This is a genomic window from Perlucidibaca sp., from assembly GCF_057084925.1.
The window spans coordinates 1-55186 of the sequence record NZ_JBXMRC010000024.1; the positions used below are offsets into that span (position 1 = coordinate 1).

A 55186-nucleotide genomic window follows, 5' to 3' on the forward strand; every position below is an offset into this window, starting at 1 on the left:
CTTGCAGCTCGTCCAGCGCGTCGTCGCAGGCGGCATTACTGATGCGCTTGTAGAGCATCAGGCGGTTATGCACATCGGGCAGATAGTCCTCGGGAATCAGCGCCGACAGGCGCAGATTGATGTCAGCGCCGAGCGTGAAGGGCTGGTCCATGTTCGGTGTCTTGCCGCTGCGGATGGCCTTCACCGCGCGATCGAGCATCTCCATGTAGAGCGTGAAGCCGACGCTCTGGATATTGCCACTCTGGTCTTCGCCGAGCAGCTCGCCGGCACCGCGAATCTCGAGATCCTGTGAAGCCAGTGCGAAACCGGCACCGAGGTCGTCGGCGGCGGCGATGGCGTCGAGGCGCTTCTGAGCGTCGCCACTAAGGGCTTTTGGCGGCGGCGTGAGCAAGTAGGCATAGGCCTGATGGTGCGAGCGCCCAACACGGCCACGCAGCTGGTGTAGCTGGGCTAGGCCGAGCTTGTCGGCTCTATCCATGATGATGGTGTTGGCGCTGGGCACGTCAATGCCGGTTTCGATGATAGTCGAGCACACCAGAATATTGTGCTGCTTGTGATAGAACTGCTGCATGACTTGTTCCAGCTCGCGCTCGCGCATCTGCCCGTGGGCGATGCCGACGCGCGCCTCTGGCACCAGTGTCATCAGTTCCTGCGCGCACTTCTCGATGCTATCCACCTCGTTGTGCAGGTAGTAGACCTGACCGCCACGCAGCAGCTCGCGCAGGATGGCTTCCTTGATCACCGCCGGGTGCGTTTCGCGCACGAAGGTCTTCACCGCGAGGCGGCGTGCCGGCGGTGTGGCGATGATGGACAGGTCGCGCATGCCGGCAAAGGCCATGTTCAGCGTGCGCGGAATTGGCGTGGCGGTCAGCGTCAGCATGTCGACTTCGGCACGACGCTGCTTCAGCGCCTCCTTGTGGCGGACGCCGAAGCGGTGTTCTTCATCGACGATGATGAGACCGAGCTGCTTGAATTGTAGCTCCTCACTGAGCAGCTTGTGCGTGCCAATAAGAATGTCGATGCGCCCATCGGCGGCGGCGTCCATGGCTGCTTTTTGTTCCTTGGCAGTTTTGAAGCGGGACAACACTTCAATGCGCACCGGCCAATCGGCAAAACGGTCACAGAAGTTCTCATAGTGCTGCTGGGCGAGCAGGGTGGTCGGCACTAACACGGCAACCTGCTTGCCATCCTGTACGGCGACAAAGGCGGCGCGCATGGCGACCTCGGTCTTGCCGAAACCCACATCGCCACAAACGAGTCTATCCATGGGGCGCGGCGAGCGCATGTCGGCGATGGTGGCGAGGATGGCATTGGCCTGGTCGGCGGTTTCCTCGAACGGGAAGCCGGCGCTGAACAGGGCGTAGTCGCCCTCATCAAATGGGAAGCCATAGCCTTTGCGGGCGGCGCGACGCGCATAAAGATTCAGCAGCTCTGCAGCGGTGTCATGCACTTGCTCAGCGGCCTTGCGGCGAGCCTTCTGCCATTGCTCCGTACCTAAACGATGCAGTGGCGCCATGGCGTCATCAGCACCCGCGAAGCGTGAAATCAGCTCCAAGCGTGCCACGGGCACATACAACTTAGCCTTGTCGGCGTATTCCAGTAGTAAAAACTCTTGGGTTTGTCCGTCCATATCCAGCGTGGTTAGGCCTTGGTAGCGGCCCACGCCGTGCTCAAGGTGCACCACCGGTGCGCCCGGCTGTAGCTCACTGAGGCTGCGGATGGCCAGTTCGTCTTGGCCGTCGGCCGATGTTGCCTTACGACGCCGACGCTGTTGTACACGCTGACCAAAGAGCTGCGACTCGGCGACTAAAGCAAAGCCATGGCTCCCCGAGTCACCCAGCAGGCCTTGTTCCAACGGCGCAATGGTGATGCACAGCGGCGCTGGGCTGGCGAGGAAGGCTTGCCAGCTATTTACGGGGGTCGGTTTTAACTCCCAGCGGTTAAGCAAATCACTGAGGCTTTCACGACGGCCAGCACTTTCTGCGCAAATCAGTACGCGGCGCTGGCCTTGCTGTTCCGCAACAAAATGGGCTAAAGCCTGTATTGGCCGTTCGGCCTTGGCTTCAATGGGCAGCGCAGGTGCCAGAGTAAAAGGCAGATTTAGGACACCAGCGCGAGGCGCTACGGGTTCCGCTTGCAAGGTAATGCGCGGAAATTGGTTGACCTCACTGAACCATTCGTTTTCGCGTAGGAACAGTCGTTCAGGCGCGAGTAATGGGCGCGTACTGTCGCCACGGTACTGCTCGAAGCGGTCATTCACTTCACCGCGAAAGGTGGCGAGCTGCGCCGGTGCCAGCGCTTCCATCAGCATCAGGCTGTTGGCGGGTAGGTAGTCAAAGAGCGTGCCAGTCTGCTCGAAGAACAGCGGCAGGTAGTACTCAATGCCGTTGCCCGCAATACCGCTGACCACATCTTGATAGATCGAGCAGCGTTTCGGGTCGCCGCTAAAGCTGTCTGCCCACTGATCGCGGAAGCGGCGGATGCCGGCCCTATCCAGCGGAAACTCGTGGGCGGGCATCAAGGTCAGTTCGGTGATGGCTTCTACGGTGCGCTGCGTTTCCACATCGAACAGGCGCAGGGTATCGATCTCGTCATCGAAGAGCTCGATGCGCACCGGGTGTTCAGCACCCATGGGGTACAGGTCCACAAGACTGCCGCGCACGGCAAATTCGCCATGCTCGTAGACCGTGTCTACAGTGCGATAGCCTGCTGCTTGTAATTGTGCCCGAGTATCTTCCAATGTCAGCTTTTGACCACGCTTCAGACTGACGGCCTGGCCGAGCAGCCAATTGCGTGGAGGCAGTCGGTGTGCACAGGTGCTGACCGGCACCACGAGGATGCCGCGAGTCGCGGAGGGCAACCGTGAAAGCACCTGCAACCGCGTAGAAATAATGTCTTGATGCGGCGAGAACTGGTCGTAGGGCAGGGTTTCCCAATCGGGAAAATGCCAAATCGGCAACGTAAGGTCATCGCCCAGAAAGAAGCGTAGCTCCTCTTCAAGACGGGCGCCGGTTTGCGTGCTGGCGGTAATCATCACGACCAAGCCATTGTGCTGCTGAACGGTCTGAGCCAGCGTGAGCGCGAGCGCAGCCCCCGTGAGCTGGCCCCATTGCCGACGATCATCGGCACGCTGAGGTAGGTCAAGGGCAGGCAGAGCAAGGGCGGTATTCAATGACGACATCGGGCAGTTCCGGCTAAGCAGCATCAGCGATGAAATGACAAAAGGCCGCAACGGCGACCGGCTCCGAGTGTAGCGCAAGCCCAGGCTGGGTGGCACTGCGACAGCGTACATGGCCACGTTGGCGCATATCGGTGCGACAATATGTCGCAGGTGGAGCTGACTTAAGCTGCATACAATCCGGCCCATACTTTCATCAGTCGGACCCCAATAATCATGACGCATGCACTCACTTTATCGCCTCTTGCCTTAGCCGTTTCAACCGTAGCGCTAACGATTTCGGGGGCGACGTGGGGCATGCACGAGACCGTCGTTGAGGTTTCTGTTCCGCTGGAGCAACAGTCGGCGTTTTCGGTGACGCCGGCGCAGGCATTAAGTGAGCTTCAGCGCACCGCAGGCGGGGTTACGGTGGTGGATGCTCAGCATTACCTCACCGGTCGCGCAGGGACGATGGAAGACACGCTAAAACTCGCCACGGGTGTGTTCATTCAGTCGCGATTCGGTGCTGATGAGGCCCGCGTGTCTATTCGTGGCTCAGGATTGCAACGAACCTTCCATGGGCGCGGTTTGATGTTGTTGCAAGATGGCGTTCCGCTAAATCTCGCCGATGGTGGCTTTGATATGCAGGCCATTGAGCCGCAGGCGACCCGCTACATTGAGGTTGAGCGTGGTGCGAATGCCTTACGTTATGGCAGTAGCACCTTAGGTGGGGCCATTAATTATGTATCGCAAACAGGCCGTACCGCACCGCCGCTGGTGTTACGCGCCGAGGCCGGCAGCTTTGGCTATCAGCGCTATCAGGCTTCGGTGGCAGGGCAGCAGGGTTCTGTAGACGGCTATGCCTCGTTTAGCCATATCGAGCAGGATGGCTTTCGCGATCACGCGCGTCAACGCAACCAACGCTTGGTTGGAAATTTGGGCTGGCAGCTCGCGCCCCACATTGAATCGCGGTTTTATGTCACGGCCGTCGATACGGATTCAGAGCTGCCAGGTAATTTGACTTATGCCCAGCTGAAAGCGAACCCGCGTATGGCTGATGCGCTCAGTGTTATTCGGGATGCCAAACGTGACTTTGCCCTATACCGTTTGGCTAATCGCACGGCGATAACTCATGACGATAATAGCCAAACCGAAGTCACTAGTTATGCCGCAAAGAAATACCTATTTCACCCATTGGGCTTCGCGCGCCTCGAGCAAGAAAATAGAGATCTTGGGCTGGGCTTGAGGCATAGCCGAAATACCCAGTGGCTAGGCATGACTCAGTCTCATGTGCTGGGAGGTAATTGGCGCCGAGGTTTAACGCTGGATGAGCAGTGCACATACGGTGGTGCTCCGGCCACAACTCATCCGTGCACAACGAAAACGAAATCTAACAAACTCACCGCGAATAACCTTGAGCTGTATGGCGAGTCGCGCTGGGCATTAACACCCGCCACGACAGTTTCTCTCGGTGGCCAATGGACCGATGCTCAGCGCAAAGTGGCCCCTGGTGATGTCCCGCAAGTGCCGTTCTATGATCAAGACTACCGTCGTTTCTCACCCAAATTGGGTGTACTACATCATCTCACTTCATCACTGGATGTGTATGCCAATGTCAGTGCTAGCTATGAGCCGCCCAGCTTTTCAGAAACCACGGCAGGTGCCACCTTCAATAAAGCGCAGCGTGCCAGAACTTATGAGTTAGGGGCCAGAGGGTTAACACAGCTCAATTTCGCCAAGTTGAGCTATGACCTCAGCGTGTACCGAGCGCAGCTTCGCAATGAACTATTAGCACTGACTCAACCCATGAGCGGCCCTGCTCAAACCGTGAATGCGGATCAAACAATACACCAAGGTGTTGAAGCTGGGCTGTTGGCTGAAGCGGAAAAATGGCGTGCTCAGGCCAGTTACCTCTACAACGATTTTAAGTTCCAACGTGATGCGCAATTTGGCAACAATCGCATCGCAGGCTTGCCGGACCAAGTACTTTCAGCCGAGTTTGCGTTACGACTGCCAAAGCAAATGTGGTTAGGTCCTACCTTGCGCGCCGCCTCGCGAGCTTGGGTTGACCATGCCAATACCCTAGCGGCTCCCGGCTACAGCGTGTTTGGCGTCAAATTGAATCAGACGCTTTCACCCGGACTTTCTTGGTTTGTTGAAGGGCGCAACCTCGGTGATAAGCGCTATGCCGCCACCACTGGCGTGATGCGTAACGCCGGCGGTAATGATCAGGCTCAATTCGCACCCGGCGAAGGTCGCGCCGTCTATTTTGGCGCAAGTAAGGCTTTTTAATCATGCGTGAGCAGTTAATGCGTTGGCATCGTAGGTTGGCAATTCTGGCCGTGGTTCCTTTATTGGCGTGGTCGCTGACCGGTTTGCTGCATCCATTGATGTCGCGTTGGCAGCCCTCGGCGGTGGCAATGAAGCCGCCGATGGATCTTGTGCTTTCACCGGTAGACAAGCCTTGGAGCGACTTGCCAGCTCCAGCTATCACCCTGCCTGATGGCTTGCAGTTACGCGAATTACGGGCGCTCACGTGGCAGCAACGTCCCTATTGGATGGTGCAAACAGCTTCGGGGGAAAGACATTACTACGAGGCTGAAAGTGGTCAAGCTGCCAATATTGAGCCGGCCATTATTCAAGCTCTAGCCCGCCACTATACGGGTGTAAAATCCCCAATCTTAAGCGTTCGTGAAATCACTGCGTTTGATGATGAATACGCATTTGTGAACCGATACCTACCGGTTTGGCGAGTGGCGTTTGATCAGCCAGATGGCTTAGTTGCCTTTATTGAGCCACGCAGCTTTCAGCTCACAGGCCTTACCGATACGTGGAAAACACGCTTTAGCTTTCTGTTTTCAAATTTACATAGTTGGAAGTGGTGGCCCCACGAACCTAGCCGTGATGTAGCCATGGTGAGCTTTTTGTCTACAGCCATATTGCTGATTTTGAGTGGGCTTTTGCGCGCTAGGGCAATGAAAGTAAGGCCGCTAACCACGAAAACCACGCGTTGGCATCGTCGCATCGGTTGGTGTGTTGCGGCAGCTGCTTTGGCATGGACTAGCAGTGGCATCTTTCACCTCTTAGCCATTAACAAGGGCAGTCCAGCATTCGCCACCTACCCACTAACGCATACGTTCAATAGCGATGAGCTAACTCATCGCGCGCCCTCAATTCATAACGAGTTTGCGCGCTTACAGATTGTGGCAACTTCGGCTGGACCACTCTGGCGTGAATGGGGTGTGCATTCAAACGCCCACGTGCAAATAGCTAATCATGAGCATCATTCAGGGGCAAAAAGTCCACCCCATCTACTCGAAACCTATGCTTCCGCACGAACCGGGGAGGTTGTGCAGCCTACTGAGTATGTGCGTGAACTGACCGCTTCAGCGAGCCAGCAAGCGAAGTGGCTTAGTACGGAAGCCATCACCCAATTCACATCAGAGTATGGTTTTGTGCAAAAGCGACTGCCGGTCTATCGGGTCATGTTCGAGGGTGAGCTTTCGGTCTACATAGATCCCGCAGATGCTGCAGTAGCCGCTGTGGTTAAAAATGTAGATCGAGCGGAAGGGTTTAGTTTTGCCTATCTGCACAAAGGCCATTGGTTTGACTTTCTTGGAAAGGATGCGCGGGATGCCATTCTCGCACTATTCGCCTTATCGATATTTGTGATGGCTAGTACGGGCATCATCTTGTTACGAAGGGCTCGTCATTCACTGTAACTGATCTACATCTCATTACAGATCTGCACCATACAGACCCGTCTTAGCTGTTTTAGTGTAACGCTAGAACCAGTGTAAGACGGGGCGACATGAAACCTGATTTAGTGAATGCAGTTTTAAACTCCTCGACTGAGCTCGCGATTATTGCGACATGCCCAGATGGCATTGTTCAGGTGTTCAATCGGGGAGCAGAGCTGATGCTGGGCTATAACGCCGATGAAATGATTAATAAAAATACACCGGCTATTTTTCATGATGTGAAAGAAGTAGAGGCATATTCATCGGTATTGTCTGCGAAATACCAGCAAGAAATTAACGGGTTTAACGTTTTTGTGTTTGAGCCAACGAGGCAAGGGCATGAGTGCCGTATGTGGACTTATCTTAGAAAAGACGGAACTCGTTTAACTGTTAACTTAACCATTACACCAATGAAAAACGAATCAGGCGAAATCATTGGATACATGGGAATTGCGCAAGATATAACTAAAATACGCTCACTTGAAAGTGAATTACTAATTAGTGATCAGCGGTTTAGTGATGCATTTCACTCCGCTACCCATGGTATGGGCTTGGTATCGATAGAGGGACGCTGGCTGGATGCAAACGCTGCACTCTGTAAAATTTTTGGCTATGAAAAAAATCAACTATTATTATTGGATTTTCAAAGAATTACGCATCCAGATGATTTGGAGCAGGACTTAGAGCAAGTTAGGCAGCTACTCGCGGGAGATATTCTAAGCTACCAATTGGAAAAGCGCTATTATCACTCTAATGGAAGCTTGATTTATGCGCTATTAAGTGTCTCTTTGGTTCGAGACCTGCAGGGAGTTCCATTATATTTTGTTTCACAAATACAAGATTTAACGACTAAGAAGGAAGTTGAGCTTCAATCTGAGGCTAGGCAACGGTATTTGCAGCTAGTGCTGGATGCTGTGGCTGACGGAATAATAACGTTAGATAAAAATCTGGTTATTGAAAAATATAACCCGGGTGCAGTAAAGATATTTCATTCGTTTGATGATGATATTTCAAATGTATCAATTTTGAACTTCATATCGGAAGGTGATAAGCAGCGCTTCTCAAGATTTTGTGTTGATTTTTTACTGGATATGAAGCAAAGCGCCTCACGTGTCGAAGTAGAGGGTGTAAGAAAAGATTTAAGTACATTTGAGCTCGAATGTCATATTTCTAATCTTCTTATAGACGAAGAGCCTAAAGCCGTACTCGTGATAAGAGATATTACCCAGCGTAAGCGTACCGATCAAATGAAATCAGAGTTTGTCTCTACGGTAAGTCACGAACTCAGAACACCTTTAACAGCCATTAAAGGATCGTTAGAACTGATTAGTCTAGGTGCCGTGGGTGATTTGAATAAAGACATTGAACCTGTTATGGACGTTGCAATCAGAAATACTTTAAGGCTTTCAAGTTTGATTAATGATCTTCTCGATATTGATAAGTTGGCATCAGGTAAGTTGGAGCTTAATCTAAAAGAACAAAGGCTAATGCCTATAATTGATGATGCTATTGCACTTAACTCAAGGTTTGCTGAAGATTATAAAGTTAATTTTGAGCTTGTAGAAGGTTATGACTGCTGGGTTAATGTAGATTCACAGCGTCTACAGCAAATACTAGCAAACTTCTTGTCTAATGCTGCAAAATTTTCTCCTCTGAATAGTCAAGTGGATATAACAGTTTATGCTGTTGGAGAAATGGTCAGAATTTCTATTAAAGATAATGGACCAGGTATTAGTGAAGATTTTAAATCAAAGCTTTTTACCAGATTCTCTCAAGGGGATGGCTCTGATAGAAGAAGAAGTAGCGGGACAGGCTTAGGTTTGGCGATTTCTAAGGAGTTGGCCGCTGCCATGAATGGCAAAGTAGGATGTATTAGTAAAATTAAGCATGGAAGTACTTTCTATATTGATTTGCCATGCAAATCTGCAGGCGAAGTTAGGCCTAATCTTTCACATTTACGGGAGGTCAGCTAATGAATACGTCCACACTAAAAAATGTACTTCTTGTTGAGGACGAATCTGATATTCGACTCTTAGTGACCATGACGCTTTCCCGCTTAGGCGGACTAGATGTACATGCTGAGCCGTCTGGCAAAGGTGCTATAAGTTATTTAGCTGAAGGTAATCATCCGGATTTAATTGTGCTAGATGTCATGATGCCTGAAATGGATGGAGTGCAAACATTTGAAGCCATTCGAGCAATGCCAGGCTATGAAGATACGCCAGTTTGTTTTCTAACAGCAAAAGTACATCCAGAGGAAATTAAGCGATGGCATGAATTAGGCATTAATGATGTGTTGTCTAAGCCGTTTAGCCCCGCGTTGTTACCGAGTCAGATTCAAGCCTGTTGGAGCAAGTGGCAACAAGCACATTAGTGCTTTTGCTGCTTTAAAGGTGGTTGGAGGCATGTATGAGATCTATACGCAATAGAGGATATATTACAGTCGTTTCGCGAGAGAAAGGCGCTGTATTGTTTCTGGCGGTGGGTTTCATGATGCTTGCTGTGCTTAGTCTGGCCCTGGTAGTCGATACAGGTCGACTCTATATATCAAAGCGCAACTTACAACGAGTGGCTGATATGGCAGCCATCGAAGTACTTGCGCGTAAAGGCAAATGTTCAGATCAGACAGCCACACAATATGCACAACAAAGCTTAACAAGGAACAATTTTGTTCTTTCAGCGACCAACACCCTTTCGGTTAGTTGTGGTCAAGTTGGTACTACTCTGGGTATTAGAGAGTTAATATCAAGCCCTATTGGTGCATTTGATACAGCAGTTCGAGTCGTTGTACGAGAGTCAGTTGCTGGAAGTCTTATCGCAGGTGGTATTTTTAAAGATAAAATTACCATGGAAGCGAGTGCGGTAGCGACGAATAGTGGGTCCGGTCTAGCTGCTTTAACACTCAAGAGTACTTTATTAAATGTTAATATTACCCAAAATAGTCGAGCGCAACTCCTAAGCAGTATTTTCGGCGGCATGTTAGGTGGAAATTTAAATATCTCAGTCGGCGCGTGGAATGGCCTTATTCATACGAATATAGATATTTTTAAATTCCTTGATAAGTTGGCAATTAATGCGGGCCTATCGGCCGGTAATTATGAAGATGTTCTAACTACCAATTTTACGACTGGCGAATTAATTCAAGCAGCTATTGATGTTATTGATGACCAAATTGGTACACCTCAGGTTACGATTAATGCTTTAGATGCTATCGTAGCATTAGATGAGTTGCTTGTTGCATCACAAGTTGCGCCTACTGATTTGAATGTAGGGCAGTTAATTAGGCTGCAAAATGGCGGTAGCTACACAGGCGCTGCAGCTGAGCTACAGTTATTTCACCTAGTTCAGGGAATTATTCAACTAGCCAACAAAAATAATGCTGTAACAGCGACTATTCCGATCACAGTAGGCGGTACGACGATAGATGTTAAATTGAAAGTCATCGAGCCACCTCAGTTGACCTCGATTGGTGATCCTGAGCTTGCGCGTGCTGAGTCTCATCTTTCAGTTAATGATAGTCCCAATAGAATTTATGTCAGATCCGCCCAAGTTAGGTTGTTGATGTCGGTGAATTTAAGCAGCACGCTTACGAGCATCGTTAATACACTGCTAAGTACATTGAATGGGACGCTGTCTTCGCTCACTACACTACTCAATAATTTGTTATCGCTTAATCTCAATGGCGTACTCGGATCTGTTATCTGCGTAAGCTGTCAGCAGACGTTTGCAGACCCACTTATCCTGCCCCCTACGTTTCGCTTTGATGTGAACTTAGATGTGGGTGCAGGTGAGGCGAGAGTCACGGATTACTCATGCGGTGTAACAAATAAGTCGCTCTCGGTGAACACAAAAACTGCCGCGACGAATTTACGCATCGGCAGTATGGGGAGTAGTGCCGCTAATGCACAAAGTTTAGTTTTTGCAAGCACATCAGCACCGACAGTAAACCCTATCGCACTCATTGATATTGGCAAAAAGCAATGCACAGTGACATGTTTGCTCGGCATTTGCAGTACCAGTAACTGCGTGCGAACGCCCTATGCTGGTGGCGGCTTAGGCCTGAAGGCGGATGTGCCAGTGGCACAAACTTCTGCTTTACTTGTTTATCAAACGCCGGCCTCGAGCAACTTACCAGAGCTGTATGAGGCTCCCGCATTTCAGTCCTTATCGTCTCAGAATATTATTGACAGTCTGACCAGTACCTTAGCCGGGCCTACGATCGAAATGTATCAGCCTTCGGGTGGTGGGAATGGATTAGGCAATCTCTTGGTGGGGGCAGGAACTACTATGGACGCCGTCATTGTTCTGTTAAAACAAGCTGTCAGCACCGTTCTCTCGCCTCTTTTGTCCCCGCTAACGACCATGCTGGTGAATAATTTAGGTATTGATTTAGCCACAACAGATGTTGGTGCAACGATGAGCTGCGGCAGTAGTGGTGGTGTAAAACTAGTACGTTAATTTTAGACGGCGTCTCGGAAACGTTTATGGCTTCTGATTTAGTAGATGATGCGGAATGGCAGCAGATGTTGGCCGAGTTTAATCGCCATTTCTGGTGTAAGCGCGCCCCTGCCTTTTTTACAGCATGGTCAGAGAGTCAACAGATTGAACCTGCGCAGTGGTTACCCGCGTTAAAGCTGAGTATTCATGGTTTAGCAGGCGTAGCAGCACTGGTGGATCAAGAGCGTGTGGGGGATATGGCACGTGAAATTGAACGCCTATGGGATACCGATGGTCCGAACACTGCGCTTACGCCTTTGATTCAAGACTTGTCAGATACGTTGATGCGATCGAAGTTGTTGCATGACGGCGCTTGATCACACAAATACAACATTGCGCAGCTAATTTTTTTCGTAAAGTCACGACTTAATTACATAAGAGGCCTTCATTGTGAAAAGGACCCCGTTCGCTCGTCATTACCGTGGCTTGCTACTGCTTATTTTTTTGCTTTTTTTAACCGCCTGTGGCGATGAAACCTCTTCACCCGCTTCGCCAGCGCCTAGCGCCAATTTAGGCCCTGAATATTCTGAGGTTGATCGTCTTGAGCCGGGCTTACAAGGGCAAATTCCAATTGCCAGTCAGCTCAATGGCGACTCGGCAAAGGGCTATCGTAAAGGCCTAAAGTTGGTCGGTCAGAATACGATTCTAGATCGTGGTGCCAATTTTTCTATGGCCTGGATTGATGACTGTGCGTATGTCACCACAACCTCGCCGGGTCAGATTTTCGGGCCTTTAGCCTCGCCATATGCCGATGCCAAGTTTAATCCGCTGAATGGCATGGCAGTCATTGATGCTGCCAACCCAGCTAATCCCAAGCTAATTAATATCCTTCAAAGCCCAGCGATGTTGGCTCCTCACGAATCGTTGCAAGCGAATCAACAACGTAAAATTATTGTGGCTACACGCGGTGGGGGAACAGCGTTTGATGTGTACGATGCGCGAGATTGTCGTAACCCTAAACTCACCGCTTCAATTAATTTAGGCCTCGGTTTGACGCTGCCTAAAATTCCCGTGCTATCCCAAATCCTTCAAGGCATTCCTGGCGGTTTAGATAGCTTGGATCTCGGTCTGCCTTTTGCGGGTCATGCCTTGTGTTTGAGTGATGATGGCCGTACGGCCTATGCCACTAGCTCCATGAGCACTAATGCCGCCATTAACTTAGACAATATCAATGACCCTAAGCTGATTCAGTTATTTGCCCCAGCAGGCCATGACTGCGGCTTAAGTCCGGACGGTAATCGCTTATATCTTGCGCAATTTGGTTTTATTGCCTTGGGCGTGGGTTTACCGAATGGCCCGGCAGTGGGGCAAAACGGCTTGGGCATTTATGACGTGTCGTCGCTGCACAACCGCAGCACGCCGCCGGCACCGTTCTTAATCGGTGCGGCACCGCCTCAAATCAGCTTTTTGCCTTGGACGAATGTGCTCATTGGTGAAGCGCCAACGGCGGGGTCACACACGGCCCGCTGGTTCCGTAACGGCGGTCGAACCTATCTCTATTCCAGTGATGAGTGGCCTACGGCGGGTGTATGCCCTTGGGCACACGGGCGGATTATTGACATCACCGATGAAGCAAATCCGGTCAAAGTCTCCGACATCAAATTGGAGGTGAATGATCCAGCGAAGTGCCTACAGACTGAGATCGATGTGGCCAACTATTCGGCTCATTATGTCGGTTTTGATGATGTGCAAAATGCCACCACGCTATTCACCACGCATTACACCGGCGGTCTTCGGGTTTGGGATATCCGCGATCCAGCGCAGCCCAAAGAGATTGCCTATTGGCACCCGGTTCCAAACCCGAAAACGCCGATCGTGCCCTTGGCCGAGTTTTTTGGTAGCTCCGCCGCGCGTTGGGATGCGGTGCCGACCTATGTGCGCTATCGCCCAGAAACGGGTCATATTTGGATTGCCAGTTATAGCGCGGGATTTCAAATTTTGGCTTTCACGCCATCCGCAGGCCCAACGGCACCTAAGCCAACACGTCGATAATGCCTAAGGCATGGCTTCATAAGGCCATTGGCTTGGTTGCTGTGAGCTTGCTCACAGCGCCGGCTTATGGTCATTCGTTTGGCAAGCTCTATACCTTGCCCGTCCCTTTTTGGCTGTATGGATGGGCGTCAGCTGCGGCGCTGCTGTTGTCGTTTCTGGCGCTGGCTGCGCTATCAAGTCAGCCCAAGCGAGACCATCCTGAAGTGCCCTCGCAGGCACACTACCATGCGTTTTCTAGGCCGGCTTTGTGTGTGCTATGGGGGCTTCGGCTCATCGCATTAAGCGCCTTGGTCCTCACGATAGTGAGCGGCTTTTTCGGCACGCAAGATGCGTATCGCAACATCAACATGACGCTCTTTTGGATCGTCTTTGTGTTGGGTTTGGCCTATGCCACCGTGATTGTCGGCGACATTTTTAGCCTGATAAATCCGTGGCAGACCCTGTCGGCTGGTATCAGAAAAGCGCGCTTTGCCTACCCCGAAAAATGGTCGTATTGGCCTGCGGTTGTGCTCTATATCAGCTTTATTTGGTTGGAGTTATTTGCAGAGCTAACCCCCTGGCAACTATCCGCTGCATTATTGGCCTATAGCCTGTTGAACGTGCTGGGCGTTTATAGCGTGGGTGCCTCGGCATGGTTCCGTTACGTTGAGTTTTTCAGTGTGATGCTTCGCTTGCTGGGCAAGCTGGCGCCCGTCAGTTATTGCAGAGCAGAGCAGGGCGCTCCAGCAGGTTGGCGTCTGCGTTGGCCCGGTGCGGGCTTAATGGAGTCTCGGCCTTCCAGCATGAGTGAAGTGGTATTTATTTTATTCATGCTCAGCTCCACGGCATTCGATGGTCTTCATAACACGCAGAGTTGGGCCTTACTGTATTGGCAAGATGTCTTTGCGTGGCTATCGCCCTGGCTAGGCCATAATTTGGTGACCGCATACAGCACCCTGAAGCCGCTGTATGCGGTGTATCAGAGTCTTGCGTTGGTGCTTTCCCCGTTTATTTATTGGCTAATTTTTGCCGGTTGTTTAGGGCTAATGTGCCTGCTCACACGACGTACTGAGTCGTTGGAAGGTGCGCTATATCGCTTTAGTTATTCGTTGCTGCCGATTGTGGTGGTCTATCACTTCACCCATTACTTCACGCTCGTCTTAGGGCAGGGGCCGCAGGTTGTCCCACTCCTCAGTGATCCCTTGGGCGTTGGTTGGAACGTGCTAGGGCTCGAAGCCACGCAAACATCGGGCGTGTTACTGGACATGAGCTGGGTGTGGCATCTGCAAGTGGGTCTTATTTTATTGGGCCATATCGCTAGCGTTTTTGTCGCCCATGAGGTGGCGAAGCGCTTATATGCAACATCCGAACAGGTGTGGATTAGCCAAGTACCGCTACTGGTGTTGATGATGGCATTCACGGTGTTTGGGCTTTGGATTTTGGCCCAACCCTTAGATACCGAAGTGCTTCGCTAGAAGCCTGAGCGCCTCTTCATCGCCCTTTGCCGAGCGGCTGACTTTTTTCTTTTTGTTCCCCGCTGTCCAATCGCGAGCATTGCCGCAAAGCCCACAATGAATGTGTTGGAAATAGGCCATATTCTTGATCACGGGGGAAGACCATGACGACGCGTCGTAATTTTATCAAAATGATTCCAGCAGCTTGTATCGGGCTGGCCGCTGCTCCCGCAGCGTTTGCTGCACCAGCAACGGTGTCTGAAACGGATCCGAACGCGGTAGCTCTGGGCTACAAAGCGAATGTAAAAGCGGTGAAGTCACCTAAGTTTGTTGCAGGGCAAGCCTGTAAAAACTGCAATTTCTATCAAGGGAAAGCCACGGATGCAAAAGCGGTTTGCCCACTGTTTGGCGGCAAGTTAGTTGCTGGTAACGGATGGTGCACGGCATGGGTTAAAAAAGCCTAACGCCCAATTGGAGCACATTAAAAAGCCCGAATCGTTTGCACGACTCGGGCTTTTTGTTTGGCGCTAAATACTAGACTTCAGTATTAGCGTGTACCGGCGCGACGCAAGCCGTTTGGCGAGAAGTCTGCATCAGTACGCTTGATGGGCGTGTACACAGTCTTTTCATCGTTACGCAGACCCATGGCGAGGTAGCGGCCGGACTGAAGATCATAGTGAACTTCAATGCTCGGTGCCTGCATCGGCAAGTCGGCATAGTTGATGTTGTGCTGTTCGGATGTGCGCCAGAGTTGGCCGCGGGCATCGTACTTGTCAGTGATCAAGATCATCCAGCTGTCTTCGTCGATGTAGAACTTACGCTTGGTGTACTGATGGCTGGTGCCTGGCTTCAGTGTCGCCTCGACTTCCCAAACACGGTGCAGCTCATAGCGTGCTGCGTCTGGGTTGATGTGGCCTGGCTTCAGTACGTCACTCATTTTCAGGCTGTTGCCGCTGATTTTGTAGGAGTTGTACGGTACGTACATTTCCTTCTTGCCTAGCAGTTTCCAGTTGTAGCGGTCAGTAGCACCGTTGAACATCAGGAAGTCATCGTTGGTACGCAGGCCATCGGCTGCAGTACCGGGGTTATCGTAGGCAACGTTAGGTGCCAAACGAACGCGACGTTGACCTGGGTTGTAGGTCCAGGCGCGGCGCGGCGTGCTGACTTGGTCAACAAACTCATGCACGAGCAAAATCTGACCAGCCAGGCGGGCAGGGGCAGTCACTTCTTGCAAGAAGTTGAAGATTTTCATCTCACCGCCACCAGCACGTTCGGCCTTAGATTTTTGCAAGTTGCCGTAGCCGAAATCGTACTCGTACTCGAAGCGAACGGGGGTGTAGGAACCATCACGTGTTACGGCAGCTTGGCTCCACTGTGTGGCGTAGGTGTCGCCACGGTAGCGCAGCAAGTGGTTCCAAATGGCTTCCAAGCCGTTTTCAGGAATGGCAAACGGCACACCACCATCCGTGTTTAGCACACCGTTGCCACCTGGTGCCAACTTCGCTTTGCTCGCGTTAGCAATAGTTTCGTTGTAATGCGCTTGTGGGAAGGAGGCTGAGCGACGTGTTGGATACACGTTCAGCTTCCACGAAGGATACTTTTTCAGCATGGCCAACTGACCCGCGCTGAGGCGGTTCTTGTACTGATCGGCATTCGCACCCGTAATGGTTAGCGTGGGTTTGTCAGCGGCATAGGGGTCGGGGTAATGACCACCGGCTTTGTAGCCAGCGCCTGGGCTTTTAATACCACCGGTCCACGCCGGAATGCTGCCATCCGCGTTGCCAGCTACCTCAGCACCCATAGGTGTGAGGGTTTTGCCAAGCTGAGAGGCATCGGCCATGGCCTGCCCAGACAGCGCGGCCGCAACCGCTAGGCCAATTAACGTTTTAGATAAGGCTTTCATAAGTAGGTCTCTCTTTTAGGCCAATGGTTAGAAGGCATAGCTGACGGTAGCGGCAATGAAGTCGCGGTCGCCGAGGGCTTGGTTGGTTGATCTGAAAGCAGCTGCGTTAGTTGTAGCGCCAATCGTTTCACCCGCAAAAAAGTTGGTGTACGACACGTCAGCAGACAGGTTGCTTTGATAGTCGGCAGTAATGCCGATAGTGACCGACTGAGTATTTTCAGTAAAAGTTGGGCTGGTACCACGCAAGTCATGTTGGAATGCAATACGAGGAGTTAAGTTAAATGCGCCAACAGCATTATTATATGTTGCACGTACTGCAGCCCTATAGCCGTATGAGTTTTTCGTCATAATTCCTTTATCACTTTTAACGGGATTAGAGCGCGCTGGATCAGGGTTTATGTTAGTCGCAATAGGCGTAGTGAAGTCAACACCTGTACCATTTAGATCGATACCATTCGGAATATCAAGATAGGTATAACCAACTTCGCCAACGCCGATAATTTGATCAGCACCAAAATAACGGCCCAATGTTTGGGTCGCAGTCATTTGGAATTGATGCATTTTTATGTCGCGATAACCTTTAATTTCAGTATTTCTAGGCAGAACGCCGATTCCAGTATTAAACGCAGAACCATTTAAGCCAAGCAAGCTATTCAATACATTGTTAGCAACTAAGTTCAAAGGTTGATTTGGTCGGTAAGAATACTCACCTTGAAGAGCAACCCCCAATGGACCAAGCGTATTGAAGCTTAATCCAAATAAACGAACATCCTCAGCATACTCTGCAAAGTAGGTTGAGGTTGCTGCTCTTGCACCTGGGACCGCTGCTGCACCGCCGGGGCCGCCAGCAATTACACCCTCTTGAGCAGGCGTTAATGTTGTCGTTCTGCCAGCAATAAGAGGAGCAGTGTTATGGTAGTTCATCGCATAAAAACCAAATTCAGTATTATTTAGCGATGGAACTAATAGTCTCGTTACCACTGCAAATTGACCGCTGTCTTTTGCAGACTTATCTCCAGCTCTAGGAATAACAGGATTGGTAGGGCCTGGCTGTTCTGGCGACGCACCAGCTCTGATTAAGACCTTTGAACCACCAGGCGATAGAAAATCATTAGTACTAAAGAATGAACCATTTGGCTCTGGACGCGACTCTCTGAACTGGAACTTATTAATTAATTCAACACTCATGTTATCGGTTACGTCAAAAGTAACCTGTAACATTTGAGTTGGCAGGAATGCCTCTTTGAGCTCCGCACCTGGTGTTCTTAGTTTGGCTACATCCACTGGGTTTAAAGCATTCAAACCATTTGGAATAAATGTACTTTCGCCCAAACTAATCACTTGCTTACCAAGACGAACGTTGACATTTTTATCGAGAATATTGAATTTGCCGCGAACAAAAGCATCGTAAATTTCGTAGTCATGACCTAAGCGATTACGAATTACGCGTTGGTCGGCTTGTAGTGGGTCAAAATCTTTATTTTGGATAGCATGATCATAGAACGAGCTGACGCGGAAAAATGCACCAAAGTTTTTGTAGTTCAGATCTAAGTCATTCGATACACGAAAGATCGAGGAAACGAGATCACCGCGCTCGTAGTTTGCATCGCCGTTGTCATAGTTAGCGCTATTACGGTCCCCACCTTTTTGACGGGCTAAAAGGCGCTTATCTTTGCCCGTAACACTCCACAAAGCCCCATAACTCACCGTGGTATCCAACGAACCTGTCACTTCACCATCTTTTAGCTCGAACTCCACGGCCATCGCCGTCATGGGGGTAAACAGTGCTGCGCCAACGGCGAGGCTCAGCAATGAGCGTCTCCAGTTCGGTCTGGATTGTGCCGTAGTAGATTTCTTCATGGATGCATCCTCGTTCAAGCCATTTTTATAATTGTCTTAGAGACACAGTTAGGCGAGGCAAGCAGCAAGGTGCTGATATGCCCTGCACAACAGGACTAAGTTAGACCACAAACGGGGCGTCTGTTAAATCAGACGATTGTTGAATCTGATGAGTGGTTGTGTAACGGGCATGAACGGTAGGATTTGTTGTAGTTGTGAAAACGCCGAGCAAGCTCGGCGTTTGGGTGTAGCAGAGAAAGGATTAACCGTGGCGATGCGTAGGTTCTTGTAAAAGCGCGCGAACTTCGGCTTCGTGCCAGTTGTGCGCTTTGCGCTGCAACAAGCGCGCCACACATTTTTGCAGGGCCATGCTGATTTTCGTTTGTACGCGAATTTGATCAATCTTAGGCCAGGTGGCTCGTTCACCTTGTTGACGGAACCAAATAACCGATTCTTTCGTGGGGTTTTGCAGCATGTGTTGGTAGTGCTTCATGCCGTAGCTAGGTGGTGCGATGGTGGCATCGCCGTGGTAGCTCTGCGAGATCATGGTGTAGACATGACTCAGCATCTGACGCAGGGCTTCGTTGCTCACGCTGTCATGCACGACTTGAAGCGAACCCATGCTGAGCAGTTTGGCCTGCGTTTTTAAAATGCGACGGGGCAGGGAACTGATCTTCTCATTTTGGCGTTTCTTACGCTCACTTTCCAGCAGCGGCACAATGTGCGGATTAACCTGACTGGCAATGAAGTAATTCACGTTATAGAGACGCATGAGGCGACGGCGCGGCATATCGCTGCGCATGGAGCCATCCACCCAACGCTCTAAGGGCATATAAGGGGCGTGATCGCCATCAGCTGTTTTCGTGGTCAGTGTGACCGGCGGGAACAGCAAAGGAACCGCGCAGGAGGCCAACACCGCGCTCCAGACCAGCAAATAGGGCGAAGTGAGCTCGTTCATCAGGCGCGACTTTTGATTGTTGCCCGTGGGCGAAATGCTCACGTTGATGTGGCGACCGGTTTTCTCAAACGCTTCTTGGAATGACATTTCGCCGACGTTTTGGCGGATAAAAGTCTCTAGCTGTTTCTGATTGGCAAAGCCTTTGCCGCGCAGACCATCCGAAATTTTGTTCCAGCTCCACGCGTGCTTGTAGAGCGCGTCGCCGTCGTAATAGGCGTCCATTTCATCGCGAGTGTGTGTGCCGATCATGGAGGCGACTAAGGAGCCAGCACTGGAACCGGAGATGACGCTAGGCAGCAGGCCTTGTTCGTCAAGCGCCTTGCACACGCCAATGTGAAACATGCCCAGCGTGGCGCCGCCGGAAAGCTGAAGGGCGGGCTGGCCGAAGCTACGCAGAATGTCTTCGAAGAGCGCGAGCTTTTCGTCGTTGGTGAGATGTTCGATGGTGGCATCGCAGAGGTAATCGAGACTGGCGCAGACCTGGTCAACATAGTCTTCAATGAGACGCTTGGTACCCACATGCGCGCGGCCATAGAGTTTGGCGTTACCCATGTTGCCGAGGTCGTGATGCAGGCCTTCGCGCAGGGAACGAATGAGTAACTTGTGGTTATGCGAGTGCTGCCACTGGCGAAGCGTGAGTAGGCGTTCGCGCAGGAGTTCGTGGTGATAATGGTCAGAGGAGGTTTCGATTTTCCATAAATCCAAACCGGAATGCGCATCGAGTTCTAGCGAAATTTCGCGCCATTCGTCATAAGTCTTGGCTTGCTGACGTGCGGATTGCAAGACTTCAAGTTTCATATTTCGTGCCATAACAACGACTTCCCGCTGACAATATTACGCAGCCCACTTGGACAAGTGCGCGACTGTAGCATGCCGTGACCGCTTGTCTAGCCGATGAGCAGTTTGTCGGGTTTGGAAAAGTGCGCTGTCGTCCCCATAATCAAGGCATTCGCGTGCGGTATGTTGGCGCGACCCTTTGAGGAGAATGTCTTGTCTGCGCTGTTTCCGGCCCATCCCCATTTTGAATCGATTCGTACGGTTGCCTTGCCAGCCCTTCAGGCCACGCTCTGTGAGTATCGCCACCGCGCCACCGGCGCACGCCATCTGCATCTGGCGACGGATAATCCCGAGAATGTCTTTCTGGTGGCATTCAAGACCATGCCCGAAGACTCCACCGGCGTTGCCCATATTCTCGAGCACACCGTGCTTTGTGGCTCTGAGCGCTTTCCGGTGCGCGATCCGTTCTTCCTGATGATTCGGCGCTCGCTCAATACCTTTATGAATGCCTTCACGGCCAGCGACTGGACGGCGTATCCGTTTGCCAGTCAGAACCGCCAAGACTTCGACAACCTCCTGCAGGTGTATTTGGACGCGGTATTTTTTCCGCATATTCACCCGCTGGATTTCGCCCAAGAAGGGATTCGTATTGAACCCACGCCGAACGGCGAGGCGTTGGTTTACAAGGGCGTGGTGTTCAATGAAATGAAAGGTGCGCTGAGCTCGGCGCACAGCATTCTGAACGAGTCTTTGAATAAGTACCTGTTTCCGACCACGACCTATCATCACAATTCCGGTGGGGATCCGGCGCATATTCCGGACCTCACACATGAGGCGCTAAAGGCGTTTCACCGTAAGCACTATCACCCGTCGAACGCGGTCTTTATGACCTTTGGCGATGCAATGCCGCAGGACCTGCAAACGCGCTTCGTGGATCTGGCGCTGTCGCGGTTTAATGATGTGGCCGAGCCCGTGACGGGCCGTGACGAAAAACGGTATGTCGCGCCATTGCGGGTGGAAGAAGCCTACGCGCCAGAATCGGAAGACGGCCCGCAGACGCATCATGTACTGGCCTGGCTACTTGGCCCGGCAGCCGATGCGCGTGCTCGCTTTGAGGCGCATCTGCTTAGTGGCGTGCTGCTGGAAAACTCGGCGTCACCGCTGCGGCAGGTTCTTGAAACCACCGAGCTTGGCGAGGCGCCATCGGCCCTGAGTGGGCTCGATGACAATAATCGTGAGATGGCTTTTGCGGCTGGCATAGAAGGTTCGCAGCCGGAGCATGCGGCGGCGGTCGAGCAGCTGATTTTGGATACGCTGACGCAGGTCGCCGAGCAAGGCGTGCCGCTCAGTGAAGTCGAGGCGGTGCTGCATCAATTCGAGCTGAGCCAGCGCGAGATCGGCGGCGACAGCTATCCCTACGGTTTGCAGCTGCTGCTCAACGGCCTCACGCCGTACTTGCACGATGCCGACCCGCTCTCCGTCTGGGACATCGAGGCCGAGCTGGCGCATCTGCGACTCGCCATTCAGAACCCAGATTTTGTGCCTAGCCTCGTGCGTCGCCTGCTGCTCGACAACCCGCATCGGGTGCGTCTGACCTTGCGCCCGGATGCCGAGCTGGCGGCCCGCCGTGATGCATTGGAAGCGAGCAATCTGGCAAAAATCCACAGCCGCTTGAGTGCTGATGAACTGGCGCAGCTGAAGGTGCAAGCTGAGGCCTTGGCCGCACGCCAGTTGCAAGAAAACGATGCCGCGATTCTGCCGAAAGTGACGCTGGCCGATGTGCCGGCGAAGGTGAAGTCGCTGGCGGGCGAGCAGGAAATTCTGTTTGCCGGCAAGCCGGCAGCGTTGCCGGTGACGCGCTATGCGCAGGGCACCAATGGGCTGCTGTATCAGCAGCTGATTGTTGATTTGCCCGATTTGAATGCACGCCAGACGCAGTTGCTGCCGCTGTACACCTCGTTGTTTTCTGAGCTGGGTGTGGGCGCACAGGATTATCGCGCCATGCAGCAGCGTCAGTCGGCGGTCAGCGGCGGTTTGCGCATGAGCCTGTCCGGCCGTACCACGCTGGATAACAAGCAATCGGCGCAGGCGCATCTGGTCATCAATGGCAAGGCGCTGGTGCATCATCAGGGCGCTTTTCAGCAGCTCCTGAAAAACACGTTCTTTGACCTGCGCTTCGATGAGTCGGCGCGTGTGCGCGATCTGGTCGCTCAGATGAAGACGCGCTGGGAAGGCAGCATCACCGGCCAAGGCCATGCGCTGGCGATGGCCACGGCCGCGCGCGGCTGCAGTGCGCTGGCGGCGTTCCAGCAGCGTCACAGCGGACTAGCCGGCATCCGTTTCTTTAAGCAGCTGCACGAGCAGCAGAGTCAGGCGGATGCCACCGAGGCGCTGCTGGCCGAGCTCGCCGGTATTCATGCGCTGGTGCTGCAAAGCCCGCGTCAGCTCCTGCTGATCAGCGAAGCCGAAGCACTGGCGGCGGTACAAGCAGAAGTCTCGTCGCTATGGGCGGATGCCCCGGTGGCGGCGAACAGCCAGAGCATGATCTGGATGCCGGCGGAAGGCCGCGTGCAGGAAGCCTGGCTGACGCAGACGCAGGTGCAGTTCTGCGCCAAGGTGTATCCGGCTGTGCCGGCCGGTCATGCCGATGCGCCAGCGTTAATGGCCTTGGGCAGCTTCCTGCGCAACGGTTTCCTGCATCGGGCCATCCGCGAGCAGGGTGGGGCTTATGGTGGTGGCGCGGCCTACGACGGCAATGCCTGCGCATTCCGTTTCTACTCCTATCGCGATCCGCGCCTGGCGGAAACGCTGGCTGATTTTGATGCCAGCTTAGATTGGTTGCACAGCCACAAGCACCAGCCGGATCAATTGGAGGAAGCGCTGCTCGGTATTTTTGCCGATATGGACAAACCGCTGTCGCCGTCGGGCGAGGCGCGCCAGGCCTTCCACAATCAGCTCTACGGCCGCACGGTGGTGCAGCGTCAGCAGCTCCGAGAACGTCTGCTCAGTTTGACCATTCCGGACCTACAACGTGTTGCTGAGATTTACTTATTGTCAGCACAGGCTTCGGTGGCGGTGGTTGCCCCCAGTGCGCAACGTGCCGTGACTGAAGGTCTTGGTTTGGAGACGCAAACACTATGAGCCAGAAGCAACCCTTACTTCATTTTGCGCATGCCAATGGCATTCCCAGTGATTGCTATGTGCCGTTTTTGGCCGAGCTGCGCGAGCAGGCGCGCGTCATTCGCGTACCCATGCTGGGGCACGACCCGCGCTATCCCATCGCGCCGAACTGGCATGGCTTGGCTGAACAGCTGGCCGATTCCATTCGCAGCCAGGCGGGCGGCGAGCCTGTGATTGGCGTTGGGCATTCGCTAGGTGGCATGACTACGCTGATCGCCGCCAGAAAATATCCTGAGCTATTTCGTGGGGTCATTCTGCTCGATCCCGCCTACATCAATCCCCTAGCGGGTTTTGGCGTGGCGCTATACAAGCTCCTTGGTCGTATTGATGACATTACCCCAGCGGGACGTAGCCTAGGCCGTCGTTCGCATTGGCCGGATCGTCAGGCGGTACATGACAGCCTCCGTAACAAAGGTTTGTTTAAGCCCTTCACCGACGCCAGCTTTGCGGGGTATCTGGAGCATGGCTTGGTCGAAAAGGACGATGGTGTGCACCTGCGTTACGACCCCGCCGTGGAAGTCGAGATTTTTCGGCACACGCCTTCCGATGTCTGGCGCTATCGCAAGCCTTTGAAGTGTCCGGTTGCGGTGTTGACGGGCGAAACCAGCGAGTTCCTCAAGCGCGGCACCATGCATAAGCTGGCGCAGGCGCAGCGCGTGCCCTTGCAAATCATTCCCGGCGGTCACATGTTTCCGTTTGAGCACCCCGAGAGCACCGCCGCGTCGGTGCTAGCGCAGGTAAAGGCCATGTGGGCAATGTCAGGCGTGCGCGTTTGATATGGCCATCGAATCGGTTATCGAGCTCCCATTCGGGCGCGGTCGCATCGCACTGAAAACGTGGCATGCCGAAGCGCGCGGTATTCCCATCGTGGCCTTGCATGGTTGGATGGACAATGCCGCAACGTTTGACCGCATGGCACCGCATTTGGCAGAGCATCCCTTTGTTGCGATGGACCTGCCCGGTCATGGCCTGAGCGATCCAAGACCGGCCGGATTTCGCTATCACAATGCCGATTATTTCGATGATGTGCTGGGGGTTTTGGATGCCTTGTATCCCCAGCAAAAAGTGATTCTGCTGGGCCACTCCCTAGGCGCGGGTATTCAGATGATGCTGGCTGGCCTGTTGCCTGAGCGTGTGCAGGCCTTGGTGATGATTGAGGGGCTGGGTCCGCTCACCGCCGACCCGTCACATTATGTGGACATGACACGGCTGTCTTTAGCCAGTTATCGCGACTTCCGGCCTGAACGCAGACCGATTGCCAATGAGGTGCAAGCGGTGCAAGCGCGCATGAATGGTTTGACCGGCCCGTTGAGCGAAATGGCGTCACGCATTTTATGTAGCCGCAGTCTAGATCGTAATGCAGATGGCGAGCTGGTTTGGCGCACCGACAAGCGCCTACGCCAAAACTCCCTGATGCGTTTCAGTGAAGCCCAGGTGTTGGCCTGCATCCGCGCCATCAGCGTGCCGACGTTGTTGGTGCGCGCTCAAGATGGTGCGCCGTTTGAACAGGCCGCTGGTCAGGCCAGGCTGGCGGCTTTTGCGAACTTAAAACAAGTCACGGTGCCCGGCAGGCATCATTTGCATTTGGATGAGTCGCCAGCCGAGGTCGCGGCTGAAGTACGGGCCTTCCTTAGCCACGCGGTTTAGGGTGCTTCACGCCGCGCTGTGCCACGGCGGTGAGTGGATCTTCCGGCCAGGGGTGTTTAGGGTAGCGCCCGCGCAAGTCTTTGCGCACTTCCGGGTAGCCTTGCCGCCAGAAGCTGGCCAGATCGGCGGTGACGGCGGTGGGACGTCGAGCCGGTGAAAGCAAGTGCAGGGTCAGCCGCAGTTGGCCTTGCGCCAAAGCGGGTGTATCAAGCCAACCAAAGACTTCCTGCAGCTTCACCGCCAGGACCGGGTTGCCTTCCATACAATAGTCAATCTCCACGCTGCTGCCACTGGGCACGGTGAGGTGCGTAGGCAGTAGCTCGTTGAGCAGCTGTTGCTGCGACCAATCGAGCTGTGCAAAGAGTGCATCCTGCAAGGGAAAGCGCGACATTTCCTCGAGTCGTGACAGTCCACTCAGCCAAGGGCCAGCCCAATCCGCTAGAGTTGCCATGAGCGCTGCATCGGACACGTCCGGCCAATCTTGGGGATGCGCTGCGTGTAAGCGTTTCACGCGAGCCTGCCACTGCCGCAGCGCAGGTGTCCACGGCAGTGCTTCTGCGCCCAGCTGACACAGCCCTCCGATGAACACGGGCAAAAGAATGTCGGGTTTGGGCCGAGGTAGCGGCACGCTGTCCAGAATGAGCGCTAAAAATCGTCGCTGCCGTCGGCCAATGACGCTCGCGCTGGAGTTATCCCACTGCAACGCTTCTTCACTCAGCACGCGCCCTGGATGCAGCAGGTCAAGCTGGGCAAAATCAAAGGGCAAGGCGAGGAAGATTTTGGCATCGCGCGCCTGGGCATCCAGACTGACCGCAATCAGTCCGGGCTCGCCCGCCAGTGCATCATCGTTACGCAGGCTACAGCCTCGGCCATTGGCCAGCAGGTAGCGCCCCTCATTACCCGGACGCCTCTGTGCAATGGCATCGGGCCAAGCCAGCGCCAGCAGTTCACTTAAGCTCAACGCGTGGGTTTGTTTGAGGTTAGGGGCGGGGAGTGCGCGCAAACGCTCTTGCAGCTGTCGCTGTTGCTCTTTCACGCGCTGCAGGCGACCTCGATCAGCGTGGGACGGCAAGGCATTCCCTTGCAAGAGCGCCAAACGAGCGCGTAAGTCACTGCCAGCCGCGTCGCGCGCCGGTCCGCTGAGCAGGTCACGCTCCGACAGCAAGGCGGCAAATTCAGCGGCCTGTGAACCTTGCCCACGGGCATGCGCCAAGACCAGCAAATGCGCCAACCGTGGCGATAAACCGAGTGTCAGCATCTGCCGCCCGTGCGCGGTGATGCGACTGTCTTGATCTAGCGCCTGCATATCCCGCAGTTGGTCTTGGGCCTGAGCCCAGGCGGGAGCGGGCGGAATATCTAACCAAATCAGTTGTTGTGGGTCCCGTATGCCCCAACCGGCCAGCGTCAGCGCTAAATCGGCCAGATCGGTTTGGCAGATCTCCGGCGTGGCAAAGCGCGCTAGCCGTTGCTGGGCATCTTCCGACCACAGCCGCAGGCAGTGACCGGGCTCGATACGACCCGCTCGACCACGTCGTTGCTCGGCATTGGCTTGAGATACCGATTCGGTGATTAAGCCGGAGAGTCCCGTATTGGGATCAAAGCGTTGGCTGCGCCGTAAGCCGCAGTCAATGACAACGCGCACCCCTTCGATGGTTAAGCTGGTTTCCGCGATGGCGGTGGCTAAGACGATTTTGCGCTGACCACTAGCGGTAGGTGCAATGGCCGCGTCTTGCTCAAACTGGCTGAGTTGGCCATACAGCGGACAAAGTTGTGTGTTGGCCGGTAGGCGTTGTTGCAACAGCCCTTGCAGGCGGCGAATTTCACTTTCTCCCGGCAGGAAAACCAGTATCGAGCCGGATTCACGTTGCAGAGTCTGATGAATCATTAGCGCGCAATGCTCGAGCAGAGGAGTTCTGCCGGGTGGGGCATAGCTGATGCTGACCGGATATTGCCGACCGGGGCAATTTAAGATGGGCGCATCATCGAGTAAGCGAGACAGGGGGGCGGCATCCAGTGTGGCCGACATCACGAGTAGACGCAGGTCAGGACGAAACACACTTTGGCTTTCTCGAGTCAGTGCGAGACCTAAGTCCGATGACAAATTGCGCTCATGAAACTCGTCGAAAATGATGACACCGTAGGACGATAGTTCCGGGTCATCCTGAACCATGCGCAGCAAAATACCTTCGGTAACGACCTCAATTCGTGTCGTTGAGCTGATCTTGCTATCGAGTCGCGTACGATAGCCAACGCGTTGACCTACCGGCTCACCCAGTTGTTTCGCCATGAACTGCGCTGCTGCCCGTGCCGCGAGTCGCCGAGGTTCGAGCATCAGAATTCGGCGCTCTTGCAGCCACGTAGCCTGTGCGTGGAGAACGGCGAGAGGAACCCGAGTGGTTTTTCCGCTGCCTGGTGGGGCTTGTAATATAGCGGTGTTTACGCGCTCCAGTGTGGCGAGAAGATCGGGCAGCACAGCCTCTATTGGCAGTGATGTGACCTTAGAAACGAATGAATCAGTCATTATTGTCAACGGCAGGCAGTTTAGGTGGCGTAGGCTGCTTAAAGGGAAAGGAGCTTAGGCTCAGCATAATAACAACAGGAGTAGCTATGAGCAGATGTCGAATCATAGGGCTGGGGCTGATTTTTGCGGCCATGTCTGTCCATGCTCAACCCGTTAAAGCGCCGGCATTTGTCCCCGTAAAAGCCTGTATTTTTGACCCTACCGGCGCCAATGGGCCGTTTGCGCAATTATCGCGTGACCTCGCCATCGAGGCCCAGCGATATGGCATGCGCCTCCAGGTGAAAATCTATTTGCACGAGCATGTTGCCGCCGAAGATTTCAAGGCGGGGCAATGTGATTTAGTGGGCATGTCCACGCTGCGTGCGCGCCAATTTAACAAGATGGTGGGCAGCATCGACTCACCGGGCAATTTGCGCAGCTATGCTGAAATCAGGTCGCTATTGCATGTACTCGCCAATCCAGCCTTCCAGCCCATGACGATCACTGGACGCTATCAAGTCATCGGCGTCATGCCCATCGGCGCGCTTTACGTCATGACCCGTGATCGAACCATAAACTCCATTGAGAAAGCTGCCGGAAAGCGCATTGGGGTTTTGGATTGGGACCCTTCGCAATCGAAAATGATCTCGGCGCTGGGGGCGCAACCGGTGCCGTCCGATATCACCAGTTATGGCGGTAAGTTTAATAACGGGCAAGTCGATATTATCGCTGCGCCAGCCATCGCCTATGAGCCGCTGGAGTTGTACAAAGGCATTGGCAAAAATGGCGGTGTGATTCGTTTCCCCCTGTTGCATGCCACCGCCACCATCATGATTCGTCGCGACTTTCTGCTCGAAAAAATGCCGGATCTCGATGCCCGTATCCAGCAGCTACAAGCCTATGGCTTACGCTTCCTCGACGCACATTTAGAGCGACTAAAACAGGCTGAAAAGTCCATTCCAGCTGCCGTGTGGGTGGAGCTGACCGCCGAAGAAAAGAACAGATACTCTCGGATGGTGCGTCAGGCGCGCATCGCGATGACTAAGGATGGTGTGTACGACACATCGACCATGAACTTGTTAAAGCGCGTGCGCTGTAAACATGATCCTGCCAATGAAGAATGCAGTCTGTTCGATGAATAAGGAAATACGCATGAAGCCATTTAAGCAGGTGTTTTTAGCGGGTTGTTTAGCGGGCGGTTTGTTCGCTGCTCCGGCCGTTGCGGCAGACGTCACACCGGCTCTACCTAGCCCTAAATCGGCGGGTATGCCACAGCCACTACCCAAGCCCGTGAAGGTCCGGTTTTGCATTTTCGATCCACTCGGGCCGAATGGAAAAATCGTGACGGCTGCGCGTGAGCTGGCGAAGTTTGCCGCGGAGTGGAACTTCATCGCTGAGATAAAAGCCTACACCGATGAGCGGGTAGCGACCGAAGATTTCAAGGCGGGTCAGTGTGAGGCAGTGGCAATTTCCACGTTACGCGCCAAGCAGTTTAATGCGTCTGTAGGCAGCATTGATTCGCCGGGTAATCTGCGCAATTACGACGAAATGAAGACGTTGCTGAAGATGCTGTCGAATCCTGTGGTAGCCCAGCTCGCCATCAATGGGAAGTATCAGGTGGCAGCCGTCATGCCGATTGGCGCCATTTTCGTGGTGGTCAATGACCGGCAAATTAACTCGTTGAGCAAGGCGGCAGGTAAGCGTGTGGTGGTTCTGGAGTGGGATCCTGTTCAAGCCAAAATGATTTCTGGGCTGGGCGCGCAGCCGGTGCTCGCCGATTTCTCGACCTATGCGGGAAAGTTCAATAATGGCCAGGCCGACATCATCGCCGCGCCGGCCCTAGGCTTTAAGCCGATGGAGCTTTACAAGGGCATCGGCAGCAAAGGCGGGGTCATTCGCTTTCCATTGCTGCAGGCCACGGGAACCATCTTGATTCGTCGTGATTTGATTTTGCCGAAAATTCCCGATCTGGACCTTCGCTTAAACCAAGTCCGGCAACTGGGGCTTCAACACATTGATGGCTTAATCAATATGTTGAAAGAAGCGGAGCAAGACGTGCCAGAGCGCCTCTGGATTGATCTGCCGAAAACCGAGCAAGACAAGTATTACCAAATGCTGCGTGAAGCGCGCATTACGCTGATGCGTCAGGGTATTTATAACAACGTGATGCTGGGCATTATGAAGCGTGTGCGCTGCAAGCATGTGCCCAATGACGCAGAGTGCAAGACGTACGACGAATAAGGCCATTAAAAAGCCCCGTCAGTGCAGGCTGGCGGGGCTTTTTTTCGCGCTTAATGTTGACTCACATCACTTAATCGCGAATCAGCGCCAGAAACTCATTGCGGGTTTGCGCGCTGTCACGAAACGCCCCGAGCATAATCGACGTTTTCATCACCGAATTCTGCTTCTCCACACCGCGCATCATCATGCACATGTGCTTGGCTTCAATGGTCACGGCAACGCCTTTGGCATCGGTCACTTGTTGAATTGCGTCGGCAATCTGTTTGGTCAGGTTTTCCTGAATCTGTAAGCGGCGAGCATACATGTCGGCAATGCGAGCGACTTTCGACAGCCCCAAGACTTTGCCAGACGGGATGTAAGCCACATGCACTTTACCAATGAACGGCAGCAGGTGGTGCTCGCACAGCGAATACAGCTCGATATCTTTCACTAACACCATCTGATCATTGTCAGAGGGAAATACGGCCCCGTTAACGAGGGTGTCGAGGTCTTCCTCGTAGCCTTTGCACAGGTATTTAAAAGCCTTAGCGGCACGTTTTGGTGTGTCGAGCAGGCCGGGTCGGCCCAGGTCCTCACCGACACCGCGGATAATGTCCGCGTAGGCGTTTTCCATGATTTTTCTCGTACTCGGAAGATGAAAGACTGACCGTAGCGAGGCGCGAGCCTACGGTAAAGAGGACAGCGCGGGCATTTTGTCTTCTCGCGGCCGTCGCAGCAAGACCATGACAGCGCCCGTACCGCCATGTCGAGGATCGGCGCTGACAAAGGCCAACACATCCGGCATTTGGCGTAGCCAACCATTTACGGCGGTTTTTAGCATGGCCTGACCATTGATCTGGCCTTTACCGTGCACAATTTTGACCACCGTAATGCTTTCGGCTTTGGCCTCTGCAAGCAGCTGCAACACCGCCTCGCGTGCCTGTTCCAGCGTGCAGCCATGAAGATCCACGGCATGCTTCCAAGGCAGCAGTCCAGCTTTAAGCTTGTCGAGCTGACGTTCTTGCACACCATGACGCTTAAAGCTTAATGCGGCTTCCGGCGACACGCCTTGAAGTAGCGCGACGGTATCCGACAGAGCGATATTCTCGCGCTCGGCATCGCCCTCGGCGCGTGCGCGCTTGAGGAGTGTCAGTGCATCCGGTTTCTTAGGGCGGGCTGGGCGGGCAGGGACGGCGCTATCCACCGAGAGTTTTCGAGCACCTCGCGTGGCCTGTTCGAAAAGCGCTTGGTCATCCAGTTCTGGCTCGGGCTCACGTGCGGGTAATGGCTTGACCATCTTCGGGGCGAGCAATGGTGCCTCTGCTTTTAACTGCCGCTTCAGCGCGGTGAGTTGCGGATCTTTCATGCCTGATTACCACCCCAGTCAGATAGCAAAATTATAGTGTGCTTGCAGCACCAGTTGCCGTGTAAAATCGTTGAACATTTTCTGCTGAATTTCGGAGTTCCCGTGAGCGATTCGCTGCCTGCCCTGACCCTATCCGCTGATGTGCTGGCAGAAGCCGAGCGTGAACTCGTGACCATTCGCGACTGGATGCGCTTTTGCGTGAGCTGCTTCCGTGGCTGTGATGTGCATATTGGCCACGGCACCAGTGACCCCTTTGCAGAGGCTTCGGCGCTAGTGTTGCAGACACTGAACCTAGAATGGTCGGCAGATGAAGAAATTCTCTCTGCGCGCTTGTTGCCTTCGGAGCGAGCCGCTATTTCGGAGACGCTGCGCAAACGCGTGAATGACCGCACGCCGCTGGCTTACTTGCTGAATCTGGCGTATTTCAACGGCCTGCCGTTCTATGTTGATGAGCGTGTGTTGGTGCCGCGCTCACCTATTGCCGAGCTTATCCAAGATCGTTTCCTGCCGTGGTTGAAAGACGAGCCACAGCGTATTCTCGATCTCTGCACCGGCTCTGGCTGTATCGCCATTGCCTGTGCAAAAGAGTTCACCGATGCCCTCGTGGATGCCACCGATCTTTCGCTGGATGCGCTTGCCGTGGCAGCGATTAATATTGAGCATCATGACCTGCAAGAGCGCGTTGGCTTGCTGGAGTCTGATGTATTCAGCAAGTTGCCGGGCCAGCGTTATGATCTAATCGTGAGTAATCCACCGTATGTGGATGCCGAAGATATGGCTGATCTGCCGGAAGAGTTTTTGCGTGAACCAGAGATGGGTCTGGCTTCGGGAGCAGATGGCTTGGATATCACCAAACGCATTTTGGCTGAAGCCGCCGATTACCTAACGGAAGACGGCATCCTGGTGGTCGAAGTGGGTAACTCGCAATGGGCACTGGAACAAACGTTCCCCGATGTGCCTTTTGTGTGGGTTGAATTCGAGCGCGGTGGCAAAGGCGTATTTGTATTAACGGCGGCGGATTGCCGCGAACATCAGGCGGTTTTTGAGGCGAGCATCTAAGATGGCCGGCAACAGCATTGGGCAAGTTTTTCGCGTCATGACCGCGGGCGAATCGCATGGCCTTGCGCTCACCGCCATTGTGGATGGAGTTCCGCCCGGCATTGCCCTGACAGAAGCAGACTTGCAGGGTGATCTCGATCGTCGTAAGCCCGGCACTTCATCGTTTGCGACGCAACGCAAAGAAGAAGATCAAGTCAAAATCTTGTCTGGTGTGTTTGAAGGCCACACGACGGGAACCCCCATTGCGCTGGTCATTGAGAACACCGACCAGCGCTCCAAGGATTACGGCAACATTGCCGACACCTTCCGACCTGCCCATGCGGACTACACTTACACGCACAAGTTTGGCTTCCGTGATTATCGCGGCGGCGGGCGCTCCAGTGCCCGTGAAACGGCCATGCGCGTCGCTGCCGGTGCCATTGCCCGCAAAGTGCTGGCTGAGCAGTTTGGCGTCAGCATTCGCGGCAGAGTTTCGCAAATTGGTGACATTAAGGCGCAGACCTGTGACTGGGATTATGTCCGCGAAAATCCGTTCTTTTGTGGTGATCGCGAAGCCGTGCCCAAAATGGAGCAGCTCGTACTCAGCATGCGCACCGAAGGTTCCAGCATTGGCGCAGCCGTGGAAGTTTTCGCGACAGGCATGCCGGTTGGTTGGGGCGAGCCCGTATTTGATCGCCTCGATGCCGATATTGCCCATGCCATGATGAGCATTAATGCCGTGAAGGGCGTGGAAATTGGCGATGGCTTTGCTGTGGTAGCCCAGCGGGGTGAGCAACACCGTGACGAGCTAACACCGGAAGGCTTTCTCAGCAATCACGCGGGCGGTGTCTTGGGTGGCATCTCCAGCGGTCAGGATCTGATTGTGCGTATTGCCTTAAAGCCGACCTCAAGCATCACCACGCCGGGTCGTAGCATCAACCTCAAAGGCGAGGCCATTGAAGTGGTCACTAAAGGTCGTCATGACCCCTGCGTGGGTGTGCGCGCCACGCCTATTGCAGAGGCCATGTTAGCCATCGTGCTGCTGGATCACGCGCTGCGTCATCGCGCCCAGAATGCGAAGGTCACGTGCAGCACGCCCGTGATTCCGGGCAGCTTTGCCGGTTGAGCGTGGCGCGAATTCCCTACCTGCCGCTGGGTGCGTTTTACTTCTTCTACTTTGCCGTTATCGGCGGCTTCATGCCCTACTGGGGGCTGTACTTACAGTCCCTAGGTTTCAATGCCGAAGCCATCGGCGAACTCTCGGCCATTGTCATGGCCACCCGTATCATCGCGCCCAACTTCTGGGGTTATATTGCCGACAAGACCGGTCAGCGCCTGCGTTTAGTTCGCTTGGGCGCGGGCATGATTACGTTGGGCTGGCTGGGCGTGTTTGTGGCGCGCGAGTTTTGGCCGCTGGCGGCTGTGCTTTTAGTCTATGGTTTTTTCCAGAATGCAATTCTGGCGCAGTTCGAGGCGGTAACGTTGGCTCACTTGGGCGAACAGCGCGAACGTTATAGCCAAATTCGTCTCTGGGGCTCGCTCGGGTTTATAGCCACCGGTACCGGGCTGGGCTTGTATTTTGAGTATTTCCCGGTCAGTCATTTGCCGCTGGCGTTGTTGGTCTGTGCCTTTGCAACGTGGTTGGCTAGCGCTTTTGTGCCCGACATTGCTACACCGAAACGATCGCCAAACGCGCAGGGCTTTCTCTCCATTCTTCAGCGTCGCTCCGTCTGGATATTTTTTATCGCGCATTTTCTGCTTCAGTTATCGCATGCGCCGTACTACACCTTCTACAGTATTTACTTGGAAAGCCATGGCTACAGCCGCAGTGATATTGGTTGGCTCTGGGGCTTAGGTGTATTCGCTGAAGTTGTTTTATTCATGTTGATGCATCGCGTATTACCCACGGTGGGTGAGCATCGTTTGATGCTCTGGAGTCTGGCGCTAGCGGCCGTACGCTGGCTGATGATTGGCTATGGCGTCGAATACCCGGCCATGATCTGGTCCGCGCAGCTGCTGCATGCCGCCAGCTTCGCAACCTTTCATGCGGCGGCAATGACACTTATCTATCGGCACTTTGGTGAGGGTTCGCAAGGCCAAGGTCAGGCGCTTTACAGCATGCTTTGGGGAACCGGCGTAGCGCTGGGCGCGTGGCTGGCGGGAATGGTGTGGTCGAATGCGATGGCAGGATGGATTTTTGCCACTGCAACGGCGCTTTGCCTGTTGGCACTGCTGTTGTTAATGCAGTCATTTCGGCAGGCCAGCGCGCCCTGATTTGGCTATGATGTGATCCTTGCAAGCGGGTGCTGGTTTGTTCGGCACTCATTTTTACCTTGAGGACGCAATCATGGCCAACTTTGATGTGGTGGTATTCGGCGCAACCAGCTTTGTCGGGCAGATTCTGACGCGCTACTTATTCGAGCGTCAGGGTGTTGCGGGCGAGATTCGTTGGGCCATTGCCGGCCGTTCTGCTACCAAATTGGCGGAGCTTAAAGACAGCCTAGGCGAGGCTGCTCGTGATCTGCCGGTACTGCTGGCAGAGGCCCATGATGAAGCCTCCTTGCAGGCCCTTTGCGCGCAAACCCGTGTGGTGGTGTCTACCGTAGGGCCTTATGCGCTGTATGGCTCTGAGTTAGTCAAAGTCTGTGCCGAATCCGGTACAGATTATTGTGATCTCACCGGTGAGCCTCAATGGATTGCACGCATGTTGGCCCAGCATGAGGCCACTGCGCAGCGTAAGGGTGCGCGTATCGTGCATTGCTGTGGCTTTGACTCACTGCCATCCGACTTGGGCACTTACTTTTTACAATCGCAGGCACGAGCGCGCTACCAAGCCCCTTGCACACGCGTGAAGCTGCGCGTGAAAGCCATGCGCGGGACTTTTTCGGGCGGTACGGTGGCCAGCATGATGGAAATGCTGCGTGAGGTCGGCAAAGACCGCGCCATCCTAAAATTGCTGCAAAATCCCTATGCCTTCTGCGCTCAGCAACTCAAGTTGCGACAGCCTAATCCTGCGGCCGTTTCCTTCGATGACGACGCGCAGTCTTGGCAAGTGCCCTTCATCATGGCCGCGATTAATACCAAAGTGGTTCATCGTAGCAATGCCTTGCAGGGTTACCGTTACGGTGAAAACTTTTGCTATGACGAAACGCAGCTAACCGGCAAAGGTTTTAAGGGGCGTCTGGGAGCTATTGCTTTTGCATCCGGTCTGGGCGGATTTATGGCCGCTGCTGCGCTAGCCCCAACGCGCAGCTTGTTGGAGCGTTTTGTGGTGCCCAAGCCGGGTGAGGGTCCATCGCCCAAAGCGCAGCGTGAGGGCTATTACGACATTCGTCTGTTTGGCAAAACAGAGGCGGGCAAGACCTTAGTGGTCAAGGTCACCGGAGATCGCGACCCCGGCTACGGCTCTACCGGCAAAATGTTGGGTGAGGCGGCAATGTGTTTGGCCATGGACATCAGCAAGTCCGACAAGGCCGGCGGCTTCTGGACGCCTGCTACCGTCATGGGCGATGCCCTCATTGCTCGTTTGCAACAACATGCCGGTCTGACATTTAGTGAGGTGTCGGCGTCGTGATGGAGTTTATGCAACCGGTGCGTGACTTTTTGGCCTGTGCGACGCCGCCCGAATGGGTGAGTGCCGCCGTGCTGGATGTGCCGCTATTGTTACAAGACCATGCCAATTGTGAAAAAAAGGCGGCCAGCACCGCCATGAATATGCTGTTCCGCTACAACGACCGTGAAGAGCTGCAAACCGAGTTGGCGCAGCTGGCTCGCGAAGAGTTGCTACATTACGAGCAAGTGCGCGACTTGATGCAAAAGCGGGGCATAGGCTATCGCCCTGTGTCGGCTGCCCGTTATGCCCAAGGTATGCGCCAACACGTTCGAACCTCAGAGCCCGGACATCTGGTCGATCTGATGATTATCGGTGCTTTTGTTGAGGCACGTTCGTGTGAGCGCTTTGCCGCTATTGCACCGCATTTAGATGAAGACCTGAAACGCTTCTATACCTTTTTGTTGCGCTCAGAGGCCCGCCATTTCCAGTACTACTTGGGCTTGGCGAGATTGTATTCGCCTGAGCCGATTGATGATCGTGTGGCCTTTTTTCGCGACGTTGAACGGGTGTTGATTGAGACCCCTGATGTGGAGGTGCGCTTCCACAGTGGCCTGCCGCCAGTCATGGCGATTACGCCGAGCACTGAGCAAACTGCATGTTTGAGTTAATTTGCCCGTTGTGCCGAAGCGCTCTGCAAACCCATGACAAGACGTGGTTTTGCTTGAACGGTCATGCCTTTGATGTGTCGCGAGAGGGCTATGTCAATTTGCTGCCTGTGCAGCATAAGAAAAGCCTGTCCCCGGGCGATACCGCCGACAGTGTGGCCGCGCGCCGTCGCTTTCTAAGCGCGGGTCATTACCAGCCGCTTCGTGACGCAGTGGCGAGGGTGTTGCATGGTTTATCGGCGCAACGAATGCTCGATCTAGGCTGTGGTGAGGGCTATTACACAGAGGCCATGCGCGGCGAGGTGCCCTTAGTCTGTGGATTGGATATTGCTAAGCCGGCCATTCAACTGGCGGCTCGTCAGCAAAAGCAGGTGACCTGGTTGGTCGGTAGTGCGGCGTTACTTCCTTTTGCTGATGCTTCACTGGACGTGGTGAGCAGTTTATTTAGCCCGTTACCGGTGACTGAAATGCATCGCGTCTTAAAGCCAAACGGCCATGTACTGATGGTGACGCCGGCACCGGATCATCTCTGGCAAGTTCGGCAAGGCTTGTTTGAAGCGGTGCGTGCTCATGAGCCGGACAAATTCTTGCAGGCCTTTCACGACGACTTTGTGTTATCCAATCGCCAGCGGGTAGAGGCGCCGCTCACACTTTCACAAGCGGCCTTAAAGGATTTATTGGCCATGACGCCCTACGCGTGGAAGGCAACCGCCGAGCGCCGAGCCTTACTAGAAGCCAACGAAATTTTTCAAACCCTAGCGGCATTCGATGTCATGCTGTTCAAGCGAAAGCTTGATCAACAAAGCGAAGTCTTGGTTTAAGTTGAGGGTTGAGCATTGCAAGCCATCAGTTATGCCGAATTTGGTCACAATTTTATACAGCAGGTGGTAACAGCTCACCGACTCGGCAATGCGATAGAAGCCTTGTTAGAGCAGACGATTGCCGGCTCTATGCGTAAATTACCGGCCGATATGCTGATGATTTCTTATGTCTTTAAATTAGAAGACATTAGCGTTGACCCCTTACTGAACCACTTGCCAAAGATTGCATTCATGCTCTGTGTTCGAGGTGATCTGCAATTAGATGTCGAGCTCTTTGGCATTGATCTTAAGTTTTCTTTGGCCGTCAGCATTCAGGTACAAATAGACGTAGAGACGTATGCGCCGGTCACTCTCAGACTCGTGCCTCACCCGGTGTCGGGCCATAGCATTCGTATCGATTTAGTCGGCGAAAACTTGCCAAGTGACGTGCTGGATAGGCTCAAGTTGGTGAAGCCGATTGTTCGCGATCAAATCGTGAAAGAAGTGAATGCCCGAATCAATGATCCCAGCATTCAAACAGCGGCAAATATAGATGTATTGGCACTCGTATCGCAGGTGAAAATGAGCGGCTGAGAACGCTTATTCCGCGACCAGCAGCAGCCCCTCTCCATCGATATCCACCATACGCAGTTCTAATCGCGATTTCGAGAACGCAAAGTCTTGCAACTTGGGCGTTTCCAGCGCGAACTGCTCGCCCGCTGACTCGTAGTGAACAATCAGTAAGTCGAGATAGGGCTCTAAGGTCGTTAATCGATAACTGCGATTGTCGCCAAATTCGGGATAGACAAAGATCTCTTCGCCTTGCTTGGCCGCCAGCACTTGAAGCTCTTCAATGGCTTTTTGCAGAATGCTCTTAGCCATGGCTTAAAACCGATACTGCACGAGTTCAATGCCTTCTGGTCTAGCCCAGGCAATGACGGTCTCACCAGCCTCTTCGCGCCAGTCTCCCAGTACCAGACGCTCACCGGCCATGTCGCCGGGCAGTTCCACGGCATGCCGCATCGGGCGATGGGTATGGCCGTGAATGAGCAGCTCCACATTGGCTTCCGCCATGACACGAACGACTTCTTCCAGAGTCACATCCATGATGTTTTCTGGCTTGTTGCTGTTCGCCATCTTGCTTTGCATGCGCCACATCTCGGCCACCATCAGGCGTTGATCGAGTGGTTTTTCCAGCATCATCTGTTGCCATTCGCTGCTGCGCGATTGTTGGCGAAATGCCATGTAGGCGGCATCTAGCGTGCAGAGTTGATCGCCGTGCATGAGTAGGGCGGGAGAACCAAACAGATCGACCACTTCGGCATCAGCCATCATGCGGCCACCGGCCAGCTCGGCAAAACCGGGCACACCGGCAGGGCCACGCTCCAGCAAAAAGTCGCGATTGCCATGGCAAAAGACGAGCTCTATGCCACGTGCTCTGATGCTGCGGAAACTCTCGTAAATACTGTCGAGGTAGGGCGTATGAAGATCGTCTCCAACCCAGACCTCAAACAGATCGCCCAGCACATAGACTGCCGAGCAGTCGCCTGGCAGATCGCGCAGCAGGGTTTTAAAGCCCTCGCTACAGCGCGGCAGGTCAGGCGCGAGATGAACATCCGACAGCAGCAGAGCACAGGCCACGGCTTACTCCGCGATCACTTCGGCAGTTTCAATTACTACGGCGGTACGGGGCACATCTTGATGGCCACCGGCATTGCCCGTAGCAACCCCCTTGATTTTATTGACGACGTCCATGCCCTCTACGGTTTTACCAAAAACAGCATAGCCCCAGCCCTGTGGATTCTTACCGCTGTGGTTGAGAAAGCCGTTGTTGCCGACGTTGATGAAGAATTGAGCCGTTGCTGAGTGCGGATCACCAGTACGCGCCATGGCGATAGTGCCGATATCGTTCTTCAAGCCATTGTCAGCTTCGTTTTGAATGGGCGTGCCAGTCGACTTTTGCTTCATTTTCTCGTCGAAGCCGCCGCCTTGAATCATGAAGCCATCAATGACACGGTGAAAAATAGTGCCGTTGTAGTGGCCGTTTTGGACGTATTCAACAAAGTTGGCAACGGTCTTTGGCGCTTTAGCAGCGTCGAGTTCCAGCACGATGCGACCTTGATTTGTGTTAAGTGCAACTTTCATGCGCGGATTCCTGCGTATTTATGAATGACATTGGACATGTATAGCCCGTATTCGGTTGAGAGCGTACCCCCGTGAGGCGTACACTCCAGCCTTTAATTTTGCCTGCTAGACCATGATTGAAGCCAGAGATTTCATCCGAACCCGTGTGCTTACCGATATTGATAGCGGTGCCCACGCCCAAATTGTGACCCGTTTCCCGCCGGAGCCGAACGGCTACCTGCATATTGGTCACGCCAAATCGATTTGCCTAAACTTTGGACTGGCTGAAGAAGCTGCAACGCATCCCGGCGTAAACGGGCTGTGTAACCTCCGTTTTGATGACACGAATCCTGAAAAAGAGTCTCAAGAGTACATCGATGCTATCCAGCGCGATGTGCAATGGTTGGGTTTCCAATGGTCAGGCGAGGTGCGTTATGCCTCCTCGTACTTCCAGGCACTGCATGATTTTGCCGTTGAGCTGATTCAAGCGGGCAAAGCGTATGTGGACTCACAAACGCCAGAAAAAATTCGCGAGTTGCGTGGCACGTTGAGCCAGCCCGGCATTAACTCGCCATTCCGTGACCGCTCCATAGCCGAAAACTTGGATTTGTTTGCGCGCATGAAAGCTGGTGAGTTCGCCGATGGCGCTCATGTCTTGCGCGCAAAAATTGATATGGCATCGGGCAACATCAACCTGCGCGATCCGATCCTCTACCGCATTCGCCACATCGAGCATCACCAGACCGGCAGTGACTGGTGCATCTACCCGATGTACGACTACACGCACCCCATTTCGGATGCCTTGGAAGGCATTACGCATTCGCTGTGCACGCTAGAGTTTGAAGCGCACCGACCGCTGTATGATTGGCTGTTGGAGCAACTGCCGTCGCTGCCGCACCCACAGCAGATAGAATTTGCGCGCCTCAACCTGAACTACACCGTGACCTCTAAGCGCAAGCTCAAGCAGCTCGTTGATGAGAAGCTGGTGCAGGGCTGGGACGATCCACGTATGCCCACCATTTCTGGCCTGCGTCGTCGTGGCTATACGCCTGCGTCCTTGCGTAATTTCTGCGACCGTATTGGCCTCAGCAAAAGCGATGGTGTGGTGGATGTCGCCATGCTCGAGTTCTGCATTCGTGAAGACTTGGAGTTGAGCGCTCCGCGAGCCATGGCCGTGCTGCGCCCGTTGAAAGTGGTGTTAACGAACGTAGCGTCAGATCATCTCGAAATCATTCGCACCGTACGTCACCCAAATGTGGATATGGGCGAGCGTGAATTACCGCTCACCCAAGAAATCTACATTGACCGTGCAGATTTTGAAGAAGTGCCACCCAAAGGCTTTAAGCGCCTGACACTGGGTGGCGAAGTGCGTTTACGCAATGCCTATGTCATGCGCTGCGATGAGGTCATTAAAGATGCGGCCGGCAACATCACCGAACTGCGCTGCTCCTTAGACCTCGCTACGTTGGGCGCTAATCCGGCGGATCGTAAGGTGAAGGGGGTGATTCATTGGGTATCAGTTTCACATTCCTTACCTGCAACGGTTCGTCTCTACGATCGCCTTTTCAATGATGCCTCTCCAGATCGTGGCGATACTGACTTCAAAACCTTTATTCATGAAGCCTCTTTAGAGACGCTAACTGAAGCCCGCGTTGAAGCCTCGCTAGCCACAGCAGTGGCAGAAGATCGTTTTCAGTTCGAGCGTGAAGGCTATTTCTGCGTTGACTTAAAAGAGTCTAGCCCGGAGCACTTAGTATTCAATCGCACCGTCGGTTTGCGTGACTCTTGGGGCAAGCCGGCATGAGTGGCACGTCGCCAGCATTGGTCATTCATAACTCAGAGACGCGAAGCAAGGCCGCCTTTGTGCCGCGAAAAGCCGGTGAAGTTAGCCTGTATGTCTGTGGGATGACGGTCTATGACTACTGTCATATCGGCCATGCCCGCGTCATGGTGTCGTTCGATATCATTACCCGCTGGTTGCGTCATGTAGGCTTCAAGGTCACGTATGTCCGCAACATCACCGATATCGACGACAAGATCATCGCGCGCGCTAACGAAAACGGCGAATCCATTGACGCGCTGACGGCACGCTTTATTGCGGCCATGGATGAAGATGCGGCTGCTTTGGGTACATTGAGCCCCGATTTAGAGCCGAAAGCGACGGATCATGTTGACGATATTTTGAGTATGGTCGACACCTTAGTGAAGAAAGGGCATGCCTATCCGGCTAAGAATGGCGATGTCTATTTCAACGTTTCTAGCTTCCCGCGCTATGGTCGCCTGTCCAATAAAAAATTGGATGAGTTGCAGGCAGGTGCGCGTGTTGAGGTCGATGACATCAAGCAAAACCCCATGGATTTCGTGCTTTGGAAGGCCGTTAAGCCCGGTGAGCCCTCATGGGCTTCGCCGTGGGGTCAGGGTCGGCCCGGCTGGCACATCGAATGCTCAGCCATGAGCACGTGCTGCTTGGGCAGCGGTTTTGATATTCATGGCGGCGGTGGGGATTTACTCTTTCCGCATCATGAAAATGAGATCGCACAGTCTGAAGCGGCGACCGGCGAAACCTACGTCAATACCTGGATGCATGTCGGTTTTGTGCAGGTCAATGCCGAGAAGATGTCGAAGTCGTTAAACAACTTCTTCACCATTCGCGAAGTGCTCAAGCAGTATCACCCGGAAGTCTTGCGTTACTTCATTGCCGCTAGCCATTACCGCAGCCCACTGAATTATTCGGATGCTGCGCTGGATCAGGCCAAACAAGCCCTGGAGCGCTTTTATGCAACGCTTGGCGCTTTGGTTGATCTAGGCGCGGGCGAGCCAGCAACCGCTGCAGAGTATGAGGCGCGATTTGCATTGGCAATGAACGACGACTTCAATACCCCCGAAGCCCTAGCCGTGCTGTATGAGTTGGTGCGTGAAGCGAATCGCTGTGACAAAGCGGCTGATGCGAAGGGTGCTGCACAGTATGCCAACCTGCTTAAACGCTTAGGCGCCATTTTGGGGCTTTTACAGTATGAACCTGAAGCCTTCCGTCAAGCGGGGGCGGGGGATGCAGACTTTGTCGCCGAAGTTGAAGCCTTAATTTCTGAAATAACTGCTGTTCGACTCGCTAAAAACTTCCAGCGCTCCGATGAGATTCGGGCTCAACTGCAAGCCATGGGTGTGGCCGTGGAGTTTTCACGCGAAGGCATTCGTTGGCGTAAAGCCGATTAAGCCGCATTAGGCTGGGAGCTGCTAGGGGAAAGCTAGGTTGGCATGTATCATGCTGCACTTGCGGCGATCCCTCGCTCCCGGTCACTAACCGCCGCCTTCTATGGACATACTGCTGATTTTGTTTTTGATTACCTTCAATGGCCTATTTGCCATGTCGGAAATCGCCATCGTTTCATCGCGGCGCATCCGTTTGCAGCAAATGGCTGATACGGGTGACTTAGGTGCAAAGGCAGCGTTGAAGCTGTCTGAACATCCCACTTTTTTCCTGTCCACGGTGCAAATCGGTATTACGCTCATTGGCGTGATGAGCGGAGCCTTGGGTGAAGGTGCCATTACGGACCGTCTACGACCCATCTTCGAGAGCATCCCGCTGATTGCGCCCTATGCCAGCATCTTGGCAACGGCCTGCATGGTTATTCTCATCACCTATTTCTCGTTGATTGTGGGTGAGTTAGTACCTAAGCGTTTGGGTATGCAGTCGCCCGAGAAAATTGCTCGGGTGATTGCGCCATTTATGCGCGGGGTATTGTTTCTAACACATCCCGTAGTGCGCTTTTTAAGCTGGTCTACCGAGCGAGTGTTGGACTTGTTGGGTGTCAAGCGCACTGGTGACTCGCCGGTAACCGAAGAAGAAATTAAGGGCTTGATGGCAGAAGGTGCTGAGGCTGGCATTTTTGAACAAGCCGAGCGTGAATTGGTCGCCAATGTTTTCCGTCTCGATGACTGGAACTTGAGCTTGATCATGACCACTCGACCCGATATTGAGTGCTTGGATCTCAGCGAGCCGCTGAACGAGCAAAAAGCCTTACTGGCTCAGACGAGCTACAGTTACCTGCCGGTTTGTCGCGATGGTATGGCGAACATCGTTGGGGTTTTATCACTCCCTGTGTTGTTGCAACAGCAGTTAGCCAACAACACGATTTGGGATATTGAGTCGCTGGTTAAGCCCGCTTTATTTGCTCCGATGGGCTTGTCTCCCTTGGCGCTACTCGATCTGTTCCGCAGCAAGCGTGAACATTTAGCTTTAGTCGTGGATGAGTACGGCGAAATTCAAGGTTTAGTGACTCTCACCGATGTGTTGGAGGCCATGGTCGGCGAGCTGCCCTCCGATGCCAACGTTGAAGACCCTGATGTTGTTCGTCGTGAAGATGGTTCTTGGTTGATTGATGGCGCACTTTCCATTGAGCGCTTTCGTGACCTTTTCCCGATCGAGTGCGACGAATTAGAAGGCAGTCGAGATTTCCAAACGCTGGCTGGGTTGGTGCTGTTCGAGCTAGGCAGTATTCCTCGAACGGGTCAGGTGATGAATTGGAACGGCTTGCGTCTGGAAGTCGTGGACATGGATGGCATGCGTATCGACAAGCTCTTAGTGAGCAGGCTCAACTGACGAGTTGACGCTCTGCGGCTTGCACGGACTGTTCGATTAAGGTCGCAATGGTCATCGGGCCAACGCCACCGGGCACAGGAGTCCAGGCAGCCACACGATCAACCAACGGCTTCAGCTCAATATCACCCACACCACCGGGGTGATAACCGGCATCAACGACTACCGCGCCGTCTTTTATCCATGCCGCTTTAATGAACTCGGGGCGACCCACAGCACCAACCACAATGTCGGCTTGCGCAATGAGCGCCGCTAAGTTTTGTGTTTTCGAGTGGCAAATGGTGACAGTGCAGTCGGCACTGAGCAGCATCATCGCCATGGGTTTACCGAGGATGGCACTGCGCCCAACCACCACGGCATGTTTTCCAGCCAGTGCGATACCGTAATGCTTAAGCAGACTCATGATGCCGGCTGGTGTTGCCGAGCCATAGGCGCGTTCGCCCATGGCCATGCGCCCAAAGCCCAGGCAAGTCACGCCATCCACATCTTTTTCTAGTGCAATCGCATCAAAGCAGGCGCGCTCATCAATCTGATGCGGTACCGGATGCTGTAAGAGGATGCCATGGACATCCGGATTGGCATTGAGCGTGTGAATCTCAGCCAAGAGTTGCTCAGTAGTGGTCACACTGGGCAGCTCAAGGCGGATCGAATCCATGCCAACCCGCTGGCAGGCCTTACCCTTCATGGTCACGTACGTCGCTGAGGCCGGGTCGTCGCCCACCAAAATCGTAGCCAAAATAGGCGTGCGACCACTTTTAGCCTTGATGTGCGCAACGCGATCGGCGATCTCGGCTTCCATTTTCAGCGACAGGGCTTTGCCATCCAGCAACAAGGCAGACATGAGATCTCCGTAGCGGTCATTAAGTTGACGTGTATTTTCGCATGCGCGGGACTGACCTGTCAGTGCCGAACTTAGGACTGGCTTTTCTATGGCGCGAATAAAAAGGACTGTTCAGTCATAAATCGCTTGCGACTGATGAGTCGCGCTTGTATAAACGCGGCTGGCTGCGAGACCGTTGAGTCACAGATTGAGGTTCGCCCGCCTTTTATGACCTTTTCCGGAGTGGTTTGTCATGAGTTTGAATGTCCCGAATCCTATGAATGCCATGATTCCGCGCACCCTGTTCAGCGCAGAACATGAAGATTTTCGCCGAACTGCCCGTCGTTTCTTCGAAGAAGAACTGGCTCCGCACCGTGAAAAGTGGGAAGAGCAGCAGCACATTGATCGCAACTTGTGGAATAAAGCGGGTGAATTGGGTCTGCTTTGTCCAACCATGCCTGAAGAGTACGGCGGCTCCGGGGTGGACCGCCTATACAGCGTGATCCTCATGGAAGAGCAGGCGCGTGCCGGTGATTCCGCCTCGGGCTTTTCGCTGCACTCCGATATCGTGGCGAATTACCTGAATAATTTTGCCACCGAAGAACTTAAGCAGAAGTGGCTGCCTAAGATGGCCACAGGTGAGGCCGTCGGCGCTATCGCCATGACTGAACCCGGCACAGGCTCTGACCTTCAGGCAGTGCGCACCAGCGCCATTGCCGATGGTGATGACTACATCGTGAACGGCAGCAAGATTTTTATCACTAACGGTTATCTCTGCGATATCGCGGTAGTGGTCGTGAAGACGGGCGATCCTAGCAAGGGCGCCGAAAGCATTTCGCTGCTGCTGATCGAAGCCGATCGTCCTGGCTTCAGTAAAGGTCGTCCTTTGAAGAAGGTAGGCATGAAGGGGCAAGACACCTGCGAACTGTTCTTCGACAACGTGCGTGTGCCTAAGTCCAACTTGATTGGCATGGAAGGCATGGGCTTCATCATGCTCATGAAAGAACTGGCCTGGGAACGCTTGATGATTGCCATCATGTGCGCGTCTGGCTGTGAGCAAGTACTGGCTCATACTCTGGCCTATGTGCGTGATCGTAAAGTCTTCGGTAAGCCCGTTGCCGCCTACCAGAACACTAAGTACAAACTCGCTGAACTGCGCTCGGAAACACAGATCGCCCGCGTATTCGTGGACAAATGTATTGAAGAGCAGATCAAAGGCACCTTGCAGGTAGATGCCGCTGCAGCCGCCAAGTACTGGGTCTCGGATTTGATGTCCAAGGTTGCCGACGAGTGCGTGCAGCTGCACGGTGGCTACGGCTTCATGCTCGAGTATCCGGTGGCGCAGGCCTACATCGACACCCGCGCCAACCGCATCTACGGCGGCACCAACGAAATCATGAAAGAGCTGATTTCACGTACGTTCTAAGCGTATGGGTTCATAAAAAAGGCGCCAGATGGGCGCCTTTTTTATGTGCAACATGACCGAATTTAGGCGGGGTCAAATGGCCTGAAGTTAGGCTGACGTTTTTCTTGGAAGGCTGAAAAAGCCTCTAGTGCCTCTGGCGAGGTGACGCGTGTCATAAAGTGTTGACCTTCAAATCGCATGTGCGCTGAAAAAACAGTTTGGTGTGGTTTTTTCAGTAATGACTTGGTGAGCAATACCGACGCATAGGGCTGATGGGCCAATTGCTTAGCCTTCCTCATTGCATAGTCGAGTACAGGCTCATCCAGCACGATGGTATTTACCAGACCAATATCACGTGCTGTTTCGGGACTGAACGTCTCGCCCAATAACAGTAGCTCTGCCGCACGGCGGTGACCGGCCATGAGCGGAAGAACATAGCTTGATCCAGCTTCGGGGCACAGGCCTAGGCTGACAAACGGTAATTGAAAGCGTGCGGTGTTGTCACAGTAGGCCAAATCACAGTGCATCAGCAATGTTGTGCCAATACCAATGGCGTAGCCACTGACCGCAGCCACAATGGGCTTTTGGGCATTTAACAACGTGTTGAGCATCACCATGACCGGCGCCTGTTCATCCATGGGCGGGTGCTGTAGAAAGTCTTTTAAATCGTTGCCGCTGGTAAAGTTTTCGCCCTCACCACTGAGCACGATCACACGCACACAGGGATTGGCTTCAGCCGCTAATAACGCATCATTGATGGCGCTATACATGGTGTGGGTGAGTGCATTCTTTCGCTCTGGGCGATGAATCACGATATGGCAAACAGCGTCGTCATGCCTAACTTGAATTTCCGCAGGGCTCATACGGCTTAATCTCATCTTGGGGTGTTTTGAAGGGTGTATCCTAGCCTGCTTAGTCATTTAGAGCGCAGAAATGAAAGCACCTTATTCAGCTGATTCCGGCTACATATTTGCGGCTTTAACGCTGTTAATTTGGTCTGGCTTTGTTGTGGTTTCCCGTCTGGGTTCTACAAGCAGTTTGACGCCTTACGATATTGCCGCGCTGCGCTTGGGTACGGCGGCTTTAGTGCTTGCGCCCTGGTGGTTGCCCCGGCTGCTGAATCGCGAGCGTCGCCGACTGAAGTGGTATCAAGCTTTAAGCCTGGCTCTGTTGGCGGGCATTACCTATCCATTAGCCAGTTATATTGGTTTTCAAACGTCCCCGGCGAGTCATGGCGCTGTCTTAATTTCCGGCATGCTGCCCTTCTTCACGTCTTTTTTTGCCGGTTGGTTATTGGGTGAGCGGCCAAGCCGTGTGCGTGTCTTAGGTCTGGTCTTGATATTAACGGGCGTGTTAACGCTGCTATTTGGCCAGATCACGCCTCAAACGTTTTCAACGGCGACCTTAAAGGGCGACTTCATGTTGCTCAGTGCCAGTTGTTTATGGTCTTTGTTCACCGTGTTAATCAAATACTGGCAGCTCAAAGCGTTCGACGTTTCGCTGGGGGTAACGTCCGTATCCGCCATGATTTACCTGCCGGTATTTACTCTGTTTTTGCCGAGTCATTTGCATCTGGCGAGTGTCGAAGAGATTGCGCTTCAGGCGTTTTATCAGGGCTTTATCGTGGTGTGTGTAGCCATGTGGACCTATGCGAAAGCGGTGGAGTTACTGGGTAGCGTCAAGGTCGTCATTATGATGTCAGCCGTCCCTGTGGTCGGTGCTTTGCTTGCCGTGCCTGTATTGGGTGAGACCCTAAGTTCTAGCACGGCCTTAGGCGTCACCATCGTTTTTCTGGGGGCACTGATTGGCGCCATGGCTAAGCCGTCTAAGCCTGCCTAAGACGTGCGCGCTATAGCGTGTCTAAGCGCGAGCGCCAGTGTATTGCCTGCTCTGTAATGGCTGATGTTGCTTCGGGCGTCATCTTTTCGAGCTGACGATAGACCATGCCAATCCGCGGGTTTTTGCTTAGCGTGTTGGCATGGCGAGCATGAAAATCCCAATACAACGCATTGAATGGGCAAGCCTTGGGGCCGATTCGTTGTTTTTTATCGTAGCGACAGTCTTTGCAGTAGTCGCTCATTTTGTCGATGTAGGCTGCGCTAGAAACATAAGGCTTGGTGGCCAATAAGCCACCGTCGGCATACTGACTCATGCCCAGCGTATTGGGCAGCTCTACCCATTCAAAGGCATCGATATAAATGCCTAGGTACCAGGTGTGCAGTTGTTGTGGGTTGAGCCCCGCGAGTAGCGCAAAGTTGCCAATTACCATAAGTCGTTGGATGTGATGAGCATAGGCCTGTTCCAGAGATTGCTTAATGGACATGCTTAGGCAACGCATGTGGGTTTTGCCCGTCCAGAACCATTCGGGTAAGTCCTGCGCATGCAGAAAGTGATTTTGATGAACGTAATCCGGCATGCGCGCCCAATAAACGCAGCGAACATACTCGCGCCAGCCGAGAATTTGGCGAATAAATCCTTCCGCCGCTGAAATAGGCACATTGCCCTGTTTATAGGCCTGCTCGGCTGCCAAGATCACTTCGATCGGAGACAGCATTTTGGTGTTTAGTGCGAAGGACAGAAGCGCATGAAATAGGCGCCAATCCTGCTTCGTCATGGCATCTTGATACTGGCCGAAGTAGGGAAGACGATCAGCGATAAAGTCATCTAGCTGGGCCAAGGCTTCGGTTCGATTCAGCGGCCATCGAAAATCTTCTGCGCTGGCCTCCCCGAAGGAATGCACCCCAGCAGCCTGAATTTCTAGCCACAAAAGGAGGTGATTGTGATGAATGCGCTTGTCTGCTGGCAGAGCTTGCTGGCCATTCCAGCGGCCTCGGTTTTCGTGATCGTAGTTCCATTGCCCGCCAACGGGCTTGGCATCGGCTGTCATGAGAATGCCATGGCGCGTTCGCATATCTCGATAAAAGCGTTCCATTAACCAGCTTTTCTGCGAGGCAAAGAGTTTGGATGCATGCTCTCGTGCGGCAAGGAAGTGCTCGCTATCTACCGCACTTGCTTGGATGCCGCGCGCTTCGAGCGCTACAACAAATTGCTTAAGCTGCTGGTCAAGCCGCCACTCATCTGGGGCTTGGTACTGAAAGCACTGGGCGCTGTAATGATTCAGCAGTCTGTCCAGATTGCTTTCCAGCTGCTGTGTATTCTCGGGGTATGAAATTTTCAGGTAGTGCACACGATGGCCAGCGACTTGCAATGAGCGGGCGAGGTCGCGCATGCCAGCCAATACGGCGATGATTTTTTGTGCATGATGTAAGACATAGTCGGTTTCTTGGCGCATCTCCAAAAAAACATAAATAACCGCCTCGTCGATGGCCTGAAACCAGCGGTGATTCGGATTGAGCTGATCGCCTAAAACCAGTCTTAGCGTAGTCATGGCATGCTCCAACGAGCTCGATACAAGCCATCGGCGTCGTGCTCACGTGTCTGTTTATCTGGGTTAAAGCGTCTGCCTCCGCGTGGGTCAGTGCCTAAGCCAGCTCCATAAAGCCAGTTGCCTTGATTGCTATACGGGTCATAGTCCACCAATTGATGCTCAAACCAAGCAGCTCCAGCGCGATAGTCACAACCTAAGTCATGCACTAAATAACTCGCCACAATCTGACGCATTCGGTTTGACACGTAGCCACTGGCGGCCAGCTCACGCATGCCGGCATCGACGAGTGGTTCGCCCGTGTTGCCTTCACACCAGCGTTGAAACCGAATGGCACCGTGCTTAATGCTTGTTGCGAATTGTGCTAATCCGTTTGGGCGATAAAGTGCAGAGCCATACTGCAGATGTAAAAAGCGGAAGTAGTCACGCCAGAGCAGCTCAAACCAAATCCAGTAGGTGCTGTCGTTGGCGCCAAATTGGCGCTCATGTAGACGCAGCTGCACGAAGAGATGCCTTGCGGATAAGGCACCGGTGGCTAACCAAGGGGAAAATTTGGTGGAGTAATCTGTGCCAATTAAACCATTGCGAGTCAGTTTATAGCGCTGTGGCAGATCACTTTCAAAGTACTGCTTCACATGGGCCAAACCAGCCAGTTCTGAGCCATTAAATGCCGCTAAATGATAAGGAAACGCTGAGCGAGGCTCTTCGCAGGCCGCTAATGATTGAATGCTCTGGTTCAACCCTGGGAGCGCCATAGCGGGGAGCGGGGGCAGCTTCGTGGGTGCAGGTAACGGCGGCGGAGGAAGGCATTTCGCTTTTTCGACTTCATGACGAAACCGCGTGAAAACGGCGGGCAATTGATCGATTGAAAACGGTAGATCGACGGGATTAAGTAAGCTGGACTGCCAAACAGTGGTCACTCTGAGTCCTGCCTTACGTAAAGCAGCAACCTCGGCTTGTTCTTCTGGGGCCGCAATGTCTTCGCAGAAAATGTCCTTAATATGAAGTGTCGTGGCAACTTCGATGAGAGCTGTCACTGCATTGGCGTTAAGTGAAAGTAAGTCACTGCCTATAAGCCGTAATTGATGTTGTAGGCCAGCAACGGCTTGGTGTAAAAATGCCTGTCGATGCTTGCCCACCCGTTGTGCCAGCCACACAGTACGCTCTTGCTGAGGTAAACAATACACCGGTAGTAATGCGCTGGCGTTTTCGATGGCTCGGTTCAATGCAGGGTTATCCTGCAGGCGTAAGTCTTGTCTGAACCAATAAATGGCGGTGGTCATAGGCGTTATAGATCCTTGTGTGTTTGACGTGTCTGCGCACGGCGACAGCGCTCTGAGCAATATTTGACCTGCTCCCAGTCGCGTTCCCATTTTTTTCGCCATGAAAAGGGGCGCAGACACACAGGACAGATTTTTTCTGGCAATTCAGATTTTTTATGCCGCATCATCATGTCCAGTCCCAGCCGAGTTGTGCTTGGTTGAGTCTTTTAAGATCGGCTGTCTTTTTTCGGGATGCATGTCGCTCAATGACGGCAGGTTTACCGGCCTTAACGATCGGGTCTTCACGCCTGGCCATCATCTTGGTCTTAGCAAGCCGGGTAGCTGTCACTAAGTCAACTACTGGAAACGGCAAGCTTTTACCCACGATAACGCCGCAATCTTGCTGAATAGAGACGGGCATACGCCAGGGTTCAAAAAGCCATGCTTGGGGAACTTCTCGCATCGCAGGCAACCATCGCCGCACAAACATACCTTGTGGGTCATGGTCTTTAGCTTGCTTAATCGGGTTGTACACTCTTGGCAAGTTGATGCCTGTAGTGCCCGATTGCATTTGCAGTTGGCTCCAGTGAATACCCGGTTCGTAGTCCAGAAACTGCTGAGCCAACCATTCGCCAACGGGGCGCCAATGAAGCCAGAGTGGATAAGCTGCCACGGAGACCAACATGGCACGCATACGAAAATTAAGCCAGCCTGTCTCCCTTAACATGGCTACACAGGCATCGACTAAGGGCCAGCCTGTCTGACCCTGTTTAAGCACTTCAAAATGAGCTTCACACCATTCATTTTCACGGAGATTGTCATAACCGCGGTGCATGTTTTGCCACTCAATTTCAGGCTCAGTCTCCAATTTTTGAATAAAGTGACAGTGCCAGTGCAAGCGACTTATGAACCCCTGCAAACCGAGCCGGGTTTGAACGGCAGTCGCCGGTAATTGGTGCAATTTCAGCTGAGTTGCTTGTATGACTTCACGTAAGCTCAAGCAACCAAAAGCCAAATAGGGCGATAGCCTGGAACAAGCGGTGGGTGCTGAAAGTGGGGATGAAATGCCGCCGCGGTATGATTCGCAACGCTCGATTAAGAAGTCGTTCAGCACGATGAGTCCTTGCTGACGCCCGCCGCGTTGCCGCTGCCGAGGTTCATCCTCCGACAATCCCAGTTGCGTTGCACTAGGCAAGGTCACTTGTTTGAGAGGATGAGAGTAAAAAGATAACTCAATAGGTTGCCTAACCTGCATAGACGAGACATGTTGCTGCCAAAAAGCTAGCCAGTGATCTCGATTTTCCAACGGTCTAGCGACACCAAACTGGGGCGTTTCGATCCACTCAATCTGGTTTCTCATGCAAAACTGTTTAACCAGCAGGTCTCGTGAAAAGCTGGCTGCATTCCCGGTTTCTTGGTGGGAATACAGTGCTTGAAACGGCATGACCTGATAAAGCTCGTCCAATATCAGCTCGGCATCGCCATAGTGAACACTTAGGCTGCCACCCAACTTTCTAAGGTTGCGCTCGAGATCCTGAAGCGATTCACGGATGAAATGATAGTGCTGCCTAGCGGCGTCCGGCTGGGCCCATAGCCTAGGCTCAACGCAATAGATACAAAAAACAAGGCCGCGCTTGGCGGCCTCAATCAGTGGGGTGTGGTCAGCGATGCGTAGATCCCGTTTAAACCACACCACACTGTAGGTCTGAGATAGTTGTTCAGCGTGGGCCATGCGCGATGCGCCAGTTTTTTACGGCTTGACGAATGCTGGGCAGATCATGGAAAAACTTTACCGCCTCCACACTACGTCGTGTGGAGCGCAGCGAAGCACCTCCGCCCCAAATTTCAACGGCCAACGGTAATCTGAAGCGCAGCTCCTCAAGGTACTCAGTGGCTTTAGTGGTCGGGTATGACGCACTAAAGGACAAGGCCACGATGTTCATCTTGTGACGCTGTACTGCTTGCACAATGTCTTTCACCGGCATTTGTGCGCCGTAGCAAACCGCGTCGGCATCATCTAAACGCAGCAGCGCCTCCACCATTAAAATTCCTTGGGTGTGAGTCTCCTCGGGTGGTGTGGTCAGCAAGATGCGAGGCGGGCGGTTCACTGCGCGTAGATTGCTGATCGCCTGGCGCACAATATTCTGCACTTGCTCTGTAAACAGATGCTCTTCGTGAATTTCCACTAAGCCGCGCATCCAGGTATCACCGACGATGGTGTTCGCGTGTTGCATAAAGTCGACGACAAAGTGCTCTAAACCCATTTTCAGCAATTGATGCGCTAGGTAATCCCTGACTTGATTTACATCATGGGTTTTCAACACGGTGAGTAGCTCAGCTTCAAGCTCTTCTGGAACGTCATGGCGAGACTGTGTTTGTGAGCGAAGCATCCGTTCCAACTCGGCGGTTTCCAAGTTGATGACTTTTCCCGGACGAAACCCAGCATCTATCAGTCGACGCAACAAGCGAAGCTTAGTTATCTGAGCTAGTGGATAAATGCGATCACCCTGGGCATCGCGCTCTGGCGATGGGAAGCCATAGCGGCGCTCCCACATTCTCAACAACTCTTTGGTAATTCCTGTTTCCCGCTCGACGGCATTGATGGGTAGCAACACCGGGGTCTCAGTGACGAGGGTAGGGTCTAACTTCACAGCGACATTGGTATTCATTTTGTACCTCTCAGATCAAACCGTCGAATCGGTTTGTACAGGACAAATAGTAGTCTTCGCTGGATGGCTTTGTATTAGACAAAAATGTGACGAAACGTATTTATCCAGTTATTTATCAAAATTTTTTAATTAATAATATGAATGTTAAAACTTAAGTAAGTAGCTTAAGTTTATGTTTATAAAATGCTTTCAGACTCAATAACGTATTTTGAGCCTTTGTCGAGTGCGATACCATTGATCAACGAGCGAGCAATGGCGTCTGGTGTGACAGCGCGGAATCGGCGGGGTATGAGTGGCTTAGTCATGCGGAAAAGTACCAGTCCCATGTGCTCAAGCGGACGACTTCTATCACGTTTGACGTCAATTAAGGACGGGCGCACGATGATGGTTCGTTCAAACGACATGGCCAAGATCGCCTGTTCAACCTCCGCTTTGATGCGCAAATAGAAGCTACCCGACAGCGAGGCCCCCAGAGAGGAGTTCAAAGCAAAAACCTTTGCCCCGCCTCCTTGAGCCAATCGCGCCAATTCCAAGACGAGTGTTTTATCGATCGCTGCAAAGGCCTCTTTTGAGCCCGCTTGTTTTAGGGTCGTCCCCAAGGCACAAATGACGGCATCACAGGTGAAGGCTTGTTGTAGGGCCAGGCTGGCGCCATCAAAGCGAAGCGGCAAGTTGTCGAAATCCAGTTGGGGGTTGATCAACTTCGGGTGAGCGGGGAGTGGGCGACGAGTAGGTGCAATTACTTCCAAAATAGTGTCATTTTCGAGTGCTTGTTTCAGTACGGCAGTGCCCACAGCACCGGTGCCGCCAAGAACTAATAGTCGATTAATTGTCATCAGGCATTGATCCATCTAAATCGTGAGTGTCTTGGATCATAACAAGATGACGTTGACCATGCTTTTGCATGCGGCCCTTTACACGTTCACGCCAAGCCTTATAGCTGCCGGCTTTAAGCTCACGCTTCATGATGGCCTTAACTTTGGGCTCAGATAGACCCATTTCGGCATGTATGGCCTCAAATGAGGTCTCATCATCCCAAGCCATGGCAATTAATTGACTAATTTCTGCTGGAGTAAGTGTTTTTGAGCTCATGCCTTGCAGTGTATGGCGTTGAGCGCTTTCGTCACTGCTACAAAAATACCTGTATTGCTGAAAGTTTCATCACTCAGTTATATTCTTAGCTATGCTGTTGTTGACGGAGCTATTTTGCTTCCGTAAGATGCGGCCTCGCAACGAGGTAAGCTGTTTTCGAACAGTGAGTCGGCGGAAAATTCGGGGTATAGCGCAGTCCGGTAGCGCGCCTGGTTTGGGACCAGGATGTCGGGAGTTCGAATCTCTCTACCCCGACCAATTTTCTGTTGATGCGAACTTCAATCCTGCGCTCGTAGCTCAGTTGGATAGAGCATCGGCCTTCTAAGCCGAGGGTCGCAGGTTCGATCCCTGCCAGGCGCACCACCCCTGGTTCCGGCGACGACGCCCTCTGCGCAGACCGTCCACCGCTGACTCATCCTCGCGCGAGGAGGATCACGCCGGCTACCAGGAGCATCGCGAACACGAGTTGCCGGAAACGCACCGGATCGATGCGATCGAACAGCAGCACGCCGAGCGCGGTGCCGGCTGCTGCAGGGACCGCGAACGAGGCCGCCAGACGCCACACGT

General features: G+C 53.3%; 45 protein-coding genes and 2 tRNA genes. 28 read left to right on the plus strand and 19 right to left on the minus strand.

The genetic code is table 11. The features are described 5' to 3' along the window. Window positions 1–3181: transcription-repair coupling factor (mfd, locus tag AC14IB_RS06965; RefSeq protein ID WP_484231206.1), on the minus strand; the 3181-nt coding region annotated here is incomplete at its 3' end. A gap of 213 nt (window positions 3182–3394) precedes the next feature. Here mfd and AC14IB_RS06970 point away from each other — a divergent pair. From AC14IB_RS06970 to AC14IB_RS07010, 9 genes are all read left to right on the plus strand, one after another. Continuing rightward, entirely contained in the window at window positions 3395–5449 is a 2055-nt protein-coding gene (locus tag AC14IB_RS06970; protein WP_484231207.1) for a TonB-dependent receptor family protein, read from the plus strand. A gap of 2 nt (window positions 5450–5451) precedes the next feature. Further along, window positions 5452–6879, plus strand: coding sequence for a hypothetical protein (locus tag AC14IB_RS06975; protein ID WP_484231208.1), 1428 nt, complete (start codon window positions 5452–5454; stop codon window positions 6877–6879). An 89-nt stretch (window positions 6880–6968) separates the two neighbouring features. Continuing rightward, entirely contained in the window at window positions 6969–8870 is a 1902-nt protein-coding gene (locus AC14IB_RS06980; RefSeq protein ID WP_484231209.1) for a PAS domain-containing sensor histidine kinase, read from the plus strand. Continuing rightward, window positions 8870–9271, plus strand: a complete 402-nt coding sequence (locus AC14IB_RS06985; RefSeq protein ID WP_484231210.1) for a response regulator — start codon at window positions 8870–8872, stop codon at window positions 9269–9271. The genes AC14IB_RS06980 and AC14IB_RS06985 overlap by 1 nt, the downstream gene beginning before the upstream one ends. Window positions 9272–9306: 35 nt before the next feature. After that, on the plus strand, window positions 9307–11355 hold the full coding sequence (locus AC14IB_RS06990; protein ID WP_484231211.1) for a pilus assembly protein TadG-related protein: 2049 nt from the start codon (window positions 9307–9309) through the stop codon (window positions 11353–11355). Between the two features lie 26 nt (window positions 11356–11381). Continuing rightward, window positions 11382–11711 (plus strand): hypothetical protein, encoded by a 330-nt coding sequence (locus AC14IB_RS06995; RefSeq protein WP_484231212.1) that lies wholly within the window; start codon window positions 11382–11384, stop codon window positions 11709–11711. A 73-nt stretch (window positions 11712–11784) separates the two neighbouring features. Continuing rightward, the gene (locus AC14IB_RS07000) at window positions 11785–13386 is read left to right on the plus strand and encodes an LVIVD repeat-containing protein (RefSeq protein WP_484231213.1); all 1602 of its coding nucleotides are present in this window, start codon (window positions 11785–11787) and stop codon (window positions 13384–13386) included. Continuing rightward, window positions 13386–14840 (plus strand): hypothetical protein, encoded by a 1455-nt coding sequence (locus AC14IB_RS07005; RefSeq protein ID WP_484231214.1) that lies wholly within the window; start codon window positions 13386–13388, stop codon window positions 14838–14840. Before AC14IB_RS07000 ends, AC14IB_RS07005 begins: the two co-directional genes overlap by 1 nt. A 143-nt stretch (window positions 14841–14983) precedes the next feature. Then, window positions 14984–15283 carry a high-potential iron-sulfur protein gene (locus tag AC14IB_RS07010; protein ID WP_068859529.1) on the plus strand — a complete coding sequence of 100 codons (300 nt, stop codon included), beginning with the start codon at window positions 14984–14986 and terminating at the stop codon, window positions 15281–15283. Window positions 15284–15366: 83 nt separating this feature from the next. Here the strand turns inward: AC14IB_RS07010 and AC14IB_RS07015 are convergent, their stop codons facing one another. The 3 genes from AC14IB_RS07015 to AC14IB_RS07025 all read right to left on the minus strand — a co-directional run bounded on the left by AC14IB_RS07015 (window position 15367) and on the right by AC14IB_RS07025 (window position 20329). Further along, window positions 15367–16722 carry a DUF1329 domain-containing protein gene (locus AC14IB_RS07015; protein WP_484231215.1) on the minus strand — a complete coding sequence of 452 codons (1356 nt, stop codon included), beginning with the start codon at window positions 16720–16722 and terminating at the stop codon, window positions 15367–15369. 27 nt (window positions 16723–16749) lie between these two features. Next, on the minus strand, window positions 16750–18582 hold the full coding sequence (locus AC14IB_RS07020) for a DUF1302 domain-containing protein (RefSeq protein WP_484231216.1): 1833 nt from the start codon (window positions 18580–18582) through the stop codon (window positions 16750–16752). A 241-nt stretch (window positions 18583–18823) separates the two neighbouring features. Continuing rightward, the gene (locus AC14IB_RS07025; RefSeq protein WP_484231217.1) at window positions 18824–20329 is read right to left on the minus strand and encodes a DUF3336 domain-containing protein; all 1506 of its coding nucleotides are present in this window, start codon (window positions 20327–20329) and stop codon (window positions 18824–18826) included. Window positions 20330–20509: 180 nt separating this feature from the next. On the opposite strand from AC14IB_RS07025, the gene AC14IB_RS07030 reads away from it, so the two are divergent. The 3 genes from AC14IB_RS07030 to AC14IB_RS07040 are packed head-to-tail and all read left to right on the plus strand — an operon-like array spanning window position 20510 to window position 25123. Continuing rightward, the gene (locus AC14IB_RS07030) at window positions 20510–23437 is read left to right on the plus strand and encodes an insulinase family protein (RefSeq protein WP_484231218.1); all 2928 of its coding nucleotides are present in this window, start codon (window positions 20510–20512) and stop codon (window positions 23435–23437) included. Then, on the plus strand, window positions 23434–24252 hold the full coding sequence (locus AC14IB_RS07035) for an alpha/beta fold hydrolase (protein ID WP_484231219.1): 819 nt from the start codon (window positions 23434–23436) through the stop codon (window positions 24250–24252). The genes AC14IB_RS07030 and AC14IB_RS07035 overlap by 4 nt, the downstream gene beginning before the upstream one ends. Window position 24253: 1 nt before the next feature. Continuing rightward, window positions 24254–25123, plus strand: a complete 870-nt coding sequence (locus AC14IB_RS07040; protein ID WP_484231220.1) for an alpha/beta fold hydrolase — start codon at window positions 24254–24256, stop codon at window positions 25121–25123. Here AC14IB_RS07040 and hrpB read toward each other — a convergent pair. Next, complete coding sequence (hrpB, locus tag AC14IB_RS07045; RefSeq protein WP_484231221.1) at window positions 25107–27644, minus strand: ATP-dependent helicase HrpB; 2538 nt, start codon at window positions 27642–27644, stop codon at window positions 25107–25109. The genes AC14IB_RS07040 and hrpB overlap by 17 nt on opposite strands. A gap of 86 nt (window positions 27645–27730) precedes the next feature. Here hrpB and AC14IB_RS07050 point away from each other — a divergent pair, with 86 nt between their 5' ends. Continuing rightward, window positions 27731–28765, plus strand: a complete 1035-nt coding sequence (locus tag AC14IB_RS07050) for a putative solute-binding protein (RefSeq protein ID WP_484231222.1) — start codon at window positions 27731–27733, stop codon at window positions 28763–28765. A 10-nt stretch (window positions 28766–28775) separates the two neighbouring features. After that, the gene (locus AC14IB_RS07055; protein ID WP_484231223.1) at window positions 28776–29864 is read left to right on the plus strand and encodes a putative solute-binding protein; all 1089 of its coding nucleotides are present in this window, start codon (window positions 28776–28778) and stop codon (window positions 29862–29864) included. Window positions 29865–29934: 70 nt separating this feature from the next. Here the strand turns inward: AC14IB_RS07055 and folE are convergent, their stop codons facing one another. Together folE and AC14IB_RS07065 are read right to left on the minus strand one after the other, a co-directional pair. Further along, window positions 29935–30477 (minus strand): GTP cyclohydrolase I FolE, encoded by a 543-nt coding sequence (gene folE, locus AC14IB_RS07060; protein ID WP_094078681.1) that lies wholly within the window; start codon window positions 30475–30477, stop codon window positions 29935–29937. 51 nt (window positions 30478–30528) lie between these two features. Beyond that, window positions 30529–31209, minus strand: coding sequence for a Smr/MutS family protein (locus AC14IB_RS07065; protein WP_484231224.1), 681 nt, complete (start codon window positions 31207–31209; stop codon window positions 30529–30531). 144 nt (window positions 31210–31353) lie between these two features. On the opposite strand from AC14IB_RS07065, the gene prmB reads away from it, so the two are divergent. The 7 genes from prmB to AC14IB_RS07100 all read left to right on the plus strand — a co-directional run bounded on the left by prmB (window position 31354) and on the right by AC14IB_RS07100 (window position 37859). After that, window positions 31354–32268 (plus strand): 50S ribosomal protein L3 N(5)-glutamine methyltransferase, encoded by a 915-nt coding sequence (gene prmB / locus AC14IB_RS07070; RefSeq protein ID WP_484231244.1) that lies wholly within the window; start codon window positions 31354–31356, stop codon window positions 32266–32268. 1 nt (window position 32269) lies between these two features. Further along, window positions 32270–33373: a chorismate synthase gene (gene aroC, locus AC14IB_RS07075; protein ID WP_484231225.1), complete on the plus strand. Its 1104-nt coding sequence runs from the start codon at window positions 32270–32272 to the stop codon at window positions 33371–33373. Next, a complete protein-coding gene (locus AC14IB_RS07080) occupies window positions 33334–34521 on the plus strand; it encodes an MFS transporter (RefSeq protein WP_484231226.1) in 1188 nt (395 codons plus the stop codon). Before aroC ends, AC14IB_RS07080 begins: the two co-directional genes overlap by 40 nt. Before the next feature lie 73 nt (window positions 34522–34594). Continuing rightward, window positions 34595–35821: a saccharopine dehydrogenase family protein gene (locus AC14IB_RS07085; protein WP_484231227.1), complete on the plus strand. Its 1227-nt coding sequence runs from the start codon at window positions 34595–34597 to the stop codon at window positions 35819–35821. Continuing rightward, on the plus strand, window positions 35821–36468 hold the full coding sequence (locus tag AC14IB_RS07090) for a MiaE family protein (RefSeq protein ID WP_484231245.1): 648 nt from the start codon (window positions 35821–35823) through the stop codon (window positions 36466–36468). The genes AC14IB_RS07085 and AC14IB_RS07090 overlap by 1 nt, the downstream gene beginning before the upstream one ends. Continuing rightward, entirely contained in the window at window positions 36456–37286 is an 831-nt protein-coding gene (locus AC14IB_RS07095) for a putative RNA methyltransferase (protein WP_484231228.1), read from the plus strand. The genes AC14IB_RS07090 and AC14IB_RS07095 overlap by 13 nt, the downstream gene beginning before the upstream one ends. A gap of 15 nt (window positions 37287–37301) precedes the next feature. Further along, window positions 37302–37859, plus strand: coding sequence for a hypothetical protein (locus AC14IB_RS07100; RefSeq protein WP_484231229.1), 558 nt, complete (start codon window positions 37302–37304; stop codon window positions 37857–37859). 6 nt (window positions 37860–37865) lie between these two features. Here AC14IB_RS07100 and AC14IB_RS07105 read toward each other — a convergent pair whose 3' ends face one another. Genes AC14IB_RS07105 through AC14IB_RS07115 form a run of 3 tightly spaced genes read right to left on the minus strand, consistent with a single transcriptional unit; the run spans window position 37866 to window position 39410 of the window. Continuing rightward, on the minus strand, window positions 37866–38147 hold the full coding sequence (locus AC14IB_RS07105) for a hypothetical protein (RefSeq protein WP_484231230.1): 282 nt from the start codon (window positions 38145–38147) through the stop codon (window positions 37866–37868). Window positions 38148–38150: 3 nt separating this feature from the next. Next, a complete protein-coding gene (locus tag AC14IB_RS07110; protein ID WP_484231231.1) occupies window positions 38151–38906 on the minus strand; it encodes a UDP-2,3-diacylglucosamine diphosphatase in 756 nt (251 codons plus the stop codon). Between the two features lie 3 nt (window positions 38907–38909). Then, window positions 38910–39410: a peptidylprolyl isomerase gene (locus AC14IB_RS07115; protein ID WP_068859494.1), complete on the minus strand. Its 501-nt coding sequence runs from the start codon at window positions 39408–39410 to the stop codon at window positions 38910–38912. Between the two features lie 112 nt (window positions 39411–39522). Here AC14IB_RS07115 and AC14IB_RS07120 point away from each other — a divergent pair, with 112 nt between their 5' ends. The 3 genes from AC14IB_RS07120 to AC14IB_RS07130 all read left to right on the plus strand — a co-directional run bounded on the left by AC14IB_RS07120 (window position 39523) and on the right by AC14IB_RS07130 (window position 43989). After that, the gene (locus AC14IB_RS07120; protein WP_484231232.1) at window positions 39523–41193 is read left to right on the plus strand and encodes a glutamine--tRNA ligase/YqeY domain fusion protein; all 1671 of its coding nucleotides are present in this window, start codon (window positions 39523–39525) and stop codon (window positions 41191–41193) included. Continuing rightward, window positions 41190–42602, plus strand: coding sequence for a cysteine--tRNA ligase (gene cysS, locus AC14IB_RS07125; protein WP_484231233.1), 1413 nt, complete (start codon window positions 41190–41192; stop codon window positions 42600–42602). Before AC14IB_RS07120 ends, cysS begins: the two co-directional genes overlap by 4 nt. A 100-nt stretch (window positions 42603–42702) precedes the next feature. Continuing rightward, window positions 42703–43989, plus strand: a complete 1287-nt coding sequence (locus tag AC14IB_RS07130) for a hemolysin family protein (protein WP_484231234.1) — start codon at window positions 42703–42705, stop codon at window positions 43987–43989. Here AC14IB_RS07130 and folD read toward each other — a convergent pair. Then, window positions 43982–44827, minus strand: coding sequence for a bifunctional methylenetetrahydrofolate dehydrogenase/methenyltetrahydrofolate cyclohydrolase FolD (gene folD, locus AC14IB_RS07135; protein WP_484231235.1), 846 nt, complete (start codon window positions 44825–44827; stop codon window positions 43982–43984). The two genes, AC14IB_RS07130 and folD, sit on opposite strands and share 8 nt — an antisense overlap. A gap of 265 nt (window positions 44828–45092) precedes the next feature. On the opposite strand from folD, the gene AC14IB_RS07140 reads away from it, so the two are divergent. Next, a complete protein-coding gene (locus AC14IB_RS07140) occupies window positions 45093–46232 on the plus strand; it encodes an acyl-CoA dehydrogenase family protein (RefSeq protein WP_484231246.1) in 1140 nt (379 codons plus the stop codon). A 62-nt stretch (window positions 46233–46294) separates the two neighbouring features. Here AC14IB_RS07140 and AC14IB_RS07145 read toward each other — a convergent pair whose 3' ends face one another. After that, entirely contained in the window at window positions 46295–47074 is a 780-nt protein-coding gene (locus AC14IB_RS07145) for an enoyl-CoA hydratase (RefSeq protein ID WP_484231236.1), read from the minus strand. A 70-nt stretch (window positions 47075–47144) separates the two neighbouring features. Here AC14IB_RS07145 and AC14IB_RS07150 point away from each other — a divergent pair, with 70 nt between their 5' ends. Continuing rightward, window positions 47145–48050 (plus strand): DMT family transporter, encoded by a 906-nt coding sequence (locus tag AC14IB_RS07150; RefSeq protein WP_484231237.1) that lies wholly within the window; start codon window positions 47145–47147, stop codon window positions 48048–48050. 10 nt (window positions 48051–48060) lie between these two features. Here AC14IB_RS07150 and AC14IB_RS07155 read toward each other — a convergent pair whose 3' ends face one another. From AC14IB_RS07155 to AC14IB_RS07185, 7 genes are all read right to left on the minus strand, one after another. Beyond that, window positions 48061–49599, minus strand: coding sequence for a cryptochrome/photolyase family protein (locus tag AC14IB_RS07155; RefSeq protein WP_484231238.1), 1539 nt, complete (start codon window positions 49597–49599; stop codon window positions 48061–48063). Next, a complete protein-coding gene (locus tag AC14IB_RS07160; RefSeq protein WP_484231239.1) occupies window positions 49596–50879 on the minus strand; it encodes a DASH family cryptochrome in 1284 nt (427 codons plus the stop codon). Before AC14IB_RS07160 ends, AC14IB_RS07155 begins: the two co-directional genes overlap by 4 nt. 5 nt (window positions 50880–50884) lie before the next feature. Further along, window positions 50885–51043: a DUF2256 domain-containing protein gene (locus AC14IB_RS07165; protein ID WP_484231247.1), complete on the minus strand. Its 159-nt coding sequence runs from the start codon at window positions 51041–51043 to the stop codon at window positions 50885–50887. A gap of 2 nt (window positions 51044–51045) precedes the next feature. Continuing rightward, window positions 51046–52590: a cryptochrome/deoxyribodipyrimidine photo-lyase family protein gene (locus AC14IB_RS07170; RefSeq protein WP_484231240.1), complete on the minus strand. Its 1545-nt coding sequence runs from the start codon at window positions 52588–52590 to the stop codon at window positions 51046–51048. After that, the gene (locus AC14IB_RS07175) at window positions 52577–53527 is read right to left on the minus strand and encodes a MerR family transcriptional regulator (RefSeq protein WP_484231241.1); all 951 of its coding nucleotides are present in this window, start codon (window positions 53525–53527) and stop codon (window positions 52577–52579) included. The genes AC14IB_RS07170 and AC14IB_RS07175 overlap by 14 nt, the downstream gene beginning before the upstream one ends. A gap of 176 nt (window positions 53528–53703) precedes the next feature. Then, window positions 53704–54363 carry an NAD-dependent epimerase/dehydratase family protein gene (locus AC14IB_RS07180; RefSeq protein ID WP_484231242.1) on the minus strand — a complete coding sequence of 220 codons (660 nt, stop codon included), beginning with the start codon at window positions 54361–54363 and terminating at the stop codon, window positions 53704–53706. Beyond that, entirely contained in the window at window positions 54353–54619 is a 267-nt protein-coding gene (locus AC14IB_RS07185) for a TIGR03643 family protein (RefSeq protein ID WP_484231243.1), read from the minus strand. Before AC14IB_RS07185 ends, AC14IB_RS07180 begins: the two co-directional genes overlap by 11 nt. 181 nt (window positions 54620–54800) lie before the next feature. Between AC14IB_RS07185 and AC14IB_RS07190 the strand changes: the two genes are divergently transcribed. After that, a tRNA-Pro gene (locus AC14IB_RS07190) sits at window positions 54801–54877 on the plus strand. 28 nt (window positions 54878–54905) lie between these two features. Beyond that, a tRNA-Arg gene (locus AC14IB_RS07195) sits at window positions 54906–54982 on the plus strand. Window positions 54983–55186 lie beyond the last annotated feature (204 nt).

What these genes read in the sequence shown, in the direction of transcription:
- AC14IB_RS06970 (WP_484231207.1), top strand. Translation starts at nt 3,395, where the DNA reads ATGACGCATGCACTCACTTTATCGCCTCTTGCCTTAGCCGTTTCAACC.
- AC14IB_RS06975 (WP_484231208.1), top strand. Translation starts at nt 5,452, where the DNA reads ATGCGTGAGCAGTTAATGCGTTGGCATCGTAGGTTGGCAATTCTGGCC.
- AC14IB_RS06980 (WP_484231209.1), top strand. Translation starts at nt 6,969, where the DNA reads ATGAAACCTGATTTAGTGAATGCAGTTTTAAACTCCTCGACTGAGCTC.
- AC14IB_RS06985 (WP_484231210.1), top strand. Translation starts at nt 8,870, where the DNA reads ATGAATACGTCCACACTAAAAAATGTACTTCTTGTTGAGGACGAATCT.
- AC14IB_RS06990 (WP_484231211.1), top strand. Translation starts at nt 9,307, where the DNA reads ATGAGATCTATACGCAATAGAGGATATATTACAGTCGTTTCGCGAGAG.
- AC14IB_RS06995 (WP_484231212.1), top strand. Translation starts at nt 11,382, where the DNA reads ATGGCTTCTGATTTAGTAGATGATGCGGAATGGCAGCAGATGTTGGCC.
- AC14IB_RS07005 (WP_484231214.1), top strand. Translation starts at nt 13,386, where the DNA reads ATGCCTAAGGCATGGCTTCATAAGGCCATTGGCTTGGTTGCTGTGAGC.
- AC14IB_RS07010 (WP_068859529.1), top strand. Translation starts at nt 14,984, where the DNA reads ATGACGACGCGTCGTAATTTTATCAAAATGATTCCAGCAGCTTGTATC.
- AC14IB_RS07015 (WP_484231215.1), bottom strand. Translation starts at nt 16,722, where the DNA reads ATGAAAGCCTTATCTAAAACGTTAATTGGCCTAGCGGTTGCGGCCGCG.
- AC14IB_RS07020 (WP_484231216.1), bottom strand. Translation starts at nt 18,582, where the DNA reads ATGAAGAAATCTACTACGGCACAATCCAGACCGAACTGGAGACGCTCA.
- AC14IB_RS07025 (WP_484231217.1), bottom strand. Translation starts at nt 20,329, where the DNA reads ATGGCACGAAATATGAAACTTGAAGTCTTGCAATCCGCACGTCAGCAA.
- AC14IB_RS07035 (WP_484231219.1), top strand. Translation starts at nt 23,434, where the DNA reads ATGAGCCAGAAGCAACCCTTACTTCATTTTGCGCATGCCAATGGCATT.
- AC14IB_RS07040 (WP_484231220.1), top strand. Translation starts at nt 24,254, where the DNA reads ATGGCCATCGAATCGGTTATCGAGCTCCCATTCGGGCGCGGTCGCATC.
- hrpB (WP_484231221.1), bottom strand. Translation starts at nt 27,644, where the DNA reads ATGACTGATTCATTCGTTTCTAAGGTCACATCACTGCCAATAGAGGCT.
- AC14IB_RS07050 (WP_484231222.1), top strand. Translation starts at nt 27,731, where the DNA reads ATGAGCAGATGTCGAATCATAGGGCTGGGGCTGATTTTTGCGGCCATG.
- AC14IB_RS07055 (WP_484231223.1), top strand. Translation starts at nt 28,776, where the DNA reads ATGAAGCCATTTAAGCAGGTGTTTTTAGCGGGTTGTTTAGCGGGCGGT.
- folE (WP_094078681.1), bottom strand. Translation starts at nt 30,477, where the DNA reads ATGGAAAACGCCTACGCGGACATTATCCGCGGTGTCGGTGAGGACCTG.
- AC14IB_RS07065 (WP_484231224.1), bottom strand. Translation starts at nt 31,209, where the DNA reads ATGAAAGATCCGCAACTCACCGCGCTGAAGCGGCAGTTAAAAGCAGAG.
- aroC (WP_484231225.1), top strand. Translation starts at nt 32,270, where the DNA reads ATGGCCGGCAACAGCATTGGGCAAGTTTTTCGCGTCATGACCGCGGGC.
- AC14IB_RS07085 (WP_484231227.1), top strand. Translation starts at nt 34,595, where the DNA reads ATGGCCAACTTTGATGTGGTGGTATTCGGCGCAACCAGCTTTGTCGGG.
- AC14IB_RS07090 (WP_484231245.1), top strand. Translation starts at nt 35,821, where the DNA reads ATGGAGTTTATGCAACCGGTGCGTGACTTTTTGGCCTGTGCGACGCCG.
- AC14IB_RS07095 (WP_484231228.1), top strand. Translation starts at nt 36,456, where the DNA reads ATGTTTGAGTTAATTTGCCCGTTGTGCCGAAGCGCTCTGCAAACCCAT.
- AC14IB_RS07105 (WP_484231230.1), bottom strand. Translation starts at nt 38,147, where the DNA reads ATGGCTAAGAGCATTCTGCAAAAAGCCATTGAAGAGCTTCAAGTGCTG.
- AC14IB_RS07115 (WP_068859494.1), bottom strand. Translation starts at nt 39,410, where the DNA reads ATGAAAGTTGCACTTAACACAAATCAAGGTCGCATCGTGCTGGAACTC.
- AC14IB_RS07120 (WP_484231232.1), top strand. Translation starts at nt 39,523, where the DNA reads ATGATTGAAGCCAGAGATTTCATCCGAACCCGTGTGCTTACCGATATT.
- cysS (WP_484231233.1), top strand. Translation starts at nt 41,190, where the DNA reads ATGAGTGGCACGTCGCCAGCATTGGTCATTCATAACTCAGAGACGCGA.
- AC14IB_RS07130 (WP_484231234.1), top strand. Translation starts at nt 42,703, where the DNA reads ATGGACATACTGCTGATTTTGTTTTTGATTACCTTCAATGGCCTATTT.
- folD (WP_484231235.1), bottom strand. Translation starts at nt 44,827, where the DNA reads ATGTCTGCCTTGTTGCTGGATGGCAAAGCCCTGTCGCTGAAAATGGAA.
- AC14IB_RS07140 (WP_484231246.1), top strand. Translation starts at nt 45,093, where the DNA reads ATGATTCCGCGCACCCTGTTCAGCGCAGAACATGAAGATTTTCGCCGA.
- AC14IB_RS07145 (WP_484231236.1), bottom strand. Translation starts at nt 47,074, where the DNA reads ATGAGCCCTGCGGAAATTCAAGTTAGGCATGACGACGCTGTTTGCCAT.
- AC14IB_RS07150 (WP_484231237.1), top strand. Translation starts at nt 47,145, where the DNA reads ATGAAAGCACCTTATTCAGCTGATTCCGGCTACATATTTGCGGCTTTA.
- AC14IB_RS07155 (WP_484231238.1), bottom strand. Translation starts at nt 49,599, where the DNA reads ATGACTACGCTAAGACTGGTTTTAGGCGATCAGCTCAATCCGAATCAC.
- AC14IB_RS07160 (WP_484231239.1), bottom strand. Translation starts at nt 50,879, where the DNA reads ATGACCACCGCCATTTATTGGTTCAGACAAGACTTACGCCTGCAGGAT.
- AC14IB_RS07165 (WP_484231247.1), bottom strand. Translation starts at nt 51,043, where the DNA reads ATGCGGCATAAAAAATCTGAATTGCCAGAAAAAATCTGTCCTGTGTGT.
- AC14IB_RS07170 (WP_484231240.1), bottom strand. Translation starts at nt 52,590, where the DNA reads ATGGCCCACGCTGAACAACTATCTCAGACCTACAGTGTGGTGTGGTTT.
- AC14IB_RS07175 (WP_484231241.1), bottom strand. Translation starts at nt 53,527, where the DNA reads ATGAATACCAATGTCGCTGTGAAGTTAGACCCTACCCTCGTCACTGAG.
- AC14IB_RS07180 (WP_484231242.1), bottom strand. Translation starts at nt 54,363, where the DNA reads ATGACAATTAATCGACTATTAGTTCTTGGCGGCACCGGTGCTGTGGGC.
- AC14IB_RS07185 (WP_484231243.1), bottom strand. Translation starts at nt 54,619, where the DNA reads ATGAGCTCAAAAACACTTACTCCAGCAGAAATTAGTCAATTAATTGCC.